Source organism: Paenibacillus sp. CAA11, from assembly GCF_003060825.1.
GTDB lineage: Bacteria > Bacillota > Bacilli > Paenibacillales > Paenibacillaceae > Fontibacillus.
The window spans coordinates 1541350-1599020 of sequence record NZ_CP028922.1; the positions used below are offsets into that span (position 1 = coordinate 1541350).

The 57671-nt window shown below is 47.9% G+C and carries 58 protein-coding genes (2 of these 58 only partly in view); 44 read left to right on the forward strand and 14 right to left on the reverse strand.

Annotated elements, in window-relative coordinates; translation table 11 throughout:
- Both DCC85_RS07200 and DCC85_RS23635 read right to left on the reverse strand, forming a co-directional pair.
- Positions 1-9, reverse strand: the 5' portion of a protein-coding gene (locus DCC85_RS07200) for an HD-GYP domain-containing protein (RefSeq protein ID WP_108464961.1). The gene continues 1035 nt to the left of window position 1, outside the view; the window shows 9 of its 1044 coding nt (coding positions 1-9); its start codon is at positions 7-9; its stop codon lies beyond the left edge, outside the window.
- 73 nt (positions 10-82) lie between these two features.
- The gene (locus DCC85_RS23635) at positions 83-829 is read right to left on the reverse strand and encodes a molybdenum cofactor biosynthesis protein (RefSeq protein WP_108464962.1); all 747 of its coding nucleotides are present in this window, start codon (positions 827-829) and stop codon (positions 83-85) included.
- Positions 830-948: 119 nt separating this feature from the next.
- Between DCC85_RS23635 and DCC85_RS07210 the strand changes: the two genes are divergently transcribed.
- From DCC85_RS07210 to DCC85_RS07265, 11 genes are all read left to right on the forward strand, one after another.
- Positions 949-2391: a bifunctional metallophosphatase/5'-nucleotidase gene (locus tag DCC85_RS07210; protein ID WP_108464963.1), complete on the forward strand. Its 1443-nt coding sequence runs from the start codon at positions 949-951 to the stop codon at positions 2389-2391.
- 92 nt (positions 2392-2483) lie between these two features.
- Complete coding sequence (locus DCC85_RS07215; RefSeq protein WP_108464964.1) at positions 2484-3311, forward strand: undecaprenyl-diphosphate phosphatase; 828 nt, start codon at positions 2484-2486, stop codon at positions 3309-3311.
- 83 nt (positions 3312-3394) lie between these two features.
- Entirely contained in the window at positions 3395-4507 is a 1113-nt protein-coding gene (locus tag DCC85_RS07220) for an HD-GYP domain-containing protein (RefSeq protein ID WP_108464965.1), read from the forward strand.
- Between the two features lie 160 nt (positions 4508-4667).
- Entirely contained in the window at positions 4668-5804 is a 1137-nt protein-coding gene (gene yfkAB, locus DCC85_RS07225; RefSeq protein WP_108464966.1) for a radical SAM/CxCxxxxC motif protein YfkAB, read from the forward strand.
- Between the two features lie 17 nt (positions 5805-5821).
- Positions 5822-7186, forward strand: a complete 1365-nt coding sequence (locus DCC85_RS07230) for a hemolysin family protein (protein WP_108464967.1) — start codon at positions 5822-5824, stop codon at positions 7184-7186.
- Positions 7187-7342: 156 nt separating this feature from the next.
- Positions 7343-7561 carry a spore coat associated protein CotJA gene (locus DCC85_RS07235; RefSeq protein ID WP_108464968.1) on the forward strand — a complete coding sequence of 73 codons (219 nt, stop codon included), beginning with the start codon at positions 7343-7345 and terminating at the stop codon, positions 7559-7561.
- 3 nt (positions 7562-7564) lie between these two features.
- Positions 7565-7834: a spore coat protein CotJB gene (locus DCC85_RS07240; protein WP_108464969.1), complete on the forward strand. Its 270-nt coding sequence runs from the start codon at positions 7565-7567 to the stop codon at positions 7832-7834.
- Positions 7835-7876: 42 nt separating this feature from the next.
- On the forward strand, positions 7877-8446 hold the full coding sequence (locus DCC85_RS07245; protein WP_108464970.1) for a manganese catalase family protein: 570 nt from the start codon (positions 7877-7879) through the stop codon (positions 8444-8446).
- A gap of 594 nt (positions 8447-9040) precedes the next feature.
- Positions 9041-10006, forward strand: coding sequence for a hypothetical protein (locus tag DCC85_RS07255; protein ID WP_108464972.1), 966 nt, complete (start codon positions 9041-9043; stop codon positions 10004-10006).
- On the forward strand, positions 10003-11301 hold the full coding sequence (locus DCC85_RS07260) for an ABC transporter permease family protein (RefSeq protein ID WP_234414377.1): 1299 nt from the start codon (positions 10003-10005) through the stop codon (positions 11299-11301). The genes DCC85_RS07255 and DCC85_RS07260 overlap by 4 nt, the downstream gene beginning before the upstream one ends.
- The gene (locus DCC85_RS07265) at positions 11298-11972 is read left to right on the forward strand and encodes an ABC transporter ATP-binding protein (protein ID WP_234414378.1); all 675 of its coding nucleotides are present in this window, start codon (positions 11298-11300) and stop codon (positions 11970-11972) included. The genes DCC85_RS07260 and DCC85_RS07265 overlap by 4 nt, the downstream gene beginning before the upstream one ends.
- Before the next feature lie 69 nt (positions 11973-12041).
- Here DCC85_RS07265 and DCC85_RS07270 read toward each other — a convergent pair whose 3' ends face one another.
- Positions 12042-12752 (reverse strand): GntR family transcriptional regulator, encoded by a 711-nt coding sequence (locus tag DCC85_RS07270; protein ID WP_108464973.1) that lies wholly within the window; start codon positions 12750-12752, stop codon positions 12042-12044.
- A gap of 363 nt (positions 12753-13115) precedes the next feature.
- Here DCC85_RS07270 and DCC85_RS07275 point away from each other — a divergent pair, with 363 nt between their 5' ends.
- The 5 genes from DCC85_RS07275 (at position 13116) to DCC85_RS23320 (ending at position 17541) form a co-directional block, all read left to right on the forward strand.
- The gene (locus DCC85_RS07275) at positions 13116-14090 is read left to right on the forward strand and encodes an SIS domain-containing protein (RefSeq protein ID WP_108464974.1); all 975 of its coding nucleotides are present in this window, start codon (positions 13116-13118) and stop codon (positions 14088-14090) included.
- A gap of 30 nt (positions 14091-14120) precedes the next feature.
- Entirely contained in the window at positions 14121-14990 is an 870-nt protein-coding gene (locus DCC85_RS07280; protein ID WP_108464975.1) for a fructoselysine 6-kinase, read from the forward strand.
- A gap of 119 nt (positions 14991-15109) precedes the next feature.
- Positions 15110-16426: an anaerobic C4-dicarboxylate transporter family protein gene (locus DCC85_RS07285; RefSeq protein WP_108464976.1), complete on the forward strand. Its 1317-nt coding sequence runs from the start codon at positions 15110-15112 to the stop codon at positions 16424-16426.
- Between the two features lie 39 nt (positions 16427-16465).
- Positions 16466-17296: a sugar phosphate isomerase/epimerase family protein gene (locus tag DCC85_RS07290; RefSeq protein WP_108464977.1), complete on the forward strand. Its 831-nt coding sequence runs from the start codon at positions 16466-16468 to the stop codon at positions 17294-17296.
- Positions 17297-17424: 128 nt separating this feature from the next.
- A complete protein-coding gene (locus DCC85_RS23320) occupies positions 17425-17541 on the forward strand; it encodes a YjcZ family sporulation protein (protein WP_234414379.1) in 117 nt (38 codons plus the stop codon).
- Positions 17542-17870: 329 nt separating this feature from the next.
- Here DCC85_RS23320 and DCC85_RS07295 read toward each other — a convergent pair whose 3' ends face one another.
- Positions 17871-19232 carry a glycosyltransferase family 61 protein gene (locus tag DCC85_RS07295; protein ID WP_108464978.1) on the reverse strand — a complete coding sequence of 454 codons (1362 nt, stop codon included), beginning with the start codon at positions 19230-19232 and terminating at the stop codon, positions 17871-17873.
- A 177-nt stretch (positions 19233-19409) separates the two neighbouring features.
- On the opposite strand from DCC85_RS07295, the gene DCC85_RS07300 reads away from it, so the two are divergent.
- Both DCC85_RS07300 and DCC85_RS07305 read left to right on the forward strand, forming a co-directional pair.
- Positions 19410-20612, forward strand: a complete 1203-nt coding sequence (locus tag DCC85_RS07300) for a glycosyltransferase family 4 protein (protein WP_159081807.1) — start codon at positions 19410-19412, stop codon at positions 20610-20612.
- A 32-nt stretch (positions 20613-20644) separates the two neighbouring features.
- Positions 20645-22054 (forward strand): glycosyltransferase family 4 protein, encoded by a 1410-nt coding sequence (locus DCC85_RS07305; RefSeq protein WP_159081808.1) that lies wholly within the window; start codon positions 20645-20647, stop codon positions 22052-22054.
- 37 nt (positions 22055-22091) lie between these two features.
- Here the strand turns inward: DCC85_RS07305 and DCC85_RS07310 are convergent, their stop codons facing one another.
- Positions 22092-22730: a DUF1796 family putative cysteine peptidase gene (locus DCC85_RS07310; protein WP_108464981.1), complete on the reverse strand. Its 639-nt coding sequence runs from the start codon at positions 22728-22730 to the stop codon at positions 22092-22094.
- A gap of 255 nt (positions 22731-22985) precedes the next feature.
- Here DCC85_RS07310 and DCC85_RS07315 point away from each other — a divergent pair, with 255 nt between their 5' ends.
- The 6 genes from DCC85_RS07315 (at position 22986) to DCC85_RS07340 (ending at position 28621) form a co-directional block, all read left to right on the forward strand.
- A complete protein-coding gene (locus tag DCC85_RS07315) occupies positions 22986-23747 on the forward strand; it encodes an FkbM family methyltransferase (RefSeq protein ID WP_108464982.1) in 762 nt (253 codons plus the stop codon).
- 131 nt (positions 23748-23878) lie between these two features.
- Positions 23879-24499 (forward strand): winged helix-turn-helix domain-containing protein, encoded by a 621-nt coding sequence (locus tag DCC85_RS07320; RefSeq protein WP_325048406.1) that lies wholly within the window; start codon positions 23879-23881, stop codon positions 24497-24499.
- Positions 24496-25287, forward strand: a complete 792-nt coding sequence (locus tag DCC85_RS07325) for an MBL fold metallo-hydrolase (protein ID WP_108464983.1) — start codon at positions 24496-24498, stop codon at positions 25285-25287. Before DCC85_RS07320 ends, DCC85_RS07325 begins: the two co-directional genes overlap by 4 nt.
- 178 nt (positions 25288-25465) lie before the next feature.
- Complete coding sequence (locus DCC85_RS07330) at positions 25466-27325, forward strand: acyltransferase family protein (RefSeq protein WP_108464984.1); 1860 nt, start codon at positions 25466-25468, stop codon at positions 27323-27325.
- A gap of 191 nt (positions 27326-27516) precedes the next feature.
- On the forward strand, positions 27517-27876 hold the full coding sequence (locus DCC85_RS07335; RefSeq protein WP_108464985.1) for a winged helix-turn-helix transcriptional regulator: 360 nt from the start codon (positions 27517-27519) through the stop codon (positions 27874-27876).
- Between the two features lie 58 nt (positions 27877-27934).
- Positions 27935-28621, forward strand: a complete 687-nt coding sequence (locus DCC85_RS07340) for an HAD family hydrolase (RefSeq protein WP_108467770.1) — start codon at positions 27935-27937, stop codon at positions 28619-28621.
- 47 nt (positions 28622-28668) lie between these two features.
- On the opposite strand, the gene DCC85_RS07345 is transcribed toward DCC85_RS07340, so the two are convergent.
- From DCC85_RS07345 to DCC85_RS07370, 6 genes are all read right to left on the reverse strand, one after another.
- On the reverse strand, positions 28669-29772 hold the full coding sequence (locus DCC85_RS07345) for a YheC/YheD family endospore coat-associated protein (protein ID WP_108464986.1): 1104 nt from the start codon (positions 29770-29772) through the stop codon (positions 28669-28671).
- Positions 29729-30286 carry a GNAT family N-acetyltransferase gene (locus DCC85_RS07350; RefSeq protein WP_159081809.1) on the reverse strand — a complete coding sequence of 186 codons (558 nt, stop codon included), beginning with the start codon at positions 30284-30286 and terminating at the stop codon, positions 29729-29731. The genes DCC85_RS07345 and DCC85_RS07350 overlap by 44 nt, the downstream gene beginning before the upstream one ends.
- Positions 30287-30305: 19 nt before the next feature.
- Positions 30306-31418, reverse strand: a complete 1113-nt coding sequence (locus tag DCC85_RS07355) for a YheC/YheD family endospore coat-associated protein (protein WP_108464988.1) — start codon at positions 31416-31418, stop codon at positions 30306-30308.
- Positions 31415-32794 carry a YheC/YheD family endospore coat-associated protein gene (locus tag DCC85_RS07360; protein ID WP_108464989.1) on the reverse strand — a complete coding sequence of 460 codons (1380 nt, stop codon included), beginning with the start codon at positions 32792-32794 and terminating at the stop codon, positions 31415-31417. The genes DCC85_RS07355 and DCC85_RS07360 overlap by 4 nt, the downstream gene beginning before the upstream one ends.
- 74 nt (positions 32795-32868) lie before the next feature.
- Positions 32869-34026: a YheC/YheD family endospore coat-associated protein gene (locus tag DCC85_RS07365; RefSeq protein ID WP_108464990.1), complete on the reverse strand. Its 1158-nt coding sequence runs from the start codon at positions 34024-34026 to the stop codon at positions 32869-32871.
- Between the two features lie 25 nt (positions 34027-34051).
- Positions 34052-35419: a YheC/YheD family endospore coat-associated protein gene (locus tag DCC85_RS07370; RefSeq protein ID WP_108464991.1), complete on the reverse strand. Its 1368-nt coding sequence runs from the start codon at positions 35417-35419 to the stop codon at positions 34052-34054.
- 142 nt (positions 35420-35561) lie between these two features.
- Between DCC85_RS07370 and DCC85_RS07375 the strand changes: the two genes are divergently transcribed.
- From DCC85_RS07375 to DCC85_RS07390, 4 genes are all read left to right on the forward strand, one after another.
- Positions 35562-36728, forward strand: a complete 1167-nt coding sequence (locus DCC85_RS07375) for a DUF445 family protein (protein ID WP_108464992.1) — start codon at positions 35562-35564, stop codon at positions 36726-36728.
- Between the two features lie 41 nt (positions 36729-36769).
- Entirely contained in the window at positions 36770-37114 is a 345-nt protein-coding gene (locus DCC85_RS07380; RefSeq protein ID WP_108464993.1) for a YlbF/YmcA family competence regulator, read from the forward strand.
- An 89-nt stretch (positions 37115-37203) separates the two neighbouring features.
- Positions 37204-37488, forward strand: coding sequence for a hypothetical protein (locus tag DCC85_RS07385; RefSeq protein ID WP_108464994.1), 285 nt, complete (start codon positions 37204-37206; stop codon positions 37486-37488).
- 167 nt (positions 37489-37655) lie between these two features.
- Complete coding sequence (locus tag DCC85_RS07390; RefSeq protein WP_108464995.1) at positions 37656-38990, forward strand: DRTGG domain-containing protein; 1335 nt, start codon at positions 37656-37658, stop codon at positions 38988-38990.
- Positions 38991-39008: 18 nt separating this feature from the next.
- Here the strand turns inward: DCC85_RS07390 and DCC85_RS07395 are convergent, their stop codons facing one another.
- A complete protein-coding gene (locus tag DCC85_RS07395) occupies positions 39009-39497 on the reverse strand; it encodes a sporulation membrane protein YtrI (RefSeq protein WP_108464996.1) in 489 nt (162 codons plus the stop codon).
- A gap of 1 nt (position 39498) precedes the next feature.
- Positions 39499-39828, reverse strand: coding sequence for a YtrH family sporulation protein (locus DCC85_RS07400; RefSeq protein WP_108464997.1), 330 nt, complete (start codon positions 39826-39828; stop codon positions 39499-39501).
- 207 nt (positions 39829-40035) lie between these two features.
- Between DCC85_RS07400 and DCC85_RS07405 the strand changes: the two genes are divergently transcribed.
- The 8 genes from DCC85_RS07405 (at position 40036) to DCC85_RS07440 (ending at position 49179) form a co-directional block, all read left to right on the forward strand.
- On the forward strand, positions 40036-43593 hold the full coding sequence (locus DCC85_RS07405; RefSeq protein WP_108464998.1) for a DNA polymerase III subunit alpha: 3558 nt from the start codon (positions 40036-40038) through the stop codon (positions 43591-43593).
- Positions 43594-43805: 212 nt separating this feature from the next.
- On the forward strand, positions 43806-44300 hold the full coding sequence (locus tag DCC85_RS07410; protein ID WP_108464999.1) for a phosphatidylglycerophosphatase A family protein: 495 nt from the start codon (positions 43806-43808) through the stop codon (positions 44298-44300).
- Positions 44301-44437: 137 nt separating this feature from the next.
- Positions 44438-44626, forward strand: coding sequence for a glutamate decarboxylase (locus DCC85_RS07415; RefSeq protein ID WP_108465000.1), 189 nt, complete (start codon positions 44438-44440; stop codon positions 44624-44626).
- A 59-nt stretch (positions 44627-44685) separates the two neighbouring features.
- A complete protein-coding gene (accD, locus tag DCC85_RS07420; protein WP_108465001.1) occupies positions 44686-45582 on the forward strand; it encodes an acetyl-CoA carboxylase, carboxyltransferase subunit beta in 897 nt (298 codons plus the stop codon).
- A complete protein-coding gene (locus tag DCC85_RS07425) occupies positions 45583-46590 on the forward strand; it encodes an acetyl-CoA carboxylase carboxyltransferase subunit alpha (protein WP_108465002.1) in 1008 nt (335 codons plus the stop codon).
- Between the two features lie 121 nt (positions 46591-46711).
- The gene (gene pyk, locus DCC85_RS07430) at positions 46712-48133 is read left to right on the forward strand and encodes a pyruvate kinase (RefSeq protein WP_108465003.1); all 1422 of its coding nucleotides are present in this window, start codon (positions 46712-46714) and stop codon (positions 48131-48133) included.
- A 106-nt stretch (positions 48134-48239) separates the two neighbouring features.
- On the forward strand, positions 48240-48749 hold the full coding sequence (locus tag DCC85_RS07435) for an acyl-CoA thioesterase (protein ID WP_108465004.1): 510 nt from the start codon (positions 48240-48242) through the stop codon (positions 48747-48749).
- A gap of 37 nt (positions 48750-48786) precedes the next feature.
- The gene (locus DCC85_RS07440; protein ID WP_108465005.1) at positions 48787-49179 is read left to right on the forward strand and encodes an FxsA family protein; all 393 of its coding nucleotides are present in this window, start codon (positions 48787-48789) and stop codon (positions 49177-49179) included.
- A gap of 131 nt (positions 49180-49310) precedes the next feature.
- Here DCC85_RS07440 and ytvI read toward each other — a convergent pair whose 3' ends face one another.
- Complete coding sequence (ytvI, locus tag DCC85_RS07445; protein WP_108465006.1) at positions 49311-50429, reverse strand: sporulation integral membrane protein YtvI; 1119 nt, start codon at positions 50427-50429, stop codon at positions 49311-49313.
- A 451-nt stretch (positions 50430-50880) separates the two neighbouring features.
- On the opposite strand from ytvI, the gene DCC85_RS23640 reads away from it, so the two are divergent.
- From DCC85_RS23640 to DCC85_RS07485, 8 genes are all read left to right on the forward strand, one after another.
- Complete coding sequence (locus tag DCC85_RS23640; protein WP_325048407.1) at positions 50881-51669, forward strand: DUF4183 domain-containing protein; 789 nt, start codon at positions 50881-50883, stop codon at positions 51667-51669.
- Positions 51670-51789: 120 nt separating this feature from the next.
- Positions 51790-52074: a DUF4183 domain-containing protein gene (locus DCC85_RS07455; protein WP_108465007.1), complete on the forward strand. Its 285-nt coding sequence runs from the start codon at positions 51790-51792 to the stop codon at positions 52072-52074.
- Between the two features lie 487 nt (positions 52075-52561).
- Positions 52562-53674, forward strand: coding sequence for a citrate/2-methylcitrate synthase (locus DCC85_RS07460; RefSeq protein ID WP_108465008.1), 1113 nt, complete (start codon positions 52562-52564; stop codon positions 53672-53674).
- A 124-nt stretch (positions 53675-53798) separates the two neighbouring features.
- Positions 53799-55094: an NADP-dependent isocitrate dehydrogenase gene (gene icd, locus DCC85_RS07465; RefSeq protein WP_108465009.1), complete on the forward strand. Its 1296-nt coding sequence runs from the start codon at positions 53799-53801 to the stop codon at positions 55092-55094.
- 14 nt (positions 55095-55108) lie between these two features.
- Entirely contained in the window at positions 55109-56050 is a 942-nt protein-coding gene (mdh, locus tag DCC85_RS07470; protein ID WP_108465010.1) for a malate dehydrogenase, read from the forward strand.
- A 137-nt stretch (positions 56051-56187) separates the two neighbouring features.
- Positions 56188-56613 (forward strand): hypothetical protein, encoded by a 426-nt coding sequence (locus DCC85_RS07475; RefSeq protein WP_108465011.1) that lies wholly within the window; start codon positions 56188-56190, stop codon positions 56611-56613.
- A 148-nt stretch (positions 56614-56761) separates the two neighbouring features.
- Entirely contained in the window at positions 56762-57277 is a 516-nt protein-coding gene (locus DCC85_RS07480; RefSeq protein WP_108465012.1) for a sigma-70 family RNA polymerase sigma factor, read from the forward strand.
- On the forward strand, positions 57261-57671 hold the start of the coding sequence (locus DCC85_RS07485) for an anti-sigma factor (RefSeq protein WP_108465013.1). Its footprint extends 762 nt past the window's final position; only the first 411 of its 1173 coding nucleotides appear in the window; it begins with the start codon at positions 57261-57263; its stop codon lies beyond the right edge, outside the window. Before DCC85_RS07480 ends, DCC85_RS07485 begins: the two co-directional genes overlap by 17 nt.

The following is a 57671-nucleotide window of genomic DNA, read 5'->3' on the forward strand; positions in this document are numbered from 1 at the left end:
CACTTTCATAGGGGCTACCACCTTTATATACCTGGAATTTTACTTCATCATATCAGGCAATATATGGTTTTGACAATCCTATTTATGGTTCGACAGAACCGGTCATGCGTGCTTGGGGGTTCCAGGGGCCGAGTTGGTGTCCCTTCCATTCGGAACCATCTTCCCATATTTCTTTTTTCCAAATGGGGACAATTTGCTTGAGCCGTTCTATGGCATATCGGCTGGCGTCATAGCAGCTATCCCGGTGTGGAGAAGAGACGGCGATCACAACGCTGATCTCTGCGATATCAACGAGTCCAGTCCGGTGGCTAATCGCACAGAGCGTTCCAGGCCACTGCTGGGAAATCTCTTTTCCGATAGCTTGCATTTTAGATAAAGCCATAGGGGCGTAAGCTTCATATTCCAACCTTACGGTTCGTTGTTGTCCTGTCATTTCCCGGGTCGTGCCGACAAAGGCGATGGAAGCTCCATGGTTCGCTGTAATTACTTTTGCGGTAACTTCTTCAACCGCTAGCGGGGCAGAAGTAAGCACATACCTTCCATCCTCAGATTGATAAACCTCTGCATCCGGCGTAGCCTCTTCGCCGCCTGATACTGGGGGAATCAGAGCGATCTCGTCGTCTGCCGAAAGCTTGGTGCTTGCAGCAGCATATTCCTGGTTGACCGCCACAAAGGAAGTCTCTATTAGGGCAGCAGCCTCAGGATATTCCTGCTTAAGCAGCACCTTAAGTCCTGATGCTGTTATATCCTGCTCAGTTATTGAAAAACCTAAGCTTGATGTACCGAATCGGTCGGCAAGTCCGGCGAACAATCGAATCGTTAGTTGCATGTAAATCACCTCGGTATGCTTTTTGAACTTTTATAATATATCATAAGAGAAGGACAATGTATCTAAGCTTAAGGCGGTATCATTCATTATACATCAGAATAAGATAGGAGGCGTAGGTTATGCTGCCGAACATCTCTCAGGATCGATTAACGATCCTGCACACGAATGATCTTCATAGTCACTTCGGCGCCATGGGCCGCATCTCCGCCATCATAGAACAGGAGCGTACCTCTATAGGAGCTGCGCCTGTTCTGCTATTGGATATTGGCGATCATATGGATCGTGCTGCTGTGGAGACAGAAGGTACAGGAGGTCAGTGCAATGTAGATGTGCTGAATCTCACTGGGTATGATGCCATCACCATCGGCAATAATGAAGGGCTTACCTTGACACCGGACATGCTCGAACAAGCCTATGCAGGCTTAAGCTGCCCCGTCATATGTACAAATATTGTAGAGAAAGCGACAGGACAGCCGCCAATCTGGATGCAGCGACATGCGATCATAGAGCGAGGCGGATTCACCATCGGTCTCATAGGTGCGACGGCTGCCTTCGCCGATTTCTATCAGCTGCTGGGGTGGGATGCTTTAGCTCCGATACCCGCAATCGAAGCTGAGGTCGCCTTCCTCCGTCCAAAGGTCGACCTCGTGGTTGTGATGTCTCACCTGGGACTTGCTCTGGATAAAGAATTGGCGGAGAAGGTGCCAGGCATTGATTTGATCCTCGGAGGTCACACGCATCATCTCCTGCAGCAGCCGCTCTTCGTTCAGGGAACGGCAGTGGCTGCGGCTGAGAAGTTCGGACATTATGTGGGGAAGGTGGATGTCATCAGAGATCCGCATACAGGGAAGGCTGTGGTAAGCGGAGGCATCTGCCTATCAGTAGAGGAGGGAGAGCACGACCCTGAAGTAGACCATGCGATTGCCATTCATTTGGAGCATGCGAAGGAGCGGCTTGCCCGGAGCGTAGCTGTTATGTCCGAGGAACTGGATATCGACTACACCGAAGAGTCATCCTTAGGCAATCTGCTAGCTCAGTCTGTCAGAAGATTTACAGGGGCTGAAGTGTCTCTCGTAAACTCCGGCCAGCTGCTGGGACCTCTCCCAAAAGGGGAGATTAGCGAGGGCCTGCTGCATGCTCTCTGTCCTTCACCGATTAATCCCTGTGTGATGAAGCTCAGCGGTGAGGATCTTTTGTACACCTTGGAAGAATCCTTAATTCCTGAAATCAGCCAGAAGAGCATTCATGGTTACGGGTTTAGAGGCAAGATTCTGGGCTCAATCTGCGTAGACGGTATGGAGGTGTTGTACGACACAAACCGGATGGCGTATGATAGGATCATTCAAGCTAGCATTCAAGGAAAGCCTATTCTTCCAGGGGAACAATATCGGGTAGGAACTTTGGATATGTTCACTTTTGGAATAGGTTATAGACGGCTGCAAAATGGAAGGGATAAGACATTTATGCTGCCAGAATTCTTGAGGGATCTGCTGCGCCTTGAGCTTCAAACTCCCGGAGCTTGGGAGACCAGCAAATATCCGCGTTGGCACAAGAAAATGTAAGCCGTCTTTTGCAATTCTTCGGCGGGCCATTCATTTTGTGATTCAGCCTGCCGATAATTAAGTAAGGCATTTTATGATGCAGGAGGATTAGCATGAGTTTTATAGTCGCCTTGATTTTGGGTATTGTGGAAGGATTAACCGAATTTATACCGGTATCCTCTACCGGACACATGATACTTACGGCTCAGCTGATGGGATACAATGATCAGTCACCTGTGATGAAGACTTTTGAGATTGTAATCCAGCTGGGTGCGATTTTGGCAATCGCACTTGTATACAGACAGAGAATTCTTAACCTGCTTGGTCTTCAAAAGGATAAGCCTTTATTTGCAAATCAGGCGCCTGCCCGCAGACTTAACCTTATTCACGTGCTGCTCGGCATTGTTCCGGCACTTGCGGTTGGGTATATCTTTCGGGATCATATTAAAAGTTTGTTCAGCTCGGCGACTGTGCTGTGGGCTCTGGTCGTTGGGGGGATCTTTATGATCTTTGCGGAATGGTTTAATAAGAACAAGGCCCATGTTACCGCAAAGGAAATGGACGGCATGACTTACAAACAGGCCTTATTGATCGGATTATTTCAGTGTATTTCTGTGTTGTGGCCAGGCTTCTCCCGTTCCGGATCAACGATTGCCGGGGGGATGATTAGCGGAACCAGCTACAAAGCTGCTGCCGACTTTTCTTTTCTGATTGCCATTCCGATCATGTGTGCCGTATCGGGTTACGAGCTGCTTGACTCCTATAAGTACCTTACATCAGACACCTTGTTTTATTTTATTGTTGGTTTTGTCGTGTCTTTCGTGGTCGCTTATGTGGTTGTTCTGGCCTTCTTTAAGTTAATTCAGAAGGTTCAGCTACGGCATTTTGCCTATTATCGCTTCGTGCTTGCGGCCATCTTCTGGTTATTCATCATGAACTAATAGCTTACGGATGGCATGGGCCCTTTTATGGGGCCCGTGCGCTTTTGTGAGACAGACTTACATACAGATGCGGAGTGGAATACTTGCGTTTACTACCTGTGACCTCGCTTATGCCAGGAATGAAGCTGGCGAAGAAGATATACAGTGAGGAGGGACTGATCCTCCTTTCCGAAAATGCAGAGTTAACGGAATCGTTAATTCGAAGGCTCAAGATGCTTGGCTTGAATTATGTGTACGTTGCTGATCCGAGAATGGAAGATATCGAGATACCTGAGGTCATTACGGAAGAGACGCAGCGGAAGGCCATGGATGCGATTCGCAGCAACTTTCGCCAGCTGTCCGGATCTTCCGTGAAAGGCCGTGTATATCCGTTCCTTGGCAAGAAATTCGTTAACGTCGTGGAGTCCATCTTGGATGATATCTCCTCCAGGGAAGATGTGCTCATTATGATGGTCAATATCAATAATGCGGATGAGTATTTGTTCCGGCATTCGCTCAATGTATGCATATACACTTTGCTGCTTGGAAAAGCATACGGCTACACCAAAGATGAGCTGACGATTATTGGTCTGGGCGCGCTGCTGCATGACATCGGCAAGACCAAAATTCCTTCGTCCGTACTGATGAAGCCAGACAAGCTAACGGATGAGGAATTCAAGCAAATGAAGATGCATACGGAGATTGGATTTAAATTGCTCAAAGACGAGCCGAATATTCCTTTAATTGCCGCCCACTGTGCTTTTCAGCATCATGAGAGACTGGACGGAACCGGTTATCCGCGTGGAATCAAGGGCGATGAAATTCATGAATATGCCAAGTGGCTAGCAATTGCCGACTCTTATGATGCTATGACAACACACCGAGTGTACCGATCGGCGCTATTACCCCATCAAGCAACGGAAATATTGTACGCTGGATGCGGAACCTTATATGATAAGCGGATGCTCGAGGTGTTCAGGGATCATTTGGCTATATATCCCCTCGGCATTACGGTAAAGCTGAGCACGGGAGAGCGCGGTGTTGTCGCCAATATTCATCCTCATGCACCTCAAAGGCCAGTTGTTCGTGTACTTGAAGGTCCTGACGAGCAAGTGCTTGCGGATCCTTATGATCTTGACTTATCTGTTAATCTGTCTGTGGTGATCACCGAGGTAGGCATGGAGCAGGCTCAGGAGAATGCTTCATTAATTGTATGAATAAGGCCCGTTCGTACTTGAACGGGTCTCTTATCTTTATCTGCTCTACGTGCTCAGGATAATTTCATGATATGATAAGAGGATACGAAAGAGGCCTAAAGTCGCAAAAGGTGCAATGAATTCGAAATTAGGTTAATAAAAGGAATAAGGTGAGTAAATCATGAGTATAGGGAAGTTGTCTTATCCGCAGCTAGAGAACATCACACCGGCTAACGATCCATGGGATCCGATCCGGTCGCTTCGCAGCTATGGAAGACATGTATTAACGAGTGTGGAGATGACGATCACGAATCTTTGCAATATGCGCTGTGAGCATTGCGCTGTAGGAGACAGCCTAGTGCTGCGTGAACCGGAGCAGATCCCGCTGGATCTTATGCTGAAGCGGCTGGATGAGGTGGAGCATCTGGAGACCATAAGCATTACAGGCGGAGAGCCCAGCTTTCGTCTGGCGACCGTAGAGGAGAAGATCATTCCTCTGCTGAAGTATGCTAAGGAGCGGGGAATTCGCTCACAGATTAACTCCAATTTGACTCTGGATTATGGCCGGTATGAGAAGCTGCTTCCTTATCTGGACGTTATGCATATCTCGTTCAATTACACGAACCCTCAGGATTTCCATGAGGTTTGCTTTGCACGCAGCCCCCATCCTGTAGGCTTTGATACCGCCGTTAAAATGTATGACACCATGATGGACAACGCCCGCCGCTTAAGCGAAGATGGCATGTTTATCTCAGCCGAATCCATGATCAATTACCGCACTCATCAGAAGCTGCCTGAAATCCATCGGCTGATATTGGAAATGGGCTGCCGGCGTCATGAGGTGCATCCTATGTATGCTGCAGATTTTGCAGAAGGGTTGCCGGTATTATCCCTGGAGGATATGCTCAGAGCTATTGAATCTCTGCTGGATGCCCGTGATCCCGACGTTTGGATGCTGTTCGGAACACTGCCGTTCCTTGCTTGCAGTGCTCAAGAAGCGCATCTTGCGCTGCTGCGCCGTCTGCGCCGTGAGCCGAACGTTACAGTGCGTAACGATCCGGACGGTCGCAACAGAGTGAACGTTAATATGTTCACCGGAGACGTATTTGTGACGGATTTTGCAGCGATTCCTTCCTTTGGGAATATTGCCGATCAGAAGCTGGATGATATTTTTGAGAGATGGCTGAATGAGCATCCGCTGAGTCAATCCGTAAATTGTCACTGTGATGCTGTAAGCTGTTGCGGGCCGAATTTGCTTGTGGCAGATATGTATTATAAAGGTACAGATTTTAAATTGCGTAAAGCGAACACATTATAAGAAATGAGGGGTTTTCGTTGCCGGATGGTCATACGGAGTTTGAGGTTGGCAAATTAGTTTTTAATTTGCTTTTGGTCTTTATTTTGGTTTTCCTGAATGGTGTATTTGTAGCTGCCGAATTCTCTTTGGTGAAAATGCGTCAGTCCAGACTGACGCAGCTGGTCAGTGAAGGGAATCGGCGGGCAACCTTCGCCCTGAAGGTCAATCAGAAGCTGGATGCCTACTTGTCGGCTACCCAGCTGGGGATCACACTTGCATCTCTGGGACTGGGCTGGGTAGGTGAACCAGCCATATCTGAACTCTTGATCGAACCGCTTATGCATAAGCTCGGTGTGACGGATGGAACGCTGATCACAACGATTTCTGTGGCGCTTGGCTTCTGTGTCATCACGTTTCTCCATATTGTACTGGGTGAGCTTGCGCCTAAATCGCTGGCGATTCAGAAGACGGAGTCTACAACGCTATGGCTGTCTGCTCCACTGATGTATTTCTATAAGCTGTTCATGCCGGTCATCTGGCTGCTGAACTCCGCGGCGAATGGTATGCTTCGCCTTGCAGGTATTGAACCCGCGAGTGAAGCAGAAGCCGCTCACTCCGAAGAAGAGATTCGCATCCTGATGAACCAAAGTGCGAAGAGCGGGGTTATCGATAAGGACGAAATGAAGCTTATGGATAATATTTTTGACTTCTCGGACCTGCTTGCCCGGGAAATCATGCTTCCCCGTACGGACATGGATTGCTTGTATACGAACCTCTCCTGGGAAGAAAATATGAAGATTGTAGCAGAGACCAAGCATTCACGCTACCCGGTTGCAGTGGAAGATAAAGACCAGATTATCGGGTTTGTACATATTACCGATTTGCTGCTTCCCGACCCGGACCGTGGCAACCGGCTTGAGGATATTGTCCGTCCTATTCTTAATGTGCCTGAGTCGATGGAGATCAGCCATGTGTTAAGACTCATGCAGAAGCGGCATTCCCAGCTCACGCTGGTAGTGGATGAATATGGCGGAACGGCAGGGCTGCTCACGGCAGAGGAGATTCTGGAGGAGATCGTAGGCGATCTTCATGATGAGTTTGAGGATGAGCGGCCTGAGGTTGAAGCGCTTGGAGAAGGCAGCTTCTCCGTGGATGGCAGATTGCTCATTGAAGATGTCAATGACCTGACGGGCATTGAAATTGAGGATGACGAAGTGGATTCCATCGGCGGCTGGCTATTCAAGGAGCTTGAGGGGGCCCCTGTGAAGGGCAAGAAGGTGCAGGTTGGAAGCATTGTATTTGAAGTCGCCGAGGCGGCAAGGCTGCGAATTACAAGGGTTCATATTCAGCGGATCAAAGAGATTGAGAATAAGCTCGCAGGCGCTGATGAAGAACCGGGATAAAGAGAAGAGCTCATTCCTAAATAGGGATGGGCTCTTTTTTTATGGGATAAGTTCATTTTCTAGGCAGATGTCATATGTTAAAAAGAGGGTGCATGATTCGTGTCAGAAGGAGCTTACACACGAGCATAACCGAAGGAAAGAAGGAGGAGACTTCCGATGACCTACTCTCAAGAGCAGTCATATACCCCGTTTGTGGGTCCATTTGATCCCTGCCCGCCCATTCTATGCAAAACGTATTCAACGCCGCCGCAATTATATATGCGTTTTCAGCCGCCGAATCTTCCGCAATTTTCACCGCAAGAGGCATTAAGACGGGGTACTCTGTGGCCCGCCCTGTACAGCCCTTATGAGTCCAGATGGGGAAAGGAGCGGTAAAGTATGAGTTCACACAAGCCCTGTGATCCACAGTATTATGAATTGCTGGAGAAGCTGCAGGCACTGGACTTTGCCCTGGTGGAACTAAATTTATATTTGGATACCCACCCGGATGATCTGCAAGCGGTGCAGCAGTTCAATGTGCTTACCCTGGAACGGACGAAGGTAGCGAATGAGTTCCAGCAGCTGTATGGACCCCTGCAGAACTTTGGGCGTGCTTTTTCTCGCTTTCCGTGGGAATGGTCCCAGAGCCCCTGGCCTTGGCAGGTGTAATGCCTGCCTTCTTCACTTTAAGCATAAGGGAGGAAGAGTGAGATGTGGATCTATGAAAAAAAGCTTCAGTATCCGGTCAGAGTCAGCAAATGCGATCCCCGTATGGCCCGGCTCCTCTTGGAGCAGTATGGCGGGGCGGACGGCGAGCTGGCCGCAGCGCTGCGCTATTTGAATCAGCGGTATACCATTCCGGATAAGGTGATTGGTCTATTGAACGACATCGGCACAGAGGAGTTCGCCCACCTTGAGATGATCGCCACTATGGTTTATAAGCTTACGAAAGATGCCACGGTTGAAGAGCTCAAGGCGGCAGGGCTGGATGATTTCTATGTAAGCCATGACCGTGCGCTCTTCTACCAGAACGCGGCGGGGGTTCCCTGGACTGCGGCCTACATCCAGGCGAAAGGTGACCCGATTGCAGACCTCTATGAGGATATTGCGGCAGAGGAGAAGGCCCGCGCTACATATCAATGGCTGATCGACATGACGGATGACGTGGATTTGCAAGACGGGCTGAAGTTCCTGCGCGAACGAGAGATCATTCACTCGCTGCGCTTCCGGGAAGCAGTGGAGATTCTGAAGGATGATCGGGATCAGAAGAAGATATTTTAATATGAAGCGGTGCTGAAGTGCAGTGAAATGAAGTTAGCCTCATAAGGAGGACTGAACACTGTGAAGTGCAGTCTAACTTATGGGGCTTAAAAGCTGTATATATATTTATAAAAGCTTTACAGCAGATAATTTGGATTATACAATGGGTATGTCCAATATTTTACTTATTATGACTTTTTTAGGGTATATATACTTGTTAGAAAATTTGATCAGTAAGTGCATATGAGATCAAACATTGGGTTATATATAGAGCTAATCAATTGGGAGAGGACTTGTGAGTTCTCTTCCAATTGTCTTTTTTCGAAGGAATAATTAATTGATTAGGGTGATCTAAAATTGAAAAATAAAATAATTATGATTTCTCTGCTCATTGTCTTCTTTACTTCGGGATTCTTTGTTGGATCGATCAATAAATCTAAAAAGAATAACTTAAATGATCTTGAGCAATTTAATCCTTATACAACTAAGTACTCGTTGTTATTTGATTATAGTGAGAGGATGAGATTAATTAGCCCTGATCGAATTGGTATTTTTGCAAGTGATCAGCCTGATAAGTAACCTTTTACTTTAAATTCAATGAAACGAGGAAAATGAATGTTAACACTTAGGAAGAAAGATATAACTCTTTTCATTGTTTTGACTTGTCTATTCTCGGTATATTACATCTTTCAGGCTTATTTACATAAGCAAGATGAGTTCAATGAATTATCTAATGAGTTATATACAAGTCATCATGAAGTGATTATTAATAAGGGGAATAACCCATGGTTAAAGGATCTTGATCCAAGTTTAAACTATAGGGTATTTGCAGAATTTGACGATAATTACAGAATACTCTTGAAAAATACGGAGGATTGGTCCCCGCCAATGATTTCCGGATATTTTTTTGGAGAAAAGGACCAAGGATTAAAGGCCGTGGTTGGAAAGGAAATGAGTCAGCAAGTATATGAACGTGGGAAGGTTAGTTATATTTCTTTTCATGGGGAGGAGTATGAAGTTACAGGGGTCATGGGGGCTTCATTTGCAAGTTCAATAGATTATCTAGTAATACTATCTAACCCTAATTTCTCTCTCAGTAAAGATGATAACCCAAGAATCATTATAGATAGTGATAGCAAAAACACAGTTAAAGAAATTGTCTCAAGGATTATGAATAATAATCCTCTTGTAACTCATATTGAAAGTGTACAGAAAGGTGTAGCTAGAACCAGCGAAGTCTCGTTTTTCAATCTTCTATTATACTTTGAAATATATATTCTTTTATTATTTACTACTATAGCTTTTATTAGATACTGGTATGAAATTCAAAGAAAGGAGGTATATGTCTTAATTTTGTTAGGTATTTCAAAAAGGAAAATACTTCAACAAATGTTTACCAAATCGCTGTTAATTGTGCTTTTATCGAGTAGTGTTACAATCTTGGGAATAAGTATTTTTAATATGAATTTAAAAATTGATCAGGTGATATTATTGATATTCATTTTCTTAGTTACCATTTGGTTATTGTTAAGCATATTTTTTTATAAGGATTATGCAGTAAGAAAGGTAGTTAGAGAATGATGATAATCAAAGAATATAAGATATTTCTAAAAAAATATAAATTACTAACTTTTATAATATACTTTCAGATTACGATTTTTTTAGTTCTTTTTGGCACCTTCATTGCCTTTCGTCAACAACTTAATTATGAAAGCAAGAGTCTTGGTGAAATATATGACGGAAAGGCGATTTATCAATTACTAGATGGTTATTATGATGGAGAAAAGTATCAGGATTTTAATAGTCAATCTGATTACCTCATGAGGCTGAAAAACTACTATACGATGTTAAACACATCTATTGATTTCAAATACTTAGCTATGTTTAATCATCACATATTATTAGAAGAAGATGAAGAAATCCCTTTGAAATTTATTGAGGGTTATGAGAACGGAAGTAAGAAGCACCAGGAGAATATTAACGGTGCATTATATACGGCAGTAAAATCATTTCAATTAAATGAGCAAGCTGCTGACTTTTTTCATTTAAAGGTATCGGAAGGAGCTATGTTGGGGAAGAACGATTATAGTCAATCTAATGATACTATGTCAGTCTTATTAGGTTCTTCGTATAAAAGTATTTTTCACATAGGTCAAGAAGTGTCAATAAGATACTATAATAAGATTCAAAAAGTAAAGGTGATTGGATTTTTGGAGAAGAATAGCAAGGTTTTTTTCAATAATCATCCAGAGTTCTATCTAGATGATTATATAGTTATTCCATATAGAGAATATGGAAATCCAAAATTAGACGAAGATGAGCTGTATCAGCAAATAAATTATTTTGCAATGATTAATGGTTTTGTAGTTACAGAAAATGATACTGCACAAACGGAAAAGATGTTTCAAAGAATAGATACAATTGCAAAGAAAAATGGTATCGAATATTCTTTTATAGGTTTGAATCCACATTTTCTAAAATATCGAAGTTTGATGACAACAATCTCAGAGAATAAAATATTGGTGCAGTCCATCTTTGTGTCTATTATTGTTTTGAATTTATGCATTATTAGTTACATTATGGTCCTGCAACAAAAAAGGAGATTTTCTTATTTGTTTGTTCATTATATAAATGGAGCGACTAAGAAGAAACTCATTCTAATGCAGTATTTAGAAGTTAGCGGGATCTATCTTGCAGCCTATTTATCTACATTTATTATCATCGACCAAATTTTAAAATTGGGTGATATGAGAACACAGTTTATCTTACTTATTACAAGTATTGCTATGAGTATTGTTTCTTGTGTGATTCCCGCTTATAAGCTGCTACGTGCACCATTTGTTATAGATCATGAAGAGGAGGGGGGTAGGGAATGATGCTTATTGAACTAACTGGGATTACTAAACGTTTTAAAAATGGAATGGAATATAAAAATATTCTGGAAAACTTAAATCTACAAATTCATCAAGGAGATTCCATAGCGATAAAAGGAAAGAGTGGTTGTGGTAAATCAACTTTGCTGAATATTATAGGAGGGCTTCTGCCTTTTGATGAAGGTGCTATGTTCTTTAATGGTATAGATGTCTCAAAATTAACAGAGAGTCAAAGAGCAGAGTATCGTAAAGATAACATTGGCTTTGTAACACAAAATTTTCACTTACTAGATGATCGGAATGTTTACGAGAATATTGCTCTTCCTTTGCAATATCTTGGAATGTCTAAACATCAAATAAAGGATAGAGTTGAAGAAATCCTTCATGATCTTGATATTGAGCATACAACTAAGAGAACGATCTCAACCTTGTCCGGCGGTGAACGTCAACGGGTTGCTATAGGGCGAGCTATTATTAAAAAACCGTTATTACTCTTGGCAGATGAACCTACAGGCTCACTTGACGAAGAAACCGAAGAATCTATCTTGGAAATATTTAGTTCCTTACATCAACAAGGAATGACGCTTATAATCGTCACTCATGATGATACTGTATCAAAGAACTGCCAGCATATATATAAATTACAGCATAAGGAATTGCATTCTGTATACTAGTTCAGAGTTTATAGGGTTGAGTTTAAGGCGTTCACTAACTGTGAACGCCTTTTGTGCGTGTAGAGAACATCAGACAATCAGCTCAAAACGATCTCCTAAGATGAGCTGTTTGGAACGGTGGATTTTTTGACCGTCCGGACTGCAAACCGTACTCTTGATACATAGTAGAGGATAGCCCTCCTCAATGTTTAAATACGTCGCCACATCAAAGGAAGCGTATTCCATTACAATATATTTTCTTGAAACGCCGAACGAAATTTTGTATTTACTTTTCAGAATTTCATAGAGGGATTTATTGTTCAAATCTTCCTGCAGCAAATAGGAATAGGAAGAGGGAAAGCGTGAATACTCCACCGATATAGGGACGTTGTCGGCATATCTGATTCTTTCGATATTGATGACTTTGTCTCCCGGCTTTAGATTTAAATGCTCTTGATCTGAAGCGGTGGCATCTGTAATCACGCATGTGATTACCTTTGCGCCAGGCACTTTGTTTTGTAATTTGCACGTATCGCTAAATCCGATGGTCTCCGCGACATTCTTCTTGATTTTCTCCTTTGAAATGAAGGTGCCTTTCCCCGGAATTCGGATCAAGTAGCCTTCAGTAGTCAGGGAATCAAGAGCAGCGCGCACCGTTACACGGCTCACCTGGTTGGATTCGCTTAATTCCAATTCGGTGGGGAGTTTGTCCCCCGGTTTGAGGCTTCCGTTATGGATGGATTCCAAAATTTTATCCTGCAGTTGTTTATATAATGGCGAAGATTCTGAATGATCGATCATAGGGTTATACCTCCAAATTTACTGTTGCTTCTTCAATCCATGTGCATGGACTATCCTCATTTTACAAAATTTACCCTAAAACATCTATCGTAAACATAATAAATGTATTACTTTGTATTGAATATGTATCTATATATTATAACAATTTGTATCATTTGTGAACACTCTGCATAGCTGTGGCCCTAAGGTTTTTCCTAAAACAGGGAGAAGTCATGGCATAAGATCCCCAAAAAAACTCAAAAAAATAATGAAAGCGCTATTGAATCATGTATTACTTTGTGTTATTCTTGTGCTACAACATTCCAATACAAACACCGGTGTGGAATTCAAAACCAATGAATGTATCATACAAGGAGGCAAAACATGGAAATCAAAAATATTATTGAAGAGATTGTAGCGAATAAACAAGAGGCTGGCGGAATCAAGCAGGTCTATTATGCGGCTTGTGGCGGATCTTATGGTGCTTTTTACCCTGCAAAAACGTTTCTTGAAAAAGAGGCAAAGGACATCAAAGTAGGTCTTTATAACAGCAATGAGTTTGTGCACAATACTCCAAAGGCGTTTGGAGAAAATTCCATACTGGTTGTAGCTTCCCATAAAGGCAACACACCGGAGACGGTCAAGGCGGCTGAATTAGGTAAAAAGGCAGGCGTTCCGGTTATTGCTTTAACCTGGATTGAAGATTCTCCGATTACAGAGCATGCAGATTATGTAGTTAAGTACACCTTTGGAGAGGGCAAAGATATCGCTGGAGAAAAAACGATTAAAGCACTTATGACGGCAGTGGAGGCACTTCACCAGACCGAGGGATATGAACATTATGATCGGTTCCTGGACGGGGTAGCCAAGATTGATCAAATTGTTAAAAACGCTTGCAAACATGTCGAAAAACGAGCGCTGGTTTTTGCCAAAAATCATAAGGATGATTCTGTGATTTACACGATGGCAAGTGGTGCCGGTTACGGAGCAGCTTATATGGAGAGCATTTGTATTTTCATGGAGATGCAGTGGATTAACTCCTCCAGCATTCACTCCGGCGAATACTTCCATGGTCCTTTTGAGATTACGGATGCCGAAATTCCATTTGTTATTCAGGTCTCTGAAGGAAGTACCCGGCCTCTAGATGAGAGAGCTCTAAAGTTCCTTAACCGTTATGCAAAGAGGGTTGAAGTGTTAGATGCGAAGGATTTGGGGCTATCTACCATCGACAGCACTGTGGTGGATTACTTCAATCACTCCCTCTTCAACAATGTATACCCAGTGTTTAATCAAGCCTTGGCCGTTGAACGGGCGCATCCGCTTACAACCCGCAGATATATGTGGAAGGTTGAGTATTAATCTTAGGACTACCTTAGAGAGGATGTTCATATGAGCAAATATAAGGTAATCGGCATTGGCGATAATGTAGTAGATAAATATGTCCACCAGGGTATGATGTACCCTGGTGGAAATGCCTTGAATTTCTGCGCTTATGCCAAGATGTGTGAGATGGAGGCCTCTTACCTAGGCAAGTTTGGTAATGACCAAGTAGCTGAATATATCCAGAAGGTGATGGACGATTTAGATATAGAACACAGCCGCTGCCGGATCTTTGACGGGGAGAACGGATACGCGCGAGTTACGCTGGAGAACGGGGACCGTGTTTTTCTCGGATCGAATAAAGGCGGTATTGCCAAAGAGAGGGCTTGGGATTTTACGGAAAGCGATCTGAACTATATTAAACAATTCTCCGTAATTCATACCAGCCTTAACAGCTATATTGAGAATGACCTGGCTACCTTAAAAACCTGCAATGTTCCTATATCCTATGACTTCTCCGTACGCTGGAATGATGAATATTTAAAGCAGGTGTGCCCTTATGTAGATATTGCCTTCCTTTCTTGCAGTCACTTAAGTGAAAGTGAAAGGAAGAGAGAAATGCTGAAGGCACAGAAGTGGGGCTCTAGGCTGGTGATTGGTACGGTGGGTGAAGAGGGATCATTTGCTCTTTACGCGGATGAATGGATTTACCAGCCGGCAGTAAGTACAGAAGCGGTGGATACGATGGGGGCAGGGGATTCCTATATCACCGCTTTTATAGTAGAGATGATTAGAAGCTCGGAAGACGGGAAAATTCTCTCCAGCAGCGATGAGGAAATGCTTCGCAAGGTGAAAGCAAGCATGAACAAGGGTGCTGAATTTGCAGCTAAAGTATGCCGGATTAACGGGGCATTTGGCTACGGAACAACTATAGCTTGATTTAGCTATCAAGCAGCAGCCTATTAACGGTCTATTGTAAGCGCATTCGGTAAAACTCTATAAGGTCAGTGTTCATGTAGACAGGTGAAGCTTGTAAAATCATAAAAAGGGGATTTTTTATGTTTTGGTTAGGGCTATTAATCATCTTTTTACTTATTTTCTTCGGCGCTAGAGTTGGTGATGTTTTTATGGGTTTGCTCGGTGGAGTGGGCGTGGCAATCTTTGTGTTTATCTTCCATGTCCAACCAGCGGCACCTCCGATTGACGTTATGCTGATTATTTTGGCGGTTGTCCTAGCTGCTTCGGCACTGCAATCTTCAGGCGGTCTTAACTTTCTTGTTCTCATCGCAGAGAAGATGCTCAGAAAGTCGCCCAAGCAGCTAACCCTTATTGCTCCGGTCATATCCTGGTTGTTTACCTTCCTATCAGGAACAGGCCATGTAGTGTATAGTCTGCTCCCTATAATAAATAAACTTGCTATTGATAATGGAATCAGGCCCGAAAGGCCTATTTCCAACAGTGTTATTGCTTCACAGCAAGCTGTGACCTGTTCGCCCGTCTCGGCGGCTACCGCAGCCATGATTGGATTTATGGCCCCCCTTGGAGTAAGCCTTGGCACGATCTTGGCCATTGCAATCCCTGCAACTCTGGTAGGCGTCGTTGTAAGTGCGGTGTGTACTATTCGGAAAGGAAAAGAATTGTCAGAGGATCCGGAATATTTGCGCCGGTTAGCGGAAGGGCTCATTGAGAAATCTGAAGAGGAGTCCGGGAAACAAGAAGCCCGAAAGGGAGCGAAGCCATCTGTCATTCTCTTTTTACTGAGCGTTTTAACCATCGTGATCTTGGGCATGTTTACAGAGCTGCGTCCGTCATGGGTGTCCGATGGAGTGACCACCATTCTGTCGATGCCGCATACGATTGAAATCATTATGTTGGTTTGCGCTACTTTAATTATATTGGTAGGCCGTCCGGCGATTGAGAGCATTCTTAACGGCCCGATCTTTAGAGCAGGGGCGCTTGCTATGGTGTGCGCCTTTGGATTAGCTTGGATGAGCAGCACCTTCATCAACGGGCAAACGGCTTTTATTCAAGATCATGTGGCTACTATTGTTAATAACCAACCATGGATGCTGGCCGTGATTATGTTCATTGTTGCCGCCTTAACTACGAGTCAAGGTGCCACAACATTAATTATGGTTCCTATTGCCATAGCGCTTGGCTTGCCTTCTTATATCATCATTGGAGCGTGGATGGCTGTCAATGCCAACTTCTTCTTGCCGGTAGCGAGCCAGTGTCTGGCAGCTATATCCTTTGATACGGCTGGAACGACGAGGATCGGGAAATACGTGCTTAATCACAGCTTTATGATACCTGGGCTGATTAATATCGCCGTATCGGTAACTGTAGCCACCTTAATTGGAAGCGCTTTAATTTAAAGTGGTGCAGAAGGATTGTAAAGGAGGATTCCTGCCATTATGATACAAATGTCACAAATTGCAGCTGCAAATTTCCATTATAAACGATATTCTTTGGATTACTTTTTGGATGCCGTAGCCAAGATGGGGTTTCAAAATATTGAATTGTGGGCTTCAGGACCACATCTTCATCTGGATTATTTTTCGAGTCAGAAATTGAAGGATCTAAACCAAAAAATTAAACAAAGAGGCCTGAAGGTCATCTGCTTTACCCCCGAGCAGAGTGTCTACCCGGTAAGTATCAGCCATCCTGATCCGGAGTACCGGAAGAGAAGTGTTGAATTTTTCTGCCGACATATTGAAGCAGCTACAGTTCTGGAATGTGATCAAATGTTAGTGACAACAGGGGTCGCCTATTTGGATGTTCCGGATACGGAAGCATGGAAGTGGTGTAGAGAATCCTTAGGCGAAATCTGCAAAGTTGCGGAAAAAGAGGGAGTTTATCTGCCGATGGAGGCCTTTACCTTCTACTCTACGCAGATGTTCAACAGAGCCGAGCATATCGCCAAGATGATCGAAGAAGTTGGGAGTCCTTATTTGAAAGGGTTAGCGGATACGGATGTGATGGCAACCACCGGTAAGGACACCATTCATGACTTTATTAGAGAGCTTGGAGACAACCTGACGTACGTTCATTTTGTTGACGGTAACCCTGGAGGACATCTTGTTCCCGGAGAAGGCAAATTAGCGATGACAGAAGCGCTTCAGGCGCTTAATGACATTGAGTATAAAGGGTATCTGGGTCTGGAGTTATTGGATAGAAGGTATTTCCTGAATCCCGATAAAGCGATGCGCGACTCCATGACATGGTTCGAACAACATTTGCAATAAGTTAATGAGATAAGCACCTAAACTGCATAAAATCTAAAATTTCTTTTTTACAAAAAGACGCTTGCCCTTTCCCTTTTTATATAGCTGCATATATTACAAATGTACTTTACGAAAAGGAGGAAGCGCAAATGAGTGACACTGGATACAATGGTGGCGGTAGTGTAGCAGGTATCGGAACTTCTGCAGCAGCAATTCTCGTGCTGTTCATCCTGCTGGTAATCATCTCCAAGGCATTTGTATGGTAAGATAGTTTAGCAGACTCTGCCGGCTAGCCTTAGCCGGCAGAGTCATTTTTTTGTAGTTCAATATTTACCGGTTCAGCAGAATACTGAACTTAGAGCCGGGGGCTCTGAGTAAAATCACCGTGTTCATTTATATCATAGGACGTAAATATTTAAACACAAGCAGGGTCCATTACTTCTTGTCTATAAAGTGGTTCTCCCTATTTAGTCTCACTCGTATACATAACTGTTTGCCTGTTTCCAGGTGACGAATCCGGGCGATGAGCCCTACCCTGGCATGAGTTTGGTATTCTTTGCAGCGGCAGTGACTTCTCCGATTTCATTTCTTTAGTTCATTCTATATAACTGCTGACATTGGAAATGTCAAATAAAATCTCCTCCTTGGGTTCCCTTGCCCATAGCCGCTGCACGTAATGCTCAAGCTCTGATCTTATAGGGTCTCTGTTCAGATAATGGCGAAAAAGTTCTGTAATCATTTCACAATTGGACAGCTTCACGATGTGCTCTAGTGTGAATCGACTCTGCGTGTTGGGGGAAGAGGAACCTTCCGCTTCCTGGACCTTTTCTATTCCCGCCATTTCTAGAATAACGCTGAGCTGGTCCAGGTCTACAATGATGTCATCCTCGCCGTCCCATCCGTACGACAGACCCTTTCCGGATTGGGCAACGTAGTAGTAATATTCCAGCCCGAGATTATTGAAGATGGACCAGAAGTTTGTGGGGATAAAGGCAGGGGAGAAGATTTCAATCACTTTTGCAGGCTGCGAGCAGTATACCAAATTAGTCAGCCCTGCTCCGTGGGGAGCCAGGACAGCTTCGGCTGATGCAAAAAGCTGCATCTGCTCAAGCGCGGATAGCGATGTTGTGGTAAAGGGCTCGAATCCGTACTGTTTCAGAAAGGAAATGACCTCAACTTCGTTAGCTATTCTGCGGTACAATGCATCGGCCCGGCTCAGATAAATTCGTTTTGCTCTTGGCCGCTTGGAATCGGAGGAAGGCTTCAGAAGATTAGATCGAATGAATTGACAGGCCCAACTCGGGATGATTCCTGTATACGCGGCGAATGAGGGAACTATTAAACAGCCTGCCTGCACATGCGTATCCTGGTCACAATCGACAATCTGATCCATGGGGATACCAAGTAGGCTTAATGTCTCTTGCTGAAAACCGGGTGCATCATTACGGTTGATCACATATTTATCTACGGATAAGCCCGAACGCCGAATCAACTCGATCCGGGCCAGCACTTCGAAGAGCCAGTGATAATAATGGCCGCTGTAAGGGCTTGTAAGGACAGCATAGGTTTCTGAGGTGCGGCGAAGGCGTCCGAACGAACTCTTTTTCGTTAAAGAGTGCTCTGTGGGCTGCTTATCGAGCTCTGGAGACAGCTCCCATATGATGTTTAAATCCGGTGTTACTACGGTCCCGTGGGCTCCTATAATTCGCCCATCAGGGATGCAGGCGACGAACTGTTCGGCCAGCTTATGATGGCTAAGGTGGCTGGTAAAGGACTCGGCAAGATTTGGGCCGATTCCCTTGGGAATGGACCTAACTGCAGGTTCTTCCCGTCCAAAGCAGATGTAGTGTTTGACGGCGTCGGCGGGATCCTTGTAGGTTTGACTCACCCACTCTTTGAAAGTAGGGATTACCCGTAACGGCAGGCGCTCCAGGTGGCTATTAGCGTTAGGGTCCACGTTTCATCTTCCTTCCCAGTGAAGTTTATTGCTCTTTCGTATCCTATTCCTCCGCGCAAGTTTAGCTTGGGTCTGTTCTCCTCTTAAATGTATGACCATCTACCCATACCACTTCGTATGAAGCCGAATATCATGGTATTAACTTTTGCCAACATATCAGATTGTAGGTGTATAGCATTGAAGATCCTTTTATCCTCGTTCTTTGCGCTTCCCCAGATAGGCGGCTTATATACTTATATGGAGCAGCTGAAGACAGGCCTGGAGGGCTATGGCCACTCGGTGGATATCTTCTGCCGCAAGCCAGAGACGAATGACTTTTATGTCCTGGAAGAGCGTGGACCGCTGTTAAACCAGAACTATCTGCACCAGGTCATTGAGTCTCATTTAATTCGTTCCTATATTAACGAATGTCCGCAGATGCCGCTCTGGATTCTAAATCAGGAGACAGAAAGATATAAATTTGAGGCGGCAGCTGCTCATCTTGATTTAAGCCAGTATGACGTAATTCATACGCAAGATATTTTGTCCACGTATTGTTTTTCAAGAGTGAAGCCAGAAGATATCCCTTTATTTGCAACCTTACATGCTTCGTTATCCCATGAATGGATGGAGCGAAATTATTTCGCGAAGAATAATTCGATTTATCATCATTATGCTGTTCTGCTTGAGCATTTGGGAGCTGCCAGTGCTGACCGGACGATTGTTCCTTCCAAGTGGCTGAAGAATCTGTTTATTGAGCATTTCCATGTCCCTTCGGATAACATTACGGTAATCCCCAACGCAATAGATACGGGTTGGTTCCATGAACGATTGGGCGTTAGCAAGGACATTCATCGGCCGAAGAAAAAAATGGTCTTTACCTGTACCTCCAGGCTGACTGTAGAGAAGGGAATACCGTGTCTGCTGGAGGCTTGCGCCAAGCTGAAGCAGAAGCGAAAGGACTGGGTGCTGTGGCTGGTGGGTGACGGCCCGCTTAGATCAGATTTGGAGAAGCAGGCCAGGGAGCTGGGAATCCAACATCATATCAAGTTTTGGGGTTACAGAAATGATATTCCCGATATTTTGAGAAATACTGATATATTCTTGTTCGGCAGCCTGATTGAAACATTCTGCTACTCCATACTTGAGGCGCAGCTCGCTGGAGTGCCTGTCATTGCTCCTGAAACCGGAGGGATCTCTGAGCTGGTTACGCATGAAGTTACAGGATTATTCTATCCTGTAGGCAGCAGTGAAGGTTTATACGAGAATATACTACGCCTGCTTGCGGATCATGAGCTCAGAAAGAAGATGGTAAGGAACGCCAGACACCGAGCACTTACCAAATTCTCAGCCTCTGTTCAAACGAAAAGGATTATTGAACTGTACACCCTGTATCTCTGATGAAATCACAAGAGAAAGGGATGACAAGAGAAATGAGAATACTGCTGTGTACCTACTGGACGTATCCGCATGTCGGCGGCTTGTGCACTTATATTAATAATATAAAAGATGGAATGGAGCGGCTCGGACATAAGGTTGATATCTTTGCCCATCATCCTTCCTATACGACCTACTATACAGTCGGTAGATCGGATCAAACTTTTCCTAAACTGCCCATTTGGAGACCTCTCTATAACTATATTCAAGCGCTGTACGCGGAAGCACTGCCTAAGCAAGCGGTAAAAATTATCGAAGTGGAGGCGGAGCGTTACAGCTATGAGGCGGCCTGTTCATTACTCCGCTTTGAAGATTATGATGTAATTCATGCTCAGGATGTTATATCAGCAGCAGCTCTGTCCAGGATTAAGCCGCCTCATATCCCCTTAATCTCTACCATTCATGGCTGGTTTACAAACGAATACAGCTTGGATCACCCGAATAGCGAGGAAGGTACACCCACCTGGGATTATAATCTTCTGCTTGATTATTGGGGGACAACCGGCTCAGATATTACGATTGTCCCCAGCAAGTGGCTGGGCGGCATATTTGCAGATAAACTTAACGTTCCACCAAGGCAGATTGTTCATATTCCTTATGCAATGCACTGGAACGCCCATCCGCCAGAGGACGAAGTTGTCAAGGAGCTCGGTAACGATAAGGATCGTACAGTCATTTCCTGTGTAGCCAGGCTATGCCCGGTAAAGGGGCAGCATTACTTGCTGGAGGCCTTATCGATGCTGAAGCAGGAGCATCATGATTGGATCTGTTATTTTCTGGGGGATGGGCCTCAAAGGTCGGAGCTAGAGCAGAAGGCTGAAGAGCTTGGACTTCAGGCTTATGTACGGTTTGTCGGGAACCAAAATAATGTGGCTTCCTGGCTTGAGTATACGGACATTTTCGTGCTTCCAAGTCTGCAAGATAATTTCCCATTTGCTGTTATGGAGGCCCAATTCTCCGGGAAGGCGGTTGTCGTCACAGATGCTGGAGGAACGGTGGAAATGGTAGAACATTTAAGAACTGGATTAATTGCTAATAAAGCTTCTGGGGAATCCCTTTATACGCAAATCAAAAAATTGATGGAAGATGAGGTATTAAGAAAACGGCTAGGAGAACAGGCGAGCATATGGGCCAAAAGCGCCTGGTCGATGGACTTAATGATCTCCAGAACGGTGTCAATATATAACGATCTATTGTTCAGCGAAGGAGGTAAGGCTGTCGTGTCGAGGGAGAATGGACGGCAGATGACAGAACAGGCATTGAAATCAAAATACGCTTTTCTGAATGACAAGGCTTTATCCGGTGAGGATTTGAAAGTATGGAGGGAAATTCTACAGCGCTTACCGGAAGATTATGTTGTTCCTGATCCGCGGGTGAAAAAACTGATCAAATCCTTGAGTGTATGACAAGAATCCAATAAGTAAGAGATGACCTGGCCATCTCTTATTTATTTTGTGTATTTAAGGAGATGCCTGAGAAGAGCTGATCCCAATAGGGGTCGTTACCGCTCCATGTGTTCTCGATGAGGGGGAGAGAGACGGCATACACCTTCTCCAAGGGGCTCTCTACTTCAATCATATGATCTACATGCTCATGGTTAATCAGAAGGATGGAGAAGTCATGCACGATCAAATTAGATAATACGGTTTGAAGCTCCTCAACGTCCTCCCAGTGGCCGCCGGTTCTAACAAACAGAATGCGACGATAGGTTGAGGCCACGGTTAGAAACCGCTGGATCCGCCTGTCCATGATCTGCTTGAACAGATCGTAATCCACCAGGTGGTCCATGGTATTGCGTTCTTTGGGAAAGTTATGGACTGAAATGATGTTATAGACTTTGTCACGAACGGAGAGATGATGCGGATCGATAAACCCGGCATACTCCAGATGAGATTTGTCCATAAACCCGGCAAATCTGCATTGCAGTAATTGGTTCACGTCCTTCAAGCTTCGAGAACGCATCCAATCAATGACTCCCGAGAAGGGCCTGAGATTTAGCCTTGTCAGCTGGGCTGCGGCTAGACAGCTTTCTCCCAGACTAAAAGCAGCATCATAAACTCCTTCCAGCTCATGTTTTTTCATTCTTTTTCTCCTCCTCAATTTATAGGTATATAGATTGAACTAAAGTTTTATATTGAACTTTCTATGATCACGGCCTAATACGGCCCGATAACATTCATTTCTTTAGTTCCTTCTATATAGTATATTTAATTCTATTTTCTTAAGATTTGCTTGGACTACAGGGGGACAAAAGGTCCATACCTGCGCGGAGAGGGAAGCATACATTATTAGCAGTCTTCCTTAAGTCTTTCATCATTCAAAAGGTGGTGTATCAACGTGGAGGAACGAATTGTAGACCTGCAATCAGGAAATCATCATTTTAAGATGAAATTACAGCTTCCCGGCTTTGTAGAGGATATCATTGCGGAGAGAAAAGGGTGGGAGCCGCATCTAGTCCGCGAATTAAGCAGTCGAATGGAAGATGGAGGTATCTTCCTTGATGTGGGGGCGAATATCGGTTACCACAGTCTGTATATTGCTGCCGCCAACCCAGCGGCAACCTGTATCAGCTTCGAACCCCATCCTCGTATCTATCATCAATTTGAAGAGAATATTGCCCTGAATGGACTGCCCAATATTCATGCTTATTGTCAAGCTGTAGGCCAGACTGCAGGCACGCTTCCATTCTATATGCAGGATGACTCCTGCTATAACCGGGCTCTATCTTCATCTATTTGTTACGAGGTACTGCAAAATGGCACATCGATGATCGAGGTGCCTGTCGTGCCACTGGATGAGGCTCTGACTGATGAGCAGAAGAAGAAAGTCAAGGTGTTGAAGGTGGATACACAGGGCGTGGAATACGAGGTCTTTGCAGGAGCACAGCGGCTGCTTGAAATTGCGCGGCCTATCGTAACCTTCGAGCACCATCCTTACGCTAGCCACAATTTAGCGGATACGCTAGAGCTGCTGCCTGATTACAGGGTTTATCGGATATACTCATGGTTCGGAGGAACAAAGCCCTTTGATGAAGCCGATCCGGAGATGTATGTGGATGAGCTTGATTTGTTGTGTATTCCTAATGAATTAAGCGTGTAGCTGCGAATATGAGCGCCGGCGAAATCCCGGCGTTTTTTTAATAGAAATCCTTATTGTGCCTTATGTGTAGGCTGTGCTAGAATCTAGCAGTCAGTAAAATTAATTTTACCGGTAAAAAGAAGGGAGATGTCTTGTTGGAGCCTACTGGCGTCTATATCATTCGTACCCATGAGCAGCTAAAGGCCCTATCGGACCCGCTGCGAACCAAGATTCTGATGAACCTGGTTAAGGGGCCGTATACCGGCCAGCAGCTGGCAGAGCAGATGGGCATAACTCGGAACAACATCTATTTTCACCTGAAGGAGCTTGAGAAGCATGGTGTCATTCAAGTTGTGAAGCGTGAGGAGAAGAATGGGATTATGCAAAAGTACTACCGGGCCGTATCCGGCCGGTTTATCCCTGAGGAGCATCTGCTTCCAAGTCTGGATCTCGTAGAGACCTCAAGACAGGTGTTTATGGAGACAGTACAGCTGACTCGGGAGAAGATCCAGCTTGCGCCGGGCGCTTCATTTGCCTTGGACAGTTCGAACCAGGAACAGTGGAAGAACATAGCCGGTACGTATCAATTTTACGGCACTGCCGGGAGCTTCACTGCTTTTTTGAACGACTTTAAGGCTTTGGTAGAGAAGCACTTCAGCAAGACAGCGCAGGGAACCCAAGAGGAGAGAAGCTATTATATGTCTCTTGTTGCTTTTCAAGATAGCCAGGAGACTAGGTCTAGTGAAGCCGCGAAAGGGAGGATTAAAGGATGACAAGTCTGCCGAAGGACCCATGGTTTACCATAACTGCATTAGATAAGGATACATATGCTATAAGCGAGTACGGTCATTGGGAGAAGGTGCATTCCTATTTAATTCTCGGGACAGAGCGTGCAGCACTGATTGATACGGGTACCGGGATTGATCATATGAAGCGGGTAACCGATCAGCTAACCAGCCTGCCGATCATCGTGCTGACGACGCATGTCCATTGGGACCATATCGGAAGTCATGGAGAATATGATAACATATGGGTTCATGAAGCCGAAGAACAGTGGCTCGTTCAAGGGATTCCCGGTTTGTCCATAGAGCAGATCCGGCATGATGTATCCCGGGATATTACCAAGCCGCTGCCGCTGGATTTCAGTGCTGCTTCATATGAGCCATTTCGGGGAGAACCCTCAGGGCTGCTGCGTGATCAGGACCCTATTGAGCTAGGAAATCGTCAGCTTACCGTTTTTCATACACCAGGCCATTCTCCCGGACATCTTTCCTTTCTGGATCAGAGCAGGGGCTATTTATTCACAGGTGATCTGCTGTACAGTGACACGCCTATCTATGCTTTCTATCCGACAACAGAGCCGGCAGCCTTGGTGAGTTCTCTAGAACGCATCTCGGATTTGCGGGGAGTGACGAAGATTTACGGCGGGCACAACAAGCTTGGGTTGGAGCCAGAGCTGCTGGTTGAGGTCAGACAGGCAGTGCAGGAGCTGCGTGAGCGGAACTGCATCCGGCATGGAACAGGAATTCATAATTTTAGAGGATTCAGTGTCCATTTTTAAAAATGAAGGAATTGTTATGTTTTTTAACTTCATTGTGACCTAATCTTAAGAAACGGTCCCTATAATCATTAAAGTGAACAAATAATATAAACATAGAAATAGAGAGGCAGAAGGAACGAAATGAAAGACAACACAGCATGGCAATTGAGCCGCAGGATGGGTAGAGGGTGCGATAATTATGCCTGAGCCGCTGCATGCTAAAGACCGTTATATGGCAGGACTGGACGGGCTTCGCGCTCTTGCCGTCATAGCCGTCGTCATTTATCACTTGAATTCCAGCTGGGCACCGGGAGGTCTGCTTGGTGTCAGTGTATTTTTTGTATTATCCGGTTATCTCATTACAGATATTTTGCTAGCGAAGAAGGAGGAGCTGGGACATTTTGATCTTAAGGACTTCTGGCTGAGAAGGGCTAGGCGGCTCCTGCCCGCCATGCTGAGTATGCTGCTTGTGGTCATTTTTTGGGCAGCCTTGTTTGGTCGGGACCATCTTTCGGCTATGCGGGGGGATGTTCCGGCTGCTCTGCTTTACATAAGCAACTGGTGGTTTATCTTTCATAAAGTTTCCTATTTTGATAGCTTTGGGCCGTTATCTCCACTTGGGCACCTGTGGTCACTTGCTGTTGAAGAGCAATTCTATCTTATCTGGCCGCTGGTGCTCGGCATCGCGCTGTATTTTGGTTTGAAAAAGGGGAAGCTTGCCCTATGGATGCTGGGAGCCGCTTTGATCTCAGCTCTGGCTATGGCCCTTCTCTATTCTCCAGGGACCGATCCGAGCCGTGTCTACTATGGAACAGACACCCGGATATTCTCTCTCCTATGCGGCGCTGCGCTTGCAGCGGTGTGGCCCAGCCGCAAGCTTAAGCCGAGCGTATCCCAATCCGCCCGGAATATTCTTGATCTAGCCGGTGCTGCTACCCTTGTGGCGGCAGGCTACATGGTGTTGAAGACTAATGAATACCAGCCGTTCCTCTACAGGGGCGGTTTACTCCTGCTCTCGATAGCTGCTGCGGTAACAGTGGCGGCTATCGCCCACCCAGCAGGAAGGCTTGGCCAATGCCTGGCATGGGCTCCGCTTCGCTGGATCGGCGTGCGCTCATACGGCTTGTACCTGTGGCATTATCCGGTCATCGTCATGACCACGCCTTCGGTCAGCACGGGACCAGTCAGCCTGATCCGGGTCCTTCTTCAAGTTTTGGCTAGCCTGATTCTCGCAGCCTTATCCTGGCACTATATCGAAGAGCCTATCCGCCATGGGGCGATGGGCAGACTCTGGAGCAGGGCAAGAGTGCTGGTAGGAAAGCCTGGCGGAATAAGGAAAGCTTCGGCTGCTGGTGCCGCTGTGCTTCTCGTTGTGTTCCTGGCTGTATTTGCGGTCTATCATTCGCCTTCTGCGAACCCATCGGAACAGACAGCGACAGTGACGCATGAAGCTGCTCCACCGGTGAATACGCAGCCGGCCCCTGGAAGTGAGCCTACCAACGTTACGGAGCAGAGTGCTTTAGGGGCTGCACATTCGGCTGAGGTCGCGGGTCATCCAGCAGAACGCGGGCTCGTAAGCGGCGAAGGGATTACGGCCATTGGCGATTCCGTTATGCTGGATGCTAAGTCGGAGCTGGAGAAGCGGCTGCCGGGCATAACTGTTGACGGCATGGTTGGACGTCAAATGTCGGAGGTGGCTGAGGTCGTGGAGCAGCTGAAGACGGACGATAAATTGGGGGAAATGGTTATTATTGAGGTAGGAACGAACGGAGCATTTACCAGCAAACAGCTGCAGAAGCTGATTGATAGTATGAGCGGCGTAAAGCATATTTTTCTGGTCAATACCCGTGTGCCACGCCCTTGGCAGTCAGTGGTCAATGAGACGCTAGAAAAGACGGCCGCAGGCTCAGAACGCGTCACTCTCCTTGACTGGTTCTCGGCGAGCGAAGGGAAGGACGAATATTTCGGCAAGGATGGGGTGCATTTAGGGCGCAGCGGCTCGGAAGCTTACGCCCATTTAATAGCGGTAGCCATCCATGACCAACTGAAGATAAAATAATGAAATGGCAAATATGCGGCAGCTGTTCTTAATCGACTAAGGCAGCTGCTGCTGCTGTATATAGGTGTGGTTAGCCACCACCGCATTTGCCCGATTCTCAGGTAGCGGGTAAAATGAAATTTGGCGCTTATGTTCCGTGAGATAATCACCTTATAACACAGGTTTGGATCCTGAAGAAATGGGGGGAGAGAATGACAAGCAGACCGAGTCCGATATGTGAGAGCAAGGAAGCATGCCCGGTAGAATATACCCTTGATGTAATCGGTGGAAAGTGGAAGGGGATTTTGCTCTACCATTTGATTGAGGGAAAGAAGCGCTTCAACGAGTTTCGGAGAATTTGCCCGTCTATTACCCAGCGTATGCTGACACTTCAGCTTCGTGAGCTGGAGAAGGATGGTCTGGTTCACCGGGAGGTGTACCAGCAGGTTCCACCGAAGGTAGAATACTCACTTACTTCCTTTGGCAGAACGATTATTCCCATTATCCTGATGATGAAGCAGTGGGGAGAAACCTACAAAGGAACAAAGCAGGCTGCCGGTGATGAGCAATGATGAAGAGCTTGTGTGGATAGAAGAACCTAACCTAAGGATAAGGAAGGTAGAACAAGCGATGAATAATATACAGAGACTTAAGAAGCCGCAGGCAATGATCTTTGATATGGACGGGACGCTCTTCCAGACGGAGACACTGCTTCTGCCTGCCTATTACCGGTTATTTGACCGACTTCGCGAGGAAGGGCTTTACCATGGAGAGACACCGCCGGAAGAGAGAATCCTGAACAGTCTTGGCATGCTGCTGGAGGAAATATGGATGAATGTGATGCCAGAACAGGACCTCGCTGTGCATCGTCGTGCGGATGAGCTCCTGCTTGAGCTGGAGATCGAAGGGCTTAAGGAGAACTCCAGCCAGCTGTATCCGCAGGTAGAATCCACTTTAAGAGCTCTGAAGGAGCAAGGTGTGCGGCTCTTTGTCGCTAGTAACGGATTGGAGCATTATGTAAAAGGTGTAGCTGATGCGCATCGCATCTTCCCGTTGTTCGAGGGGATCTACAGTGCAGGGGAGCATCAGACGCGTTCAAAGGTGGACCTCGTGAAGCTACTTCTGAACAACCACGGAATTGATCGCGCATGGATGGTGGGCGACCGCTCGTCCGACGTGGAAGCCGGCAAGAGGAACGGGCAGACCGTAATAGGCTGCAATTATGCCGGATTCGGCAAAAGCGACGAGCTGTCAGGCTCGGATGCGATGATCACGGAATTTGGGCAGCTGCTGCAATTATATCAGGAAGCTGAATAGTCTATAGCAGCAGGAAGCCGCCATAACGATACGGCGGCTTCCTGCTGCTATTTTTCTTTATCCTTCTGTTGATACACCCACAGGGCATATTCAAGCGGGCGAATAATTGCGTTATGATAAGCGTCCGTGTCCCCTATTTGCGAGAAGACCTCCCGGGATGGCTTAGGGTTCACTTCAAGCACATAAATCTGTCCGCTCTTATTGATTGCCAGATCCAGAGCCAGCTCGCACAGAGCGCTATACTGGGACTCCAAATATTCGGCAATTTCAACCCCTAATTGCTCAGCCTTTTTCTTAATTTCCTCCTGTTTCTTCTCATCTTTAATCCATTGCTTGAGCAAGGTTGACATCGCAACCGCCTGGCCACCGCCGTGCAGATTGGAGGTCACACTTCGAGCGGCACCAACCCGGCCCGCGCAGCCAGTGACAGACCATTTGCCCGAGCCGCTCTTTTGCACGAGCATCCGGTAGTCATGCACTCTTCCATTTGGCAGTACGAGGCGGATGCCCTGCTGTACAAGGAAGGAATTCCCCTTTCTCCAGTTCAGCAGGTAAGGGCCGAGGCTGGATTCATGCATTTTCCTTGGCGAGATGATCTTACGCTGCAGGTTTCTGCCCTGAATCATATAGAGCTTAGCGCCTACCTTCTCTACGCGCAGGATTCCTCTTCCTCCGGTACCTTGAGCGGGTTTGATATAGATAAGGCGATTTTTCTTCAGGAGCTGATATACATCTGACAAGGAGTTAAACAGCAGTGTCTCCGGCAGATGGGGCTTGAAGGCCGCTTTCTTACGGAGAGATTGGTAAATCGTCCATTTATCGCTGAGGGGGCGGTTCAGAAAATTTAGATGTCCGTACTTGGCCCTGAATTTTTTGAGCTGCTCGAAGCGAACGCTGCGCTGGATGCGGCAGCGGTCGAAGATCATATCCGGGAAGCTGCGCCATTTTCGGGACCACTTCTTGGTCACCGGATCAAAGACCATGGCGTAAATGGCCTTCTTGCTGGAGCTGACGTCGGCCGGGGTAAAGACAAAGGCCTCAAGGTCCAGCTTCTGTCCTTCTGTAATCATTCGCTCATAAATCGGGCGTTCCTCCAGCTGCTTCTTGTCATTTAGATATAAAGTCATAATTCCCAATACGGGTGTGGGCAAAGCGTTCACCTTCTTTAGCGAAAGTTGAGCGGGGAGACCCGTCTGCAGCAAGAGCTGAATACTCGCGTTCCAGCAGCAGGGTTGGCTTGCCGGTGGGTCCTTGAACAATTCCATAGGCGGTGAAGCCTGCATTAAAGCACATCTTAAGGCTGGAAAGATTGTCTACAGCAACTCGGCAGCGCAGTCTGCCGAGCGTTTCCAGCGGAGAAGTCATCAGCTTGCGGCCAATCCCCTGGTTTCTGTACAAGGGATGAACTACAACGATATGAAGCTCCGAACCATACTCTGTCGTGCAGGAGAAGCCTGCCAAATGGCACCCGTCCTCGGTCTGGACCGTAGCGAGCGTAAGTGCGGCCCCCGGCTGCTCCAGCTTCTGCGGCGACAGCCGCATCAACATCCGGTAGGACCCGGCGGTAATCCGCCGGGCTCCGTAGTTACGCACGAAGGTAAGGAGCATGCCATGCAGCTTCTCCCAGGGCCAATCGATTCCAGCCGGGTAGGAGGAGATTTGCATAGGAAGGACCTCCGGGCAGTTATTTAGATTGCTTAGCCAAATATTGGCTGAACTGAAAAATTCGCTCCAGGGATTTTTTGCGAATATGGGGTTCATCGAATTTCATCGGTTTGGCATTGGCTTCGAAGAACCACAGCTTACCACTGCTATCCACGCCTAGGTCCATGGACATCTCGCCATGCGTCTTGCCCGATGCCCGTTCAATTTGCTTGGCAATCATAATGGCATTGGCTTTAACGCGGCTGAGCAGGAAGGTTGTTTCCTCCAGACCAAAGGTGGGGAGCAGCATCTTTTCCGGGTCCTCAACGCTTCCGCCTTGAGGGACATGCGTCGTGATCCGCAAGGGTCCAGCGAGACGGGCACCGATACCAGTGACGGCCCATTGGCCTTTTCCTGTCTTCTGGACGAGGACACGCAGATCAAAGTGCCGCCCGCGGTATTTACACAGCTCAATGCCTTGCTGGACAATATAATCGGTTCCTTCGGTCTCGCGATATAATCGCTTCCACAAGCGGGACAGCATGGCCGTCTTATACACCTGATTCTTGCCAGGACTTGAGATCGTCAATTTATAGGGACGGATATCCTTATAATTGAAGCGCAAGCGCATGATGCCCTTCCCAGCTTTTCCGCTTTCGGGCTTCAGGTAGAGACTGTGGAATTGATCCATCATTATCATTAGGGACTTCCGGCCTCTAAGCCGCTTGGTCTCGGGCACGAAGGGCCGGGTAATGTGCGAGTCCTTCAGCCAGCCGAACAGCTGCCACTTGTTGAAGAAGGACGGATTATAGAGGTGAATCGCCGGATGGCTCAGGCATTCTTCGATTTTTCGCCTTACCGAGGGCCGCCGCTCGTCTTCCCGCAGCGGAATCCGGTTATAGATGACATTGGGCAACGGAAATATATCCTGCTGCCACTGTTTGAGATCCGGGGAATACGTGAAGCCCATTACCCGTTCCTCTGACAGTCTCAAGTCGCGCGTAGTTACGACATAGCTGAGAAAACCCATTTCCCGGCCTACGTTAAGAATGTCCCGGAAGTTTGCCCGGTTGCCGGCAAACATTTTATGGGGATCGGCGGTCGTCAGCACGGCCAGGACCGGTTTTGAATCGACCGGCAGCCCCCTGCTCATGGTTCATCCCTCCTCCGGAATTTAGTGAGGTACAGGCAGTGTTCGAGAATGTGCTCCACCGACGCTCTGCCTTCTGCACGAAGCTGCGGGTGCTTGAAGATGGAGCGCCCTGGTTTGGCGTTAGCTTCAAACATCCAGATTTGTTCATCCTTGTCGATGCCGAAGTCAAAGCCAAGCTCGCCGATTAAATGCCTGTGGTGATACTCTATAGACTCGGCGAGCTTAATAGCGGTTTGTTTGGCTCGCTTCAGGACCTCATCCCCCCGGGAGCCAAATGCCCGGCTTAGAGCCTGTTCGGGCGTAAGCAGCGAGCCTCCGTTTTTAATGTGGGTTGTTACACTGCCCTTCCCCGCTTTTTTGGCGCCGATCCCGACGACCACCCATTGATTTTTGCCGTCCTTGTGCATATGGAACCGAAAATCAATGGGACATCCGTCGATCTCAATCAGCCGAATCCCCTGTTGGACCACATATCCTTGAAGCCCGCGTCCATGGCGGGATTGAAGGGTGCGGATGAGGGAGTTGAACGTGCTGAATCTTTGGAGCGCATTGCCCACGCTTTTACGGTAGCGGACAAAGTATCCCGTCTTAGGCACATAAGAAATTCGATAAATTCCTTTCCCGAGACTGCCGCCGCTGGGTTTGTAATAGACAAAGGAATGGCGGTCAAGCATATCCTTGATCTGTTCCGGGCTCGGGTTCATGATGGATTCCGGAACATACTTATTGGCCTGGGCATCATCCTCCAGCAGCCGATATACATCGGACTTGTTGAAGAAGCTCCAATTGAAGAAAGGAATTTTACGGCGGATAAAGCGCTCCCGCAGCATCTGAATGGGAAACGTAGTTTCGGCCCTTCGGGAAGGGAGCCGATTGTATACAACATCTGGAAGAGGGACTCTTTGTCGGTAGAAGCTTCCGCTATCATTCAGAAAATAACCGTTGATCGTCTCCTGCTGCCAATTGATGTCTTTGGGGGTAAAGGCAAAGATATACGACTGCTTCTTGCCTTCCTTTAGCAGCTGTTTGATAAATCCGGTTCTGGAACCGAACGGCTGGGTCAGGGACGAAGTCGGCCCGTCGGACAGAACGCCGATGAGCGGACCGAGCTGTACCTCATCTTGCTGTTGCAGACTTCGAAGATAGACAGATCCTGTGCTTGGAATATGAATACCTCTTCTTACGCCGGAGGCGAGGTACAGGTGGTTGCCGGATTTCTGGATCGGCTTAATGGCAGCCGGAACTCGGTCCCCGCCCAGTCTTAAATGGACTTTCTTCTTCCCGTTCAGCTTCAGCTTCTTAATCAGAGAACCTGAAATATAGACAACGTTTTGAGGTTGCTGAGTAAAGTGCACATTGCAGAAAGTCAAACTCATGATTTATCCTCCTAAAAGTTTTGCGTAGCAAAACTTACATCAAAAGCATGGTCTTCTTGCTAGCGGAGCATTTGTCAGAGAACGTCTATACATGAAGATCGAGCGACTAAAGGGAGGGACCCGCACTGTCTCATTAGGAATTTGGCATAATCCAAAGGGCTCTCGATCGCCCTTCGGGCAGACTGCGGCTCACCGATCCGGGAGAAAGCGCTGCGGCCTGGCTTGGAGTTGACCTCTAGAATCCAAATATCGCCAGATGGCTCTATGCCGAAATCGACTCCCAGTTCGGCCATTCTCCCAAACCTGCTCTCCAGCACATGTGGAATGAGCCTGGAGAGTCGGGTGATCTTCGCCAATGCTTCCCGTCCGCCTTCTGCGCCAAGCTCGCTCTCCAGAAAGGGGAGAGCCTGACGGGCATCCCCGCCTCCATGAAGATTGGAGGTTAGAGTTCCCGGCTTGCCCAGCCGAACGGCCAGGCCCGTTAACGACCACGTGCCACCATTCCCCTTCTGAACGAGGGCGCGAACATCGAAGGGTTCCTTGCTTCGGGTCGTCAACTTTAGGAAGGGCTGAATAAGAAAGGCCCGGTTGTCTGTAAAGCGGTCGATGAAGGTGAATCCTTCTTCTATATCGCTGAACCGGTGTTGAAATACCTTATTGCTGCGGTCCCTACCTGTGACCTCCAGCGTGCCTGGTGCTGAGTTGCTCAGGATTGCATGAAGGGTTAGCTTACCATGTAACCCGTTCTGAGGCTTGAGAAACGCCTCTCCCTTCCAAAGATCGAGGACGTTGGCAAGCTGCCTCGGAGATTTATACTGGAGGGTTGCCGGTAGGTAAGGAAGCAGGGCGGAAAATTGCTTCAATGTCCGGTACACCGTCCATTTTCCCGCCAATCCTCGGGTTAGGTACCGGATCGAATGCCGCTTCTCTAGCTCGGCAAGTTGCTTGCGCTTCTGAAGCAGCTGCCGAGTGCCTAGGGCAAGATAGCGGTCATACAGAACATCCGGTGGAGGAAAGCTTCGACGCTTCCACCCGCCCTTTTCATAGGTATAACCGTGGACCTGATCTCCGCCGTCCTGTATATCAGAGGGGCAGAAGACAAAGACTTGAATTCCGCGCTCTTCTCCGGCGAGGCACAGCTTGCGAACAAAGGAGGCTTCGGCAAACGGATGAGGGCCGCCCGCTGCCTCAGTCTCAAGGATACCGAGAGTTCCCTTCCGCTTTAAAATCATAAAATCAACCTCCTTATGTTTGCTTTCAGCACCCCGCAAGGTAATTGGCATAGTCGAGAATTCTTCGGACGGATGGGCGGGTTCTCCCTTCCCGCAGTGGGGTATTGTCATTTTTAGACGGCTTGGAATTGACTTCAAGCAAATATACCTTGCCGCCCGCATCCATGGCTAGGTCGATGCCAAGCTCCCCGAAATGAGCGGGAATACGTTCGTCGACCCCTTGGGCAATCAGCAGGGCTGCCTTTTTGAGCATAAGGTCGGCCTTGCTCTTAATTCCGGCTGGAAGTGTGCTGCGGTTAACCGCGTCATTGACGGAGCATAGGGAGCCTCCTCTAGCCAAGTTCGACACGAAATGCTGAGACCCGGCAATTCGGGCGACTACAGAGGTGATGGCCCATTTTCCCTGGGCGTTTTTCTGCACAAGCGCACGAAAGTCCACAGGACGCTTGCCCACCTCCAGAAGGGGAAGCCCCTGTTGAATTTGGTAGCGTGTGGTCTTGATTTTCCCGGAGAGCGATGTCAGCAGTTTGGCCTGGGATTCGAAAGCTTGCTTGTGCGTGCCTAGGGAGCGGGTGGCGTGGGTAACATAAGTTCCATCGTTTTGCTTGGTGATTCGAATGATGCCTTTCCCGAGACTCCCCCTAACCGGCTTGAGAAACACAACCGGATGCTTCCCAAGCATGGATTTGATGGTGGAGGTTCCCTTTACCGCATGGGATTCCGGGAGGTAGCGCACAAGTGAGGAGTCGTCCTTCAAAGCGGAGAATACCTCGGTTTTATCCAGATACTTCTCGTTAAAAAAATGGCTGCCATGTTTGGATTTTACTTCTGACATGAAATGCTGTACGCTAGGTTTATTCTCCAATTTTCGCGAAGTCAGCCGATTGTAGAATACATCAGCAATCGGCAGCTCGGCCTGTCTCCAGCCTTCCGCATACACCCAGCTTTGTACTTTGTCTGAAGTTTGCTCAATACTGCTGGGGGTGAAGAAGTAGACATGAGCTCCTTGTTTGTGGCAGGCTAGGGCTAATTCCTTACAGAACATCGTGATGTTCCCGAACGGTCTGTCGGGAGAATCCGGAATGTCTCGGCTGATCAACACACCAATCAAGGGGCCAAGTCTTAGTGCCCGGCCGGACGGCTTATAGCTGAATCGCATGGCAGACCTTGCGAATATGCCGAATTGACCGGCTAATCCGCGGCTGATTCGGAGTCCGTCCAGCTTGGGGTGAGGAACGACCTGGACCATTTGCTCCATGGATCCGAAGCTTAGCCGAAGCGGCGTGTTGGCCGGTATCTTCCAACGCTTGACGAGTGCTGAATTCACGAGGATGTCGTTGTCTTCGAGCAGTCCCGAATTCATAATTTGTACCGTTAGCTTTCTGGAGGGCATAAGTGGATCTCCTTCCAACCTGTGGCTGGTGACTAAGACTGTTTAGCGAATAGATATACATGAATTGCATGTGCTTCATCATATGAGGACAGATATCCCTTGGTGATTGACCCAATGGATGAAATAAGGAGGTTTTACGAGGTTGACAAATGGTTGGTATTTGCTGTTTAGCGTGGCTGTAGCGGCATTCGTTGGCGGTTTCACGAATCATTTGGCAATTAAAATGCTCTTTCATCCGCGTAAGCCCATTTATATAGGTAGCTTCCGAATTCCTTTTACGCCGGGGCTTATCCCCAAACGCAGGGAAGAGATTGCCGAGTCGCTCGGGCAGGTCGTCTCCGAGTATTTGGTAACGGCTGAAGGGTTGCAGGAGCTGGTAAGGAGACCCGCTTTTCAGAAGAAGGCGGAGGAGAGGCTGAGCCAGCTGCTCCTGCGGGCTTCCCAAAGCGCTCTTACCCTTGAAGCAGCTGCTGAGAAGGCATTCGGACAGGCTGCTTGGGCAGAGCTAAAGGGCAGGCTGGAGCAGTCCGTACGGGCAGCCGCAGGGCGGGCTGCTTCCCGGTGGTGGAGACAGAGCGAGTGGGAGAGCAAATCGCTCAAAGAGGCGATTCCAGGCTGGTCCGATGACAGGAGAAGAAATATTAGCGCCTCCGCTGCCGAAGTCATTCTGCAAGCGGTGGAAGAGGAGCTCTTGTCCGCACAGGGACAGCGGATGTTGACCAAGCTTGCCGAAAGCCTGATGGATCAGACGGGCGGATTTCTTGGCGCCATGGCCTCATTTTTTGTCGACGAGGACAAATTGGTTAAGAAGCTTACGCCTGCCCTGGTTAGAGGTCTGAGGGGGGAGGAAGCCCGCGCGAAGGTAACTCAGGCGATTGATGGTCGGCTGGAGATGCTTGGTGAGAAGCCGGTCGGTGAGCTGCTGAAGTCCTTGTTGGATACCGATCTAGAGCAGTGGATTGAGAAGAAAGTGAAGGAGGGCTTGCCCATCCGTCGCTGGATGACCGAAGCTGGTGAGCTTACGCTGTCTTCGATGATTTCGCCTTGGCAGGCTTCTCTCCAGCAGCGTGTGGGGCAGATTGCTTCCAGATTGCTGGAGGGGATTGCACGAATAATTCCCTCAGCAGTACAAAGCATTGAGCTGCCGAAGCTGGTTCAGGAGCAGGTGCAGAAGTTCCCGATCGAACGTCTTGAACAGGTGATCCTTAGCGTGTCCGGACGTGAATTCAGGGCGATTACGTGGCTTGGTGTTCTGCTCGGGGCAATAATTGGATTAATACAGGCTCTGATGCTGATGTTAGTGAATTGAAAGATCAAATAATACGGTAAACCCGTCTGGAGGTAAACAGAATGAACATTTATGATAAAGCAAACGAATTAGCCAAGGCACTGAAGGAGAGCCAAGAAGTAGAGGACATTACCTCTGCCATGAAATTGGTTGATGCTGATCCGGACAGCAAGCGAATGCTGGATGACTTCCGCATCCGTCAGAATACGGTGCAGCAGCGTATGATGTCAGGCGATATGCCTGCGCCTGAGGAGATGGAGCAGATGGAGAAGCTGTTTGAGACGCTGAGTCAGAACCTGAACATCCGCCGTCTTTTTGAGGCAGAACGCCGCCTAAGCGTAATTATCCAGGACGTGAACAAAATTATATCCGACAGCCTGCAGCATCTTTACGGCCCTACCGAATAATACACTAAAATAATTTGCGGCTACTCTCATATTCTCGCGGCACCTTCATAGACTAGAAATATAGATTCAGATGAAGGAGCTGTCGTGAGATGAAGAAGACAAGCAAACTTAAGCATGTGGTGTATATGCTTATCGCACTCGGAATGCTCGTGTATGCACTGCCGATGATTTCCTTCCGTCCGGATGCGGGATGGGTTTCACTGTTCGGGATTGTCTGGGCCCTGTTTGCCTTTCTGGTGATCGGCGCCCACCTCCATTTTATTCTGGGGGTCGATGCGGAGAAGCAGAAGGCGCTTGAGGGAATACGCCGGGCAAAATACCAGCAGTGGCAGCTGAAATGGCCGGAGGAGCAGAAGGAGACACGCGGGCTGTAATCCAAGCGAACGGCCGCATTTATAATTCAAGAGATGTGAAGGAGACCGCAGCGGAATTCCGCGAAAGAAGCGGTCTTCTTTTTTGCCTTTCCAGGATTTCTCTTCTATCCTATAACATGCTATAATAGATACAGATTAGTACAGTTCGGACCTGAGGAGGATAACAGATGGAAGGGCACGAAGAATCTGTCACCAAGCATGAGCAGCTGCTGCAGCATATTGAGAGCTTGAAGATCGGGACCAAAATTTCCGTACGCAAGCTGGCCAAGAGCATGAATGTTAGTGAGGGAACAGCTTACCGTGCAGTTAAGGAAGCGGAGAATCTTGGCATCGTGATTACCAAGGAGAGAATCGGGACGGTACGTGTCGAGAAGAAGCCCCGCACCATCTCTGACCAGCTGTCCTTTGGGGATGTAGTTGAGATTGTGGAAGGTCATGTGCTCGGAGGAAGTGAAGGCCAGCATAAGACGCTTCATAAATATGTGATCGGTGCGATGAAGATTGATGCCATGGTCAGGTATATTGATGCAGGGAGCCTGCTCATCGTCGGCAACCGGGAGGATACGCACATCATGGCCTTGGAGCAGGGGGCGGGCGTGCTGATTACCGGGGGATTCGGAACCAGCCGAGAGGTCAAAATGCTGGCCGATCGCTTGGCCCTGCCCATCATTTCTTCCAGACATGACACATTCACTGTTGCTTCGATGATTAACCGAGCGATCTTCGATCGGCTGATTAAGAAGAAAATTATGCTGGTTGAGGATATTGTGTCGGGCAAGCCTAAAGTCAACCAGCTCAAGGCAAGCAGCACTGTAGCCGACTTTGAAGAGCTGGCGCTGGCGACAGGCTACCAACGTTTTCCTGTGACCGATGAATGGAATCGGGTTATCGGTATTATAAGCCGTAAGGATGTTGAGGATATGGAGAGGGAGCAGCCGCTTGAGAAATGCTTGACCCGGAATCCGATAACGGCCGGACTTCAGACCTCTCTTGCCTCTGCCGCACAGATCATGATGTGGGAAGGCGTTGAATTCCTGCCCATCGTAGATCGCAACCGCAAGCTGGTGTCCTCCGTAACTCGCAAAGAGGTACTGCAGGCTATGAGAGATGCCCAGAATCAGCCGCAGCTTGGAGAGACATTTGACCATCTAATGTGGAACGGATTCGCCGAGGAACGGGATGAGTCGGGCCGTTTGTTCTTCCATGGTCTGATTACGCCGCAAATGGCTACTTACATGGGCACGATTTCCGAAGGCGTATTGATGGACCTCATGACACAGGCTGGCTTAACGGCGGCCAAGGATGTGAGCGGAAGCGGCTATATCGTGGACAATGTGACCACTTACTTTGTTCGGCCTGTACAGATTGAGAATCAAATTGTGATTTCGCCAGTGGTTCTGGAAGTTAGCCGCAGGACCTGCAAGCTGGAGATATCCATGACCCACCATGAAGGTCTGGTAGCGAAGGCTGTGATGACGCTCCAGTCGATTGAACACGGGTGAGCCTTCCTTAAGGAAGGGCTATCCTGTCTTCTCCGGCCTCATGTCCAGCCAGATTTGCAGGACCCCTTCACTGACCAGCATCGTTCTAATCTGGATGACATATTTCTTCTCGCGTACTTCGTACAGCTTACGGTCCAGCAGGGTCCGGGCCATCTTGCTATCACTGTCGATTTCGAACATACTGCGTCCCCGCAGTACCGACAGCTCCTTTTGCAGCTTCTGGGTGACCTCCTTGACAGCAAGCTCGTTAAGCGGCGGATCCTGGTCTTCGATCCGGATTTTGATCTCTTTGATGACGGTTTGCCGCTTGTTGTATTTTTTCAGTGTCTTTAAGTCTTCTTCCGACTGAGCTAACCTGAGCTGCAAATCTCTATTCTCCGTCCAGAGATGATTATAACTTGCATGAAATAAGGAGTTATAGATGACGCTGCCGACAATCATGCCTACGGCGAATACTGCAGCAAGCTGCATAAATGGACGAAATCTCTCAAATGGAGGCACTCTCATCCTAGCCTCTTCCTCCTCCGCACACCCACTTTACAAGCTCGGACCCCATATGGGCACCTAAAAAGGCAAATAGCAAGTACAGGATTTGCTTGATAGCGGGAGACAGATTCCCGTCAAAGAAGTTGCTTTCAATCACCCTCATAGGATCAATGGTTCCGCCAATTGCTGCGGCAAGCGCCCATATTTTGATCCGGTCAGCAACGTCCAGCATGGTCTGGGTAGGGGGCTGAAGGGAGACTACTGCGCCTATGCCGCCAACTAACGCCCCACCAATGACGATGCCGAAGGCGATGAAAAAGTCTAAAATTGCCTTTGTAATAAATGGGCTCATCTCTTTCTTCCTCTCCTTACGAACTTCTCCGATTTACAATGGTTGCTAGAAGCTGCTTGTCCGGGCTCTTTCTACCATTCTATGGGCTTCCTAACGGGTTGTATGATAAAATATTTATAAGAAATAAGTTCATTTATAAGCGATTGCTGCGGCGATGCTTATCTGAATATAAATCTTCAAGAATACAGGCCAGAATGGGGGAGAGAGATGGATAACGGGTTCGTTCATTTGCATGTGCACAGCGAATACAGTTTGCTGGATGGAGCAGCCCGGTTGGAAGAGCTGGTAGAACAGGCGGCAAGCTTCGGCATGAAGTCGCTGGCGTTAACCGACCATGGGGTCATGTACGGGGCTGTTCCCTTTTATAAGCTGTGCAAGGCGAAGGGGATCAAGCCAATTATTGGGTGTGAGGCTTATTTTACATCGGGCTCCCGTAAGGAAAGGGGGAGCAGGAAAGATCAGCCGATCTATCATCTGATTCTCCTTGCGAAGAACATGACAGGCTACCGGAACCTGATGAAGCTCTGCTCCATCGGACATCTGGAGGGCCATCACTATAAACCGAGAATAGACTGGGATGCTCTTACGCGGCATAAAGAGGGGATTATTGCCCTAAGTGCTTGTCTTGGCGGTGAAGTTCCCCAGCATTTGCTGCACGGGCGTCATGAGGAGGCCAAGCGGGCCGCACTCCGATATAAGGAGGCGTTCGGGGAGGACTTCTATCTGGAATTGCAGGATCACGGATTACAAGAACAGCGTAAGGTGAATCCGCTGTTGATTCAGCTGGCCCAGGATATTGGGATACCGTTGGTGGCAACCAATGATGTGCATTATTTAACGCGCAGGGATGCCGAGGTTCAGGATGTGCTGATCTGCATCGGCACCGGTAAGACCGTAGAAGATGAAGCCCGGCTTAAGATTCCGACAGACCAGCTGTATTTTAAGCAGGGGGAAGAAATGGAGCGGCTGTTTCCCCATGTACCGGAGGCGATTGCGAATACGGTAAGGATTGCGGAGAAATGCAGCTGGGAGCTGGAATTCGGACGGGCCATCCTACCGGCTTACGAGCCGATTCCGACGGGGCATACCGCAGCAACCTATTTGGCTGAACTGTGCCGGAGAGGACTTGAGGAGCGCTATCAGGCTACCGAACGCTGGGAGGATGCGGCAGCCAAGCAGGAGCTGGAGAAGAGGCTAGAATATGAACTTGGCGTGATTGACAGCATGGGCTTCTCCGATTATTTCCTGATCGTGTGGGATTTCATCGCTTATGCCCATCAGAAGGGGATTGCAACCGGGCCGGGGCGCGGATCGTCTGCCGGCAGCCTTGTTGCTTACGTCCTTCATATTACAGATGTGGATCCTATGAAATATAGGCTGTTGTTCGAGCGTTTCCTCAACCCGGAGCGGATTACCATGCCGGATATTGATATTGACTTTAGTGATGAGCGGCGTGACGAGGTTATCAGCTATGTGGTTCAGAAATATGGAACCGAGCATGTGGCCCAGATTATCACTTTCGGCACCATGGCCGCTAGAGCGGCTGTCCGTGACGTCGGCAGAGCAATGAATGTTCCCTTTGCAGAGGTGGACAAGGTCGCCAAGCTGATTCCCGGGCATCTTGGCATCACGATTGACCGAGCATTAGAGCAGAGTCCTGATCTGAAGACGCTTTATAGCGGGAATCCGCGAGTCAAGGGGCTGCTGGACATGGCCCGCAAGGTGGAAGGGATGCCAAGACATGCCTCCACACATGCTGCGGGCGTCGTCATTTCGCGGAGCCCGCTAACCGATGAGGTACCGCTTCAGGAAGGCAGCGAGAAGACGGCGCTGACGCAATATACGATGGAGAACCTGGAATCCATAGGGCTGCTGAAGATGGATTTTCTCGGTCTTCGAACTTTATCTATTATCGAACGTTGTATGCGCTGGATTCAGGAGCAGCGTGGAGCTGCTCCGAATTTCAAAACTGTGCCCGACAATGACCAGGCTACTTATGATCTTCTGTCACGTGGGGAAACCACGGGCGTATTCCAGCTAGAATCTGCGGGTATGCGCCGGGTGCTGCGCGATCTGAAGCCATCGGAATTTGAAGATATCGTATCGGTTCTTGCGCTTTATCGACCGGGTCCGATGGAATTTATTCCGAAGTATATTGCAGGCAAGCACGGGCAGATTGAGGTGGAATATCCTCATCCGGATCTGGAGCCCATCCTTGGGGACACATACGGGATTATTGTTTACCAAGAGCAAATCATGCAAATTGCTTCTAAGATGGCGGGATTCTCGCTGGGTGAAGCCGACTTGCTGCGCCGCGCAGTATCCAAGAAGAAGCGGGAGGTTCTTGACGAGCAGCGGGGCCATTTTGTTAGCGGCAGCTTGGAGCAGGGGTACCGCGAAGAGGAGGCCAACGCCGTCTATGATATGATCGTTCGCTTTGCAGACTACGGATTTCCCCGTGCCCACGCGGCAGCTTATGGCGTGCTGGCTTTTCAGACCGCCTATCTCAAGGCGCATTATCCTGTGCATTTTATGGCATCCATGCTGACAGCGGTGATGGGCAGCCATCGGAAGGTCGCCGAGTACATTGTTGAATGCCGGAGAATGAACATTCAAGTGCTGCCTCCTGATGTGAATGCCAGTGGTGTGCTGTTCACTCCTCATGCGGATGAAGGCGTGATTCGCTTTGGGCTTGCGGCGATCAAAAACGTAGGAACACAGGCGATGGAGAGCATTTTGAAGGAACGAAAGGATAAACCGTTTGAGAGCCTGCTTGATTTCTGCCGCCGGGTCGACTTGCGGGTCTGCAACAAGCGGGTGATTGAGTCGCTGATTGAAGGCGGCGCTTTCGACCAGCTGCCCGGGCACCGGGCACAGCTGCTTGCGATGCTGGATGAGACGGTGGAGGCGGCGCTAAAATGGCGCAAAGAACGAGAGGATCTGCAGATCCAGCTGTTCGATTTCGTAGAGACGCCTAACTGGGATATTGAATACCCGGAGGTTCCGCGGTTTACAGCATCTCAGCAGCTGGAATATGAGCGCGAGCTGCTAGGGCTGTATCTTTCCGGACATCCGCTGGATGATTACGATGAGCTGCTGGATGGCGAGGGGATCGACCGGCTAATGGAGCTGGCCGAAGCTCCCGATGAGAGCAAGACCGTTGTCGCGGGAATGGTTGTGTCCGTGAAGGCGATTACGACCAAGCAAGGAAAGGCGATGGCCTTCATGGAGCTTGAAGATCAGATTGAGCGAAGCGAGGTCGTACTGTTCCCGGAAGTATGGAATGCCAGCCGAAACATGGTCGAGAAGGGTGCGCTTATTGCGCTCCGGGGCACGGTTCAACAGCAGGATGAAGGCTTTAAGTTGCTTGCCGACGAGGTCAAGCCGTTAAGCGCGGCTGCGCTGCAGCAGCTGGTCCAGAGTGCGCGCAATTCTCGCCATCGTGGGAGCCGTCCTGCGGCTTCCTCACGGCCAGCCTCCTCCACGCGAGTGCAGCAGACCTCACCATCCTCCGCAGCTTCTGGTAAAAAGGCCGCCGAACAGCGGGTCTTTATCAAGATTACCAAGGAGGCGGAGAACGCCAGGCTGCTTGAGACGCTCAAACAGCTGCTGGAACAGCATCCTGGCCCGATCTCTACGGTCCTGTTCTATGAAAGTACAGGCAAGCTGCTGGCGTTAAGTGAGAAGTATAAGATCAAGCCTTCCCAGGCTTTATTGCGCCAGATGGAGGACATGCTTGGTCCAGCTACGGTCCGAGTCAAATAGTGTTATGATTGGAATTGGAATAGCGCAAATTTTCAGAAGTCACCTTCTGGAATTTGCGCTATTTTTGTATCTATTTACGAAAGTATGCAGCACTTTTTACGAACTTTTTGGATCAGGGACGCATACATTTAGAAACACGCTGCGGAGTTGCTTGCTTAAAGGGCACCGTTAGAGCAAGCGGCGATTATTGTGAAGAACACGGAGGGGAATCCATGTCCATAGAACTGGCAGAAAGCATGCTGCTTCATAGAGGAGTTAGTCTTGATGAAATTGCAAAAATCGTGTACTCGCTGCAAATTTACTACTATCCAAGCCTTACGATGGAAGAATGTTTGGCCAGCGTACAATCTGTATTGCAAAAACGTGAAGTTCAGTATACGCTTTACACGGGGATAGCTCTGGACGAACTAGCTGAGAAGGGATTGCTGCCGCGACCCCTTCAGGATTTGCTTGCGGCAGATGAGCCGCTATATGGTGTCGATGAGACGCTGGCGCTTGGCATTACCAGTGTTTACGGCATGATTGGGCTGACCGGATTCGGCCATCTCGACAAAGTGAAACCCGGAATTATCGGGGTTCTCAATGATAAGAAGGACAGCATTCATGTTTTTTTGGACGACCTTGTGGCCGGGCTGGCGGCAGCCGCTTCTGCACGGATTGCGCATCAGTGCAGAAGCGGCCAGTCAAGATTCGTAAAGGGTGATTAAATACCGTATACAGCGAGAGAGACAGCCTACAATTCAGGTCAGACAGCCGAGGCCTCTGTTGCGGTAAAATTGAACATTATGTTATCATTACTCTATTATACGGGCTGAAAACAGTATTTAGGGGGCTTGGAAGAGGCATGTGGACGGTTATTTACATTGCTCCTACCGCCAAAATGGCGGAAATGATTAAAACAAAGTTAGCGGCTGAAGGCTTTCTTGTCCAAACCCGTCCCGTTAATTTATCAAAACAGCAGTTCGAAATTTCAGTTCCTTCAGGAGAGCTTGAGGAAGTTCAGGAAGTGCTTAATTCCATTCTTCATCCTTAAGTGATTATTGATGGACTGCAAAGCGCGGCCAATACTTTAACGGCTGGAGAGGTGTAGTTGTGTTTAAAGACTTGTTCCAGAAAAAAAGAAAATATGCGACCATTCCTTCGGAACGCTTAGGCCAAGGCTCCGCTCCGGAACAGGGGGATCGGCCGAAGCGGGAAATTCCCGAGGGACTGATGAATAAATGCGGCAAATGCGGCAGTATTCAGTACAGCAAAGAATTAGAGAAGAACTTTAAAGTCTGCTCCGCATGCGGTTATCATATGCGTCTAAACGCCATGGAGCGTGTCCGCTATACTATGGATGAGGGCAGCTTTGTTGAATATGACAAAGATCTGGTATCCGTAGATCCACTGGGATTTCCGGGCTACGCAACCAAACTAGAGCAGCAGGCTCTGAAATCCGGTCTGCGTGAAGCAGTGGTTACCGGAGAAGGAACCATTGGAGGCTATCCGGCAGTTGTTGCTGTGATGAGCTTTGACTTTTTTAGTGGAAGCATGGGGTCCGCAGTTGGAGAGAAGATCACCAGGGCAATTGAAGCAGCTACCGATAAACGCCTTCCCCTTATCATATTCTCGACATCTGGCGGGGCAAGGATGCAGGAGAGTATCCTGAGCCTGATGCAGATGGCGAAGACGAGCGCGGCTCTGTCACGCTTTGCCGAACAGGGCGGCCTGTATATTTCGGTGATTACGGATCCGACGACCGGAGGCGTATCCGCCAGCTTTGCTATGCTCGGGGATATTATCATTGCCGAGCCTGGCGCCGTATTTGGATTTGCCGGGCGCATCGTGATCGAACAGACTATACGTCAGAAGCTGCCGGACGATTTCCAGACAGCGGAATTCAACCTGCAGCACGGGCAGCTGGATTTAGTCGTTCACCGTAAGGAAATGAAGAATACGCTTGCCAAATTGCTGGACATGCACGGCGGGAAAGAAGGAGGAGTTTAGGTGGCGGGAGAAATGCCTTTTGAAACACCTCTGGTGGAAATGCGAAAAAAAATTCAGGAGCTGGAACAGTTCGGAGCTGAGAAGGGAATTGACTTCAGCGAAGAGATTGCTCGTCTGGAGGAGCGTTACCGCCAGTTGGAGGAGGAGGTCTACAGTGCTATATCCCCTTCTCAAAAGATGCATCTGGCCCGGCATCATCAGCGCCCGACATCGCTGGACTTGATTCAGCTTATTTTTACGGATTTCATGGAACTGCATGGCGATAGGCTGTTTGGTGACGATCTTGCGATCGTCGGCGGCTTGGCCAAGCTAAATGGGCAGCCGGTTACCGTAGTGGGTCAGCAAAGAGGTAAGGATACGAAGGACAACATTGCCAGATTCTTTGGCAGTCCGCATCCTGAAGGCTTCCGTAAGGCGCTGCGCCTGATGAAGCAGGCTGAGAAATTCGGCCGTCCCGTCGTAACTTTTATTGATACGAAGGGAGCCTATCCGGGTACAACAGCAGAGGAGAGAGGGCAATCGGAGGCTATCGCACGCAATTTGCTTGAGATGGCAGCTCTCCGGGTTCCCATCATATGTGTGGTCATCGGCGAAGGAGGAAGCGGCGGTGCTCTTGCGCTGGGCGTTGGCAATCGTGTGTTGATGCTGGAGAATGCGATCTACTCAGCGATTTCGCCGAATGGAGCAGCCTCTATTCTCTGGAAGGATGCCTCTAAGGCCGATCAGGCGGCAGAAGCTATGAGGATTACAGCGCAGGATCTGCTTGAGATGGAAGTGATTGAGGAGATTGTGCCCGAGCCTCGCGGCGGTGCTCATCAGAATTATGAAGAGACCGCTCTGGCCATTAAGCAAGCGATCGAGAAGCATTTAGCCGAGCTGCTTGCTTTAAATGAGGACGAGCTTCGCGTGGATCGTTATCAGAAATTCCGGAAAATTGGCGAATTTGCTGAACATAAGGAGATAACAGATAGCGTTTCGGACGAAGAGCCAGAGGTTGTCCCGGAATAATTCTTGGGTAACCGTGACAAAGTTCCTATACAAATGGAGCATTATGTAGTAAATTTAATAGTTGGAAAATGTGTTGGAATATGTTGATAAAGAGAGAACTTAAAAAACGGAGGAAACCCAAATGCGCAAAACAAAAATCGTATGTACTATCGGTCCTTCCAGCGAGTCGTTAGAAAACACGAAGAAGCTGATTCTGGCAGGAATGAATGTTGCTCGTCTGAACTTCTCCCATGGAGATTTTGAAGAACACGGTAATCGAATCAAGACGATTCGTGCGGCGAGCCAGGAGTTGGGAAAAACGGTTGCCATACTGTTGGACACCAAGGGTCCAGAAATTCGTACAGGCAAATTGAAAGAAGAGCCAATCGAACTCGTACAAGATGAGTTCATTACGCTGACTACTGAAGAAATTCTTGGCGACAAAGACCGGATCTCTGTTACATATGAAGATCTGCCTGGCGACGTAGAAGTAGGCTCTACAATTCTTATCGATGACGGCCTGATTGGTTTGACTGTTGTTGACATTCAAGGCAAAGACATTAAATGCCGCATTGTTAACGGCGGAACAATCAAGAGCAAGAAGGGCGTTAACGTTCCAGGCGTAAACATCTCCCTGCCAGGGATTACTGAGAAAGACGCTAACGACATTGTGTTCGGAATCGAGCAAGGCATCGATTTTATTGCGGCTTCCTTCGTTCGTAAGGCCAGCGACGTGTTGGAAATTCGTGAGCTGCTTGAGAAACACAACGCGACTCATATCCAAATTATCTCTAAGATTGAGAACCAACAGGGTGTAGACAACCTGGATGAAATCCTTGAAGCGTCTGACGGTTTGATGGTAGCTCGTGGTGATCTCGGTGTGGAAATTCCTGCTGAAGAAGTGCCGCTCGTTCAAAAGAAAATGATCGAGAAATGTAATCGTGTGGGCAAGCCGGTTATCACGGCTACTCAAATGCTGGATTCCATGCAGCGCAACCCAAGACCGACTCGCGCGGAAGCAAGTGACGTAGCGAATGCGATCTTTGACGGTACGGATGCAATCATGCTCTCCGGTGAAACAGCTGCTGGTAAATATCCGGTAGAATCCGTATTGACGATGTCCCGTATTGCCGAAAAAGCTGAGTCTGCCCTGAAATATCGTGAAATCTTCGAGAAACAGAGCCATGCTCAACAAACAACGGTTACAGAGGCAATCAGTCAGGCAGTAGCAAGCTCCGCTATGGATCTGAATGCAAAAGCGATTCTGACTTCCACGGAATCCGGACATACCGCTCGGATGATTTCCAAGTATCGCCCGCAAGCTCCAATCGTTGCAGTAACTACAGAAGACAAAACCATGCGCCGTCTGGCGTTGGCATGGGGTGTAACTCCTGTTAAGGGGCAAGTTGCTTCTACAACGGACGAATTGTTTGATAATGCGATGAACGGTGGTCTGGAATCCGGCCTTGTCAAAGAAGGAGATCTTGTTGTTATTACAGCAGGAATTCCGCTTGGACGTTCCGGTTCAACCAACCTGATCAAAGTGAGCCAAGTCCAAAAGTAAGAGGATATTTATAAATATGAAGTTTAGTAAAAGCAATGGCTGCCCTTATAGGCACCATTGCTTTTTTGACTAGTATAGTAAGACTATGGAGTAGGGAGGCAAAACGATGAGCAGAGAAGAGCTTAAGAAGAAAGCCCTATGGTTTATGACAAGGCTGCGGGTCCGTTATCAGGAGACAGATCAAATGGCGGTTGTGTACCATGCAAACTATTTAACTTGGTTTGAAATGGGCCGTACGAATATGATTCGTGATCTGGGCTTCAGTTATTTTGAGATGGAAGAGCAAGGGGTTATGCTCCCTGTAATTGATGCGAATTTGAGCTTCCGACAGCCTGCCCATTACGATGATGAAATTGTAGTGTATACGCGAATGACTGTTTTCTCCAAGCTGCGGATTGAGTATGAATATGAGGTGCGGCGATTTTCAGGCTCTCTCCCAGAAGGCCCGCTGGTGTTAGGTCAGGGTGACGTTCAGGAACTTCCGGGGGAGCTGTTAGTGATTGGCTCTACCAAGCATGTATGGGTAGGCAAGAACGACTGGAAGCCTGTCCGGCTGGATAAAACTGTGCCAAAGCTGTACAATGCACTAGAGGGGAAATTAAGGACATGGAACTAAATGGCCCGTCAAACTTTGAACATTAAGGAGTTCTTTTATGCGCAAATGGATTGTCAGTCTGACTATACTAGTCCCGATTATAGAATTTTTTGGATTCATTTATGTTGGAGAGCACCTAGGGGTTGGTAAGACGATATTTTTGACACTGGCAACCTCTGTAATCGGCGGACTTATGATGCAATTTGAGGGCAAGAAGATTATGGCTGACGCCAAAGCACAGATGCAAGACAGGCAAATTCCAGGCAGAACAATGGTGGATGGAATTTGCATATTTGGGGGGGGCATTCTGCTGTTGATCCCTGGATTTGTCACCGATCTGATCGGTTTCATTATGGTATTCCCATTAACCCGTCCCCTTGTCCGTATACTTCTTCTGAAGTGGATTGGCAAGAAGATGAAGGATGGGACGATTACTTATTTTCGGCGGTAAGGATACGATCTAACCGTAAGAACACAACCATTAAGCACTTTTGCCTTGGGATTAATTTGGGGCAAGGTGCTTCTTTATTTTGTCCACAAAAAATGAACGCCTCCTTAAGGAAGCGTTCAAAGAGCATTAGACTAATGAAGTCTGCCGTGCACAATATAGTTTCTTAAGTCTCTGAAGACGCCTGTGCGGTAAACAGCAGCAATGACTACAAAGCTCACGGGGCCGATAATCAGGCCAAGAACACCGAACAGCTTGAGGCCTACGAACATTCCGACCAAGGTTGGTAAGGGATCGAGTCCTACACTGGTTGCAAGTACCTTGGGCTCAATCAGATGCCTTGCCACCGTGATAACTCCATAAAGTACAAGCAGGCCGATTCCCAGAGGGAGATTACCAATCATAAAGGTGTAAAGGATCCATGGAACCATAACGGTGCCCACGCCCAAGTAAGGGAGCAGGTCGACAAGACCGATTACAATCGCTAAGGTAAAGGCGGAATCTACGCGAAGAATGAGCAAACCAATAAGGACAATGACGGCTGTGATAGACACCATAATAAAAAGTGAGCGGAGATATCCGAATAGTGCCTTTTGCAAACTGGCCCATACATCTTTTGCTGTCTTGCGCAGAGGAGAAGGGAACCAAGCGGCGAGAGTGCGTGTATGCTTCTCCCAGTTCTTTCCGATAAAGAAAGTGGCCAAAATGACTACAATCAAGATGAGCAGTACGTTAGGCAGGGAAGTCAGAATGTTCACAATACCGCCGAGCAGATCGGAGACAAACCGAGATACCGCAGAGCTGATTGTTTCTGTCGTCTTGTTAATATTATTGTTGATCGTATCCTCATAATTCGGGTTGTCTGCAATGAACTTATTAATTTCCATAATAATGTTCTGAATACTATCGCTCTCGGTCCATTTTACAAAAAAATCACGAACCTGATCCACATGGATGTCAAAGGACTGTGTTAAGTGAATGACTTCTTTGACCATTCGTGTAACTGCTGCAGATAGCACCAGGGCAGCTCCGCCAAAGTAGACTAATAGTCCCAGCGTAACGGCAAGCCACCTTGGAAGCTTAACACGGTCTTGCAGAAAGCGTACAAAGGGCTTCATAGCGTAAGCGATAAGCCAGGCAATAAGAAATGGATAGAGCAGCGGGACGAGCCAGTATACCGCAAGGATAAGCAGGCCAAGTACGGTTAGTACCCAAACCCCGCGCAGGATTCTTTTTACGAGAATATTGTCCAATACGCTTCTCTCCCAACCTATTCTATTTGGCATGTGTAATATAGTATGCAGAAACCTGCCTTAAAAGGCAAATGAGCAGGTCTTGTTATTCTCAAGGGGGCTTGTCTGATGAATGAGATCTAAAGAAAAAGTTCCTTCCCTCATAACTATTCAGGCTTCAACAAGATATTCGTCCATTTCTTGTGATCTGCAAATGACATATACATATGGAAAATAACCTAAAAGGAAGGTGGTTGAATTGAAGTATCCGCAGAAAACAAGATCTGGATGCTTAAAGCTAAAAAGAAAATACAAACGCCGTAAGAATAATCAAAAATTCTGTTCAGGTAAAAAGCACTTATATAAAAAGCGAAAATTAAGATTGCACGGCTCCATGCGCCGCTGTAGATGGAAACGTAAACCGAGAAGAAGGTTATGTCCAAGTAAGCCGCGATTGCAGGCCCCGTCAGGCGTGCCAATAGTAGAAGGACGGCAAGGTCCCGCAGGTACTCCCGGAGCGGAAGGACGGCAGGGTCCAGCAGGCGTGCCGGGAGCAGAAGGACCGCAGGGTCCAGCAGGCGTGCCGGGTCCAGAGGGACCACAAGGTCCCGCAGGTGCTCCGGGTCCAGAGGGACGGCAGGGTCCAGCAGGCGTGCCGGGAGCAGAAGGACCACAAGGTCCAGCAGGCGTGCCGGGAGCAGAAGGACCACAAGGTCCAGCAGGCGTGCCGGGTCCAGAGGGACCACAAGGTCCAGCAGGCGTGCCGGGTCCAGAGGGACCGCAAGGTCCGGCAGGTGCGCCGGGAGCAGAGGGACAACAAGGTCCAGCAGGCGTGCCGGGCCCAGAGGGACCGCAAGGCCCAGCAGGTGCGCCGGGAGCAGAAGGGCCGCAGGGTCCAGCAGGCGTGCCGGGTCCAGAGGGACCGCAGGGTCCGCCTGGAGAAGTTATTATACCTGAAATAGCGGTCACTCCCACGATAAACCGATATTTTTATGTACCTGATACCGATCTTGATTTGTCTGTACCTGTGGCAATTCCCGCCTCTCAATTCACGGACGATAAGGGAGCTCATCCAAACAGCTTTTTCGGTGTAGATCCGAATAATATTATTAATCTTTATATAAACGGAATTCTTCAGCCTAATAACCTATACACAGTGACCTCGCTTAACTTATTTTTTCCTAACCAAGGCTCCGTGATTTATGCCGGTACACCTGTCGTGCTAGAAACGGTACAGTTAAAGGCGAGTGTTGTGATCTAGTATTTTTTAGTAGATTGCCCTCGCATCGCGTGAATCTTCTGCATTATATATTTTAGAGGACCGGAGGAATTTATAATTTTTGAATGATTCTGGTTCTTAAATATGAAAGGGGTAATGTATATGCCAATCTTAACACCGTATCAAAACAGCAGAAGATTCACCGCAACTGTGGGAGCCGGAACGGGAACGGGGGCTACCTTCGCAATTGCAGCCACTGCCTTCACCAATGATGCAGGTGCAGCTGCTACCGCATTTCCAGGCGTTTTTAACTACTACAACCTGTATGTGAATGGCGTCATGCAGACGGCTGATGTTTCTTCTGTTACAACTACAGCGATCACCATTCCAGGTGGCGATACGCTGGACCCGGGAACTCCGATTATAGTTCAGTTTGTCGTCTCATAACTTAGCTGCAAATTAACCTGTTAAAGGAAAGGCCTGCTTTTTAGGCTTTTCCTTTTTTTATCATTGGAGGTTGGTGAAGGTAGGATACATATAGTCAAGTTAATTTTTTGTAATCAACTGAGCAATCCAGGCACGTCTTATTTATTGGAGGTTCAAAAATACCGCGCTAACCATGGGGTTCCTAATTGAAACGCTTTCACATTCACTGCACTATAATAAATCCTTTATAATTATGATAAAACAATTTAATATAATCTACCCTTCTGAAATTGTTCCCTTAATCGTCAAAATCCAGTATGATGAAAGAAGGTTTCATACTATGTTATGTTTGTTCGCCAGGTGAAACACCTCGTCCCTGAAGACAATCCTAAAGCCTTCAGAGGGCTGGAGATCGCCTACCGGGTGAATCCATATTTTTGAATTTTTTGAATTGTAAATGTTTTCATCTGCTTGTTGCTTGATTTCGATCACAAAGGAGAGATGTAAAATGACAGCTACCAAGGGCTTAGAAGGCATTGTAGCAGCGACTTCTTCCATTAGTTCCATTGAAGATGGCGTACTCGCATATCGCGGTATAAATATCGATGAATTAGCAGAACATGCCACCTTTGAAGAAGCCGCATTCCTGTTATGGTACGGCCATTTACCGAGCAAAACGGAGCTCGAGGCTCTGCGGGAACAATTAAGTCAGTATGCTCCTATTCCAAAAGAAGTCATAGACCAGATCAAGCTTTATCCCAAACAGGCAAAATCGATGGCGGCATTACGCACTGCCGTATCCGCCCTTGCTTTGTATGATGAATCCGCGAATGACAACTCCAAGGAAGCCAATCAGTTGAAGGCGATTAAGCTGCAGGCCCAGCTTCCGACATTGATTGCAGCTTATGCCCGGATCCGGGATGGCAAGGAGCCGGTGGCCCCGTTACAGGGTGTGTCCATAGCGCATAACTTCCTCTACATGCTTACAGGTCAGCAGCCGGATGAGCTGTCTGTACAGGCACTGGACAAAGCGCTGGTGCTTCATGCGGATCATGAATTAAATGCTTCTACTTTCTCCGCTCGAGTTACCGTAGCCACATTATCGGACATCTACTCTGGAGTCACTTCGGCGATCGGCACGCTCAAGGGACCGCTTCATGGAGGAGCCAATGAAGCGGTTATGGAAATGCTGGAGGAGATTGGCGATCTAAGCAATGCAGAGCCGTATATTCAGCGGAAGCTCAGCAATCGAGAAAAGGTGATGGGCTTTGGACACCGGGTGTATAAGGACGGTGATCCCCGTGCTAAGCATTTGCAGAAGATGTCCCGCCAGCTGGGTCTCATTAAGGAAAATACCACCTTATATGATATTTCTGTCAAAGTGGAGCAGCTTGTCACTGCACAAAAAGGCTTGAAGCCGAATGTTGATTTCTACTCTGCGTCAGTCTATACTCTGCTGGGCATTCCGAAGGATTTGTTCACTCCAATTTTTGCAATTAGCCGACTGGCCGGCTGGACAGCTCATATCCTTGAGCAGCTGGAAGATAACCGGATTATTCGTCCTCGTGCCGAATATACCGGGCCGTTCAATCAGCCATATATACCTCTGGACATGAGATAACCGGATAACGCAAGTAATTATGTTACACTTATATGGTGGCAAGGCGGATCCAGATTACTTCTGCGCTCCGCCTCAAGGAAGCCCGTGTATAAATTTAACCCAAGTAAGAGGAGGAAGCAGCTACATGCTAAAACTAGAAAAATTCGACCTACCTACAGAGGGAGACAAAATTGAAATTCAAAACGGCAAGCTTCAAGTTCCGAACCATCCGATTATTCCCTTTATTGAAGGTGACGGAACAGGCCGCGACATTTGGAAAGCCTCGAAGCGCGTACTTGATGCCGCTGTTCATAAAGCATATAACGGGGAGAAAAGCATTGCCTGGTACGAGGTGTTTGCTGGGGAGAAGGCCTTCAATACATATGATGAATGGCTTCCTGCGGATACACTTTCGGCCATTCGCGAATATATAGTGGCGATTAAGGGGCCGCTGACAACACCGATCGGCGGGGGCATCCGTTCCTTGAACGTCGCGTTGCGTCAGGAACTCGATCTTTACGTCTGCCTGCGTCCGGTACGTTATTTCGACGGTGTGCCTTCACCGGTTAAACGGCCGGAGGATGTAGATATGGTGATTTTCCGCGAGAATACGGAAGATATCTATGCTGGCATTGAGTATCAGGAAGGCTCTGAGGAAGTAAAGAAGGTTCTTGCCTTCTTACAGAACGAAATGGGTGTAAAGAAGATCCGCTTCCCGGAAACTTCCGGTATTGGCATTAAGCCGGTATCTGAAGAAGGCTCCAAGCGTCTGGTGCGCGCCGCGGTTGAGTACGCAATCAAGCATGGGCGTAAGAGCGTCACTCTGGTGCACAAAGGAAATATCATGAAGTTTACAGAAGGTGCATTTAAAAACTGGGGCTATGAGGTTGCGGAACAGGAGTTTGGCGACAAGGTGTTCACATGGGCGCAGTATGACCGGATTAAAGAAGAGTCTGGGGCAGATGCAGCGAATGCGGCACAGTCTGAGGCGGAGCAAGCCGGCAAGATCATTATCAAGGATGCTATTGCTGATATCGCTTTGCAGCAAGTGCTGACTCGTCCAAAGGACTTTGATGTCATCGCAACACTGAATCTGAACGGGGATTATCTCTCCGATGCTTTGGCCGCTCAGGTCGGTGGAATTGGTATAGCTCCAGGTGCCAACATCAACTACGTGACAGGGCATGCAATCTTTGAAGCTACACATGGTACAGCTCCTAAATATGCGGATAAAGACGTCGTAAATCCGGGCTCCGTTATTCTGTCCGGCGTCATGATGCTGGAGCATCTGGGCTGGCAGGAAGCTGCGGACTTGATCTATAAAGGGTTGGAAACTTCCATTAATAATAAGACAGTTACCTATGATTTTGCCCGCCTCATGGAGGGGGCTACGCAAGTGAAATGCTCCGAATTTGCTGATGAAGTCATCAAAAATATGTAAGGGGTGCGGTCACTATGGCAATCAAACGCAACAAAATTACGGTAGTAGGTGCTGGTTTTACCGGTGCAACGACAGCTTTCATGCTGGCACAAAAGGAGCTTGGAGATGTTGTTCTTCTAGATATTCCGCAGCTTGAGAATCCTACGAAGGGTAAAGCGTTAGATATGCTGGAAGCAAGCCCTGTTCAGGGGTTTGACAGTGCCATAACCGGAACATCCAACTATGAGGATGCAGCGGATTCGGATATTGTCATTATTACCGCTGGGATTGCCCGTAAGCCTGGCATGAGCCGGGATGATCTGGTCAGCACGAATGCCGGTATTGTTCGTTCCGTGTGCGAGAATGTGAAGAAGTTCTGTCCAGATTCCACGGTGATTGTGCTGAGCAACCCGGTGGATGCGATGACCTATGCGGCTTATCAGACCCTGGGGTTCCCGAAGGAACGGGTCATTGGTCAATCCGGAGTGCTGGATACTGCGCGCTATTGTACTTTTATTGCCCAAGAGCTGAACGTATCGGTTGAAGATGTGCGCGGATTTGTACTTGGGGGCCACGGGGATGATATGGTTCCGCTTGTCCGCTACTCCAGTGTTGGAGGTATTCCAATCGAAGCTCTAATTCCTAAGGATCGTATTGATGCTATCGTGGAGCGTACCCGTGTGGGGGGCGGTGAGATCGTCAGCCTGATGGGGAATGCCAGTGCGTACTACGCCCCTGCCGCTTCACTCGTATTGATGACGGAAGCTATTCTGAAGGACAAGAAGCGTGTGCTCCCTGTAATTGCTCTGCTTGAAGGAGAATATGGGTACCATGATTTATTTATGGGGGTTCCTGTTCTATTGGGCGCCAATGGCATTGAGAAGATTTTCGAATTGGAACTGACTCAAGATGAGAAGAATGCATTAGACAAATCAGCGGCTTCTGTGAAAAATATCGTGTCCGTGGTAGGAGCTTAATCTTATAGCAGCGAATTCTTAAGCCCTCCTTCACCTAAGTGAAGGGGGGCATGCGTTTGCATGAAAATCTACAATCGCTATAATAAAAGAAGTATGGCTGAAAATATACATAGAAATTTTGAGAGGGTGAATGATTCGTGTATAAGTTTATTTTATTCCTGCACATTCTGGGGGCGCTTTCGTTAGGTTTCTACGTACTGCTGCCGCTAGTGATTGGACGTCTCGCTAGCTTGTCAGATGCCGCAAGAGAAGGAACATTGTCTGTCATTCGTTCACTGAACCGATTTGCCCAGTATGGTTTAATCCTCGAACTGCTAACCGGGGGCTATCTAGTGTCCCAGCGTGAATATTCTGTGCCGTGGATGATTGTCGTCGTTGTTCTCTTCCTTATCGCAGCAGGGCTTAGCGGCATGCTGGGTAAGCCTTTACGCCTTGCCATTGAGGCAGCTCGCAACAAAAAAGGACCTACAGCAGAGCTGGGGAAAATTCGCATGTTTACTGTGATCCAGGCTGTAGTGGTGCTTGTGATTCTATTTTTCATGGTCTTCCGTCGCATTATCTAATAAACATTTGCTTTCTGCAGCTCAGTGATCCGGTATATCTCACCTGGATCGCTGAGTTTTTTTATGCAGGGAGATAAAATATGGAATTTTAAGTGTAACTTTTTAGGTGAAAGATCGTGGACCTGTTAGGAGGGAGGATTCAGAGTGCGTGCGAAGCTCATTGGATGAAGTGTATAGACAATATATCGGAGAGCTGCAGCGATATCTGTACTTCCTGTGCAGGAATCATCATACAGCGGAGGATTTGGTACAGGAGACCTTTTACCGGGCTTATCTGTACTTGGAGAGTTACAGTGATGAGAAGGTAAAGGCATGGTTGTTCCGTGTAGCCCATAATGTCTTTATTGACAGACTTAGGAAGGAAGGGCGAGTTGACCTTTATGAAGCTGAATATTTTGAACGCGCTGCAGATAAGGAGACACCCGAGACGCTTTGGTTCGGTCATGAACTGTCCTTGAAGGTGAAGCGAATTCTGGAGGCGCTTCCGCTTGCTCAGAGACAGGCTTGGCTTCTTTATGAGGTGCACGGTTTTACCTATGCTGAAGGAGCTGGAATACTCGATATAAGTCTGGCTAGTTATAAGATCGCCTTGTTTCGAGCCAGGCACAAGCTGAGGGAAAAGCTGCAAGAGGGGGGATCATGCTCACATGACAGAGGATTTTAAAGCTAGGCTGAAAGCCTATGAGAAAGGTGAGCTGGAACAGGAAGAGAAGCTTCGCATGGAAGCCGAATTTGAGAAGCTGGAAATATATCAAGCCTACTTGGATGAACTGATGGGGGAGGAAACTAGGGTCTCCGTACAATACAGTCAGCGCCATCAGGGAGAGAGTGGCAAAAGTTCGAAAACGGCAAAAGAATACCGGATCTTGCGGCGAGGCAAATGGAAGATGCGCTGGAATACACTGCTTACGATGTTCAGTTTGTTCATTATAGTTTGGTTCGTAACCTATGTAGTGTCTGTTATCTACTACTCCACCGGCAAGCCGAACCGTGCCGAACTGATCAGAGATGTTGTCTCTTCGGCAGTAGCTGTGACGCAGCCGAATCGAACAGTTAAT

What these genes read in the sequence shown, in the direction of transcription:
- DCC85_RS07330 (WP_108464984.1), top strand. Translation starts at nt 25,466, where the DNA reads ATGCCTGAGCCGCTGCATGCTAAAGACCGTTATATGGCAGGACTGGAC.
- DCC85_RS07270 (WP_108464973.1), bottom strand. Translation starts at nt 12,752, where the DNA reads ATGATCGATCATTCAGAATCTTCGCCATTATATAAACAACTGCAGGAT.
- DCC85_RS07360 (WP_108464989.1), bottom strand. Translation starts at nt 32,794, where the DNA reads ATGAGTTTGACTTTCTGCAATGTGCACTTTACTCAGCAACCTCAAAAC.
- DCC85_RS07410 (WP_108464999.1), top strand. Translation starts at nt 43,806, where the DNA reads ATGTCCATAGAACTGGCAGAAAGCATGCTGCTTCATAGAGGAGTTAGT.
- DCC85_RS07350 (WP_159081809.1), bottom strand. Translation starts at nt 30,286, where the DNA reads ATGCAAATCTCCTCCTACCCGGCTGGAATCGATTGGCCCTGGGAGAAG.
- DCC85_RS07325 (WP_108464983.1), top strand. Translation starts at nt 24,496, where the DNA reads ATGACAAGTCTGCCGAAGGACCCATGGTTTACCATAACTGCATTAGAT.
- DCC85_RS07340 (WP_108467770.1), top strand. Translation starts at nt 27,935, where the DNA reads ATGAATAATATACAGAGACTTAAGAAGCCGCAGGCAATGATCTTTGAT.
- DCC85_RS07435 (WP_108465004.1), top strand. Translation starts at nt 48,240, where the DNA reads ATGAGCAGAGAAGAGCTTAAGAAGAAAGCCCTATGGTTTATGACAAGG.
- DCC85_RS07210 (WP_108464963.1), top strand. Translation starts at nt 949, where the DNA reads ATGCTGCCGAACATCTCTCAGGATCGATTAACGATCCTGCACACGAAT.
- DCC85_RS07305 (WP_159081808.1), top strand. Translation starts at nt 20,645, where the DNA reads ATGAGAATACTGCTGTGTACCTACTGGACGTATCCGCATGTCGGCGGC.
- DCC85_RS07365 (WP_108464990.1), bottom strand. Translation starts at nt 34,026, where the DNA reads ATGATTTTAAAGCGGAAGGGAACTCTCGGTATCCTTGAGACTGAGGCA.
- mdh (WP_108465010.1), top strand. Translation starts at nt 55,109, where the DNA reads ATGGCAATCAAACGCAACAAAATTACGGTAGTAGGTGCTGGTTTTACC.
- yfkAB (WP_108464966.1), top strand. Translation starts at nt 4,668, where the DNA reads ATGAGTATAGGGAAGTTGTCTTATCCGCAGCTAGAGAACATCACACCG.
- DCC85_RS07215 (WP_108464964.1), top strand. Translation starts at nt 2,484, where the DNA reads ATGAGTTTTATAGTCGCCTTGATTTTGGGTATTGTGGAAGGATTAACC.
- DCC85_RS23635 (WP_108464962.1), bottom strand. Translation starts at nt 829, where the DNA reads ATGCAACTAACGATTCGATTGTTCGCCGGACTTGCCGACCGATTCGGT.
- DCC85_RS07390 (WP_108464995.1), top strand. Translation starts at nt 37,656, where the DNA reads ATGGAAGGGCACGAAGAATCTGTCACCAAGCATGAGCAGCTGCTGCAG.
- DCC85_RS07255 (WP_108464972.1), top strand. Translation starts at nt 9,041, where the DNA reads ATGTTAACACTTAGGAAGAAAGATATAACTCTTTTCATTGTTTTGACT.
- DCC85_RS07460 (WP_108465008.1), top strand. Translation starts at nt 52,562, where the DNA reads ATGACAGCTACCAAGGGCTTAGAAGGCATTGTAGCAGCGACTTCTTCC.
- DCC85_RS07385 (WP_108464994.1), top strand. Translation starts at nt 37,204, where the DNA reads ATGAAGAAGACAAGCAAACTTAAGCATGTGGTGTATATGCTTATCGCA.
- DCC85_RS07440 (WP_108465005.1), top strand. Translation starts at nt 48,787, where the DNA reads ATGCGCAAATGGATTGTCAGTCTGACTATACTAGTCCCGATTATAGAA.
- DCC85_RS07260 (WP_234414377.1), top strand. Translation starts at nt 10,003, where the DNA reads ATGATGATAATCAAAGAATATAAGATATTTCTAAAAAAATATAAATTA.
- DCC85_RS07405 (WP_108464998.1), top strand. Translation starts at nt 40,036, where the DNA reads ATGGATAACGGGTTCGTTCATTTGCATGTGCACAGCGAATACAGTTTG.
- DCC85_RS07455 (WP_108465007.1), top strand. Translation starts at nt 51,790, where the DNA reads ATGCCAATCTTAACACCGTATCAAAACAGCAGAAGATTCACCGCAACT.
- pyk (WP_108465003.1), top strand. Translation starts at nt 46,712, where the DNA reads ATGCGCAAAACAAAAATCGTATGTACTATCGGTCCTTCCAGCGAGTCG.
- DCC85_RS07245 (WP_108464970.1), top strand. Translation starts at nt 7,877, where the DNA reads ATGTGGATCTATGAAAAAAAGCTTCAGTATCCGGTCAGAGTCAGCAAA.
- DCC85_RS07275 (WP_108464974.1), top strand. Translation starts at nt 13,116, where the DNA reads ATGGAAATCAAAAATATTATTGAAGAGATTGTAGCGAATAAACAAGAG.
- DCC85_RS23320 (WP_234414379.1), top strand. Translation starts at nt 17,425, where the DNA reads ATGAGTGACACTGGATACAATGGTGGCGGTAGTGTAGCAGGTATCGGA.
- DCC85_RS07290 (WP_108464977.1), top strand. Translation starts at nt 16,466, where the DNA reads ATGATACAAATGTCACAAATTGCAGCTGCAAATTTCCATTATAAACGA.
- DCC85_RS07415 (WP_108465000.1), top strand. Translation starts at nt 44,438, where the DNA reads ATGTGGACGGTTATTTACATTGCTCCTACCGCCAAAATGGCGGAAATG.
- DCC85_RS07240 (WP_108464969.1), top strand. Translation starts at nt 7,565, where the DNA reads ATGAGTTCACACAAGCCCTGTGATCCACAGTATTATGAATTGCTGGAG.
- DCC85_RS07285 (WP_108464976.1), top strand. Translation starts at nt 15,110, where the DNA reads ATGTTTTGGTTAGGGCTATTAATCATCTTTTTACTTATTTTCTTCGGC.
- DCC85_RS07395 (WP_108464996.1), bottom strand. Translation starts at nt 39,497, where the DNA reads ATGAGAGTGCCTCCATTTGAGAGATTTCGTCCATTTATGCAGCTTGCT.
- icd (WP_108465009.1), top strand. Translation starts at nt 53,799, where the DNA reads ATGCTAAAACTAGAAAAATTCGACCTACCTACAGAGGGAGACAAAATT.
- DCC85_RS07355 (WP_108464988.1), bottom strand. Translation starts at nt 31,418, where the DNA reads ATGAGCAGGGGGCTGCCGGTCGATTCAAAACCGGTCCTGGCCGTGCTG.
- DCC85_RS07380 (WP_108464993.1), top strand. Translation starts at nt 36,770, where the DNA reads ATGAACATTTATGATAAAGCAAACGAATTAGCCAAGGCACTGAAGGAG.
- DCC85_RS07280 (WP_108464975.1), top strand. Translation starts at nt 14,121, where the DNA reads ATGAGCAAATATAAGGTAATCGGCATTGGCGATAATGTAGTAGATAAA.
- DCC85_RS07335 (WP_108464985.1), top strand. Translation starts at nt 27,517, where the DNA reads ATGACAAGCAGACCGAGTCCGATATGTGAGAGCAAGGAAGCATGCCCG.
- DCC85_RS07265 (WP_234414378.1), top strand. Translation starts at nt 11,298, where the DNA reads ATGATGCTTATTGAACTAACTGGGATTACTAAACGTTTTAAAAATGGA.
- DCC85_RS07400 (WP_108464997.1), bottom strand. Translation starts at nt 39,828, where the DNA reads ATGAGCCCATTTATTACAAAGGCAATTTTAGACTTTTTCATCGCCTTC.
- DCC85_RS07310 (WP_108464981.1), bottom strand. Translation starts at nt 22,730, where the DNA reads ATGAAAAAACATGAGCTGGAAGGAGTTTATGATGCTGCTTTTAGTCTG.
- DCC85_RS07235 (WP_108464968.1), top strand. Translation starts at nt 7,343, where the DNA reads ATGACCTACTCTCAAGAGCAGTCATATACCCCGTTTGTGGGTCCATTT.
- DCC85_RS07370 (WP_108464991.1), bottom strand. Translation starts at nt 35,419, where the DNA reads ATGCCCTCCAGAAAGCTAACGGTACAAATTATGAATTCGGGACTGCTC.